53 protein-coding genes (1 of these 53 running past the window's edge) are annotated in these 57,428 nt (G+C 41.7%); 36 read left to right on the top strand and 17 right to left on the bottom strand.

Features of this window, described 5'->3' with window-relative positions:
- Positions 1-66 precede the first annotated feature (66 nt).
- From LPTSP_RS09875 to LPTSP_RS09860, 4 genes are all read left to right on the top strand, one after another.
- On the top strand, positions 67-1,287 hold the full coding sequence (locus LPTSP_RS09875; protein WP_108928626.1) for an alpha/beta fold hydrolase: 1,221 nt from the start codon (positions 67-69) through the stop codon (positions 1,285-1,287).
- A gap of 243 nt (positions 1,288-1,530) precedes the next feature.
- A complete protein-coding gene (locus tag LPTSP_RS09870; protein ID WP_108928625.1) occupies positions 1,531-3,387 on the top strand; it encodes a SpoIIE family protein phosphatase in 1,857 nt (618 codons plus the stop codon).
- A gap of 58 nt (positions 3,388-3,445) precedes the next feature.
- Positions 3,446-4,801: an ammonium transporter gene (locus tag LPTSP_RS09865; protein ID WP_108928624.1), complete on the top strand. Its 1,356-nt coding sequence runs from the start codon at positions 3,446-3,448 to the stop codon at positions 4,799-4,801.
- 83 nt (positions 4,802-4,884) lie between these two features.
- A complete protein-coding gene (locus LPTSP_RS09860; RefSeq protein WP_108928623.1) occupies positions 4,885-5,559 on the top strand; it encodes an LIC11874 family lipoprotein in 675 nt (224 codons plus the stop codon).
- A 56-nt stretch (positions 5,560-5,615) separates the two neighbouring features.
- On the opposite strand, the gene LPTSP_RS09855 is transcribed toward LPTSP_RS09860, so the two are convergent.
- Entirely contained in the window at positions 5,616-6,365 is a 750-nt protein-coding gene (locus LPTSP_RS09855; protein WP_108928622.1) for a menaquinone biosynthetic enzyme MqnA/MqnD family protein, read from the bottom strand.
- A gap of 175 nt (positions 6,366-6,540) precedes the next feature.
- Between LPTSP_RS09855 and LPTSP_RS09845 the strand changes: the two genes are divergently transcribed.
- The 3 genes from LPTSP_RS09845 to LPTSP_RS09835 are packed head-to-tail and all read left to right on the top strand — an operon-like array spanning position 6,541 to position 8,059.
- Entirely contained in the window at positions 6,541-6,810 is a 270-nt protein-coding gene (locus LPTSP_RS09845; protein ID WP_108928620.1) for an STAS domain-containing protein, read from the top strand.
- Positions 6,811-6,813: 3 nt separating this feature from the next.
- Positions 6,814-7,689, top strand: coding sequence for a CheR family methyltransferase (locus tag LPTSP_RS09840; RefSeq protein ID WP_108928619.1), 876 nt, complete (start codon positions 6,814-6,816; stop codon positions 7,687-7,689).
- A 19-nt stretch (positions 7,690-7,708) separates the two neighbouring features.
- The gene (locus LPTSP_RS09835; RefSeq protein WP_108928618.1) at positions 7,709-8,059 is read left to right on the top strand and encodes a rhodanese-like domain-containing protein; all 351 of its coding nucleotides are present in this window, start codon (positions 7,709-7,711) and stop codon (positions 8,057-8,059) included.
- Positions 8,060-8,089: 30 nt separating this feature from the next.
- Here the strand turns inward: LPTSP_RS09835 and LPTSP_RS09830 are convergent, their stop codons facing one another.
- Together LPTSP_RS09830 and LPTSP_RS09825 are read right to left on the bottom strand one after the other, a co-directional pair.
- Complete coding sequence (locus LPTSP_RS09830) at positions 8,090-10,081, bottom strand: methyl-accepting chemotaxis protein (RefSeq protein ID WP_108928617.1); 1,992 nt, start codon at positions 10,079-10,081, stop codon at positions 8,090-8,092.
- A gap of 25 nt (positions 10,082-10,106) precedes the next feature.
- On the bottom strand, positions 10,107-12,101 hold the full coding sequence (locus LPTSP_RS09825; RefSeq protein ID WP_108928616.1) for a methyl-accepting chemotaxis protein: 1,995 nt from the start codon (positions 12,099-12,101) through the stop codon (positions 10,107-10,109).
- Positions 12,102-12,398: 297 nt separating this feature from the next.
- Between LPTSP_RS09825 and rsmH the strand changes: the two genes are divergently transcribed.
- The 13 genes from rsmH (at position 12,399) to LPTSP_RS09760 (ending at position 27,060) form a co-directional block, all read left to right on the top strand.
- Entirely contained in the window at positions 12,399-13,358 is a 960-nt protein-coding gene (gene rsmH / locus LPTSP_RS09820) for a 16S rRNA (cytosine(1402)-N(4))-methyltransferase RsmH (RefSeq protein ID WP_108928615.1), read from the top strand.
- Positions 13,355-13,714: an FtsB/FtsL family cell division protein gene (locus LPTSP_RS09815; RefSeq protein ID WP_108928614.1), complete on the top strand. Its 360-nt coding sequence runs from the start codon at positions 13,355-13,357 to the stop codon at positions 13,712-13,714. The genes rsmH and LPTSP_RS09815 overlap by 4 nt, the downstream gene beginning before the upstream one ends.
- The gene (locus LPTSP_RS09810) at positions 13,686-15,188 is read left to right on the top strand and encodes a UDP-N-acetylmuramoyl-L-alanyl-D-glutamate--2,6-diaminopimelate ligase (RefSeq protein WP_174704477.1); all 1,503 of its coding nucleotides are present in this window, start codon (positions 13,686-13,688) and stop codon (positions 15,186-15,188) included. Before LPTSP_RS09815 ends, LPTSP_RS09810 begins: the two co-directional genes overlap by 29 nt.
- A gap of 111 nt (positions 15,189-15,299) precedes the next feature.
- A complete protein-coding gene (mraY, locus tag LPTSP_RS09805; protein WP_108928612.1) occupies positions 15,300-16,412 on the top strand; it encodes a phospho-N-acetylmuramoyl-pentapeptide-transferase in 1,113 nt (370 codons plus the stop codon).
- On the top strand, positions 16,409-17,560 hold the full coding sequence (locus tag LPTSP_RS09800; protein ID WP_108928611.1) for an FtsW/RodA/SpoVE family cell cycle protein: 1,152 nt from the start codon (positions 16,409-16,411) through the stop codon (positions 17,558-17,560). The genes mraY and LPTSP_RS09800 overlap by 4 nt, the downstream gene beginning before the upstream one ends.
- The gene (locus tag LPTSP_RS09795; RefSeq protein ID WP_108928610.1) at positions 17,557-18,633 is read left to right on the top strand and encodes a UDP-N-acetylglucosamine--N-acetylmuramyl-(pentapeptide) pyrophosphoryl-undecaprenol N-acetylglucosamine transferase; all 1,077 of its coding nucleotides are present in this window, start codon (positions 17,557-17,559) and stop codon (positions 18,631-18,633) included. The genes LPTSP_RS09800 and LPTSP_RS09795 overlap by 4 nt, the downstream gene beginning before the upstream one ends.
- Complete coding sequence (murC, locus tag LPTSP_RS09790) at positions 18,633-20,030, top strand: UDP-N-acetylmuramate--L-alanine ligase (RefSeq protein WP_108928609.1); 1,398 nt, start codon at positions 18,633-18,635, stop codon at positions 20,028-20,030. The genes LPTSP_RS09795 and murC overlap by 1 nt, the downstream gene beginning before the upstream one ends.
- Before the next feature lie 133 nt (positions 20,031-20,163).
- Positions 20,164-21,135: a glycosyltransferase family 2 protein gene (locus LPTSP_RS09785; RefSeq protein WP_108928608.1), complete on the top strand. Its 972-nt coding sequence runs from the start codon at positions 20,164-20,166 to the stop codon at positions 21,133-21,135.
- A gap of 84 nt (positions 21,136-21,219) precedes the next feature.
- Complete coding sequence (locus LPTSP_RS09780; protein WP_108928607.1) at positions 21,220-22,461, top strand: glycosyltransferase; 1,242 nt, start codon at positions 21,220-21,222, stop codon at positions 22,459-22,461.
- 45 nt (positions 22,462-22,506) lie between these two features.
- Positions 22,507-23,697 carry a glycosyltransferase family 4 protein gene (locus LPTSP_RS09775; RefSeq protein WP_108928606.1) on the top strand — a complete coding sequence of 397 codons (1,191 nt, stop codon included), beginning with the start codon at positions 22,507-22,509 and terminating at the stop codon, positions 23,695-23,697.
- On the top strand, positions 23,694-24,881 hold the full coding sequence (locus LPTSP_RS09770) for a glycosyltransferase family 4 protein (protein WP_108928605.1): 1,188 nt from the start codon (positions 23,694-23,696) through the stop codon (positions 24,879-24,881). Before LPTSP_RS09775 ends, LPTSP_RS09770 begins: the two co-directional genes overlap by 4 nt.
- Positions 24,882-24,941: 60 nt before the next feature.
- Positions 24,942-26,129, top strand: coding sequence for a polysaccharide pyruvyl transferase family protein (locus tag LPTSP_RS09765; protein ID WP_108928604.1), 1,188 nt, complete (start codon positions 24,942-24,944; stop codon positions 26,127-26,129).
- Positions 26,122-27,060, top strand: a complete 939-nt coding sequence (locus tag LPTSP_RS09760; protein ID WP_108928603.1) for a lysylphosphatidylglycerol synthase domain-containing protein — start codon at positions 26,122-26,124, stop codon at positions 27,058-27,060. The genes LPTSP_RS09765 and LPTSP_RS09760 overlap by 8 nt, the downstream gene beginning before the upstream one ends.
- On the opposite strand, the gene LPTSP_RS09755 is transcribed toward LPTSP_RS09760, so the two are convergent.
- From LPTSP_RS09755 to LPTSP_RS09745, 3 genes are read right to left on the bottom strand one after another with little or no spacing between them, the layout of a single operon-like run.
- A complete protein-coding gene (locus tag LPTSP_RS09755; protein WP_108928602.1) occupies positions 27,053-28,174 on the bottom strand; it encodes a 5-(carboxyamino)imidazole ribonucleotide synthase in 1,122 nt (373 codons plus the stop codon). The two genes, LPTSP_RS09760 and LPTSP_RS09755, sit on opposite strands and share 8 nt — an antisense overlap.
- Positions 28,171-28,659, bottom strand: coding sequence for a 5-(carboxyamino)imidazole ribonucleotide mutase (gene purE / locus LPTSP_RS09750; protein WP_108928601.1), 489 nt, complete (start codon positions 28,657-28,659; stop codon positions 28,171-28,173). Before purE ends, LPTSP_RS09755 begins: the two co-directional genes overlap by 4 nt.
- A 47-nt stretch (positions 28,660-28,706) precedes the next feature.
- The gene (locus LPTSP_RS09745) at positions 28,707-30,119 is read right to left on the bottom strand and encodes a UDP-N-acetylmuramoyl-tripeptide--D-alanyl-D-alanine ligase (RefSeq protein ID WP_108928600.1); all 1,413 of its coding nucleotides are present in this window, start codon (positions 30,117-30,119) and stop codon (positions 28,707-28,709) included.
- Between the two features lie 91 nt (positions 30,120-30,210).
- On the opposite strand from LPTSP_RS09745, the gene LPTSP_RS09740 reads away from it, so the two are divergent.
- The 5 genes from LPTSP_RS09740 to LPTSP_RS09720 are packed head-to-tail and all read left to right on the top strand — an operon-like array spanning position 30,211 to position 35,142.
- On the top strand, positions 30,211-31,260 hold the full coding sequence (locus LPTSP_RS09740; protein ID WP_108928599.1) for a Gfo/Idh/MocA family protein: 1,050 nt from the start codon (positions 30,211-30,213) through the stop codon (positions 31,258-31,260).
- A 4-nt stretch (positions 31,261-31,264) separates the two neighbouring features.
- The gene (locus LPTSP_RS09735) at positions 31,265-32,968 is read left to right on the top strand and encodes an ABC1 kinase family protein (RefSeq protein WP_108928598.1); all 1,704 of its coding nucleotides are present in this window, start codon (positions 31,265-31,267) and stop codon (positions 32,966-32,968) included.
- The gene (locus LPTSP_RS09730; RefSeq protein WP_008594863.1) at positions 32,965-33,522 is read left to right on the top strand and encodes a lipoprotein signal peptidase; all 558 of its coding nucleotides are present in this window, start codon (positions 32,965-32,967) and stop codon (positions 33,520-33,522) included. The genes LPTSP_RS09735 and LPTSP_RS09730 overlap by 4 nt, the downstream gene beginning before the upstream one ends.
- Before the next feature lie 2 nt (positions 33,523-33,524).
- Positions 33,525-34,052 carry a cyclic nucleotide-binding domain-containing protein gene (locus LPTSP_RS09725; protein WP_108928597.1) on the top strand — a complete coding sequence of 176 codons (528 nt, stop codon included), beginning with the start codon at positions 33,525-33,527 and terminating at the stop codon, positions 34,050-34,052.
- Positions 34,045-35,142, top strand: a complete 1,098-nt coding sequence (locus LPTSP_RS09720; RefSeq protein WP_108928596.1) for an AI-2E family transporter — start codon at positions 34,045-34,047, stop codon at positions 35,140-35,142. The genes LPTSP_RS09725 and LPTSP_RS09720 overlap by 8 nt, the downstream gene beginning before the upstream one ends.
- Positions 35,143-35,167: 25 nt before the next feature.
- Here the strand turns inward: LPTSP_RS09720 and LPTSP_RS09715 are convergent, their stop codons facing one another.
- The 4 genes from LPTSP_RS09715 to LPTSP_RS09700 form a co-directional block, all read right to left on the bottom strand.
- Entirely contained in the window at positions 35,168-36,706 is a 1,539-nt protein-coding gene (locus LPTSP_RS09715; protein WP_108928595.1) for a sodium:solute symporter family transporter, read from the bottom strand.
- Positions 36,706-37,014: a DUF485 domain-containing protein gene (locus LPTSP_RS09710; protein WP_108928594.1), complete on the bottom strand. Its 309-nt coding sequence runs from the start codon at positions 37,012-37,014 to the stop codon at positions 36,706-36,708. Before LPTSP_RS09710 ends, LPTSP_RS09715 begins: the two co-directional genes overlap by 1 nt.
- Before the next feature lie 122 nt (positions 37,015-37,136).
- Positions 37,137-37,853 carry an amidohydrolase gene (locus LPTSP_RS09705; protein WP_108928593.1) on the bottom strand — a complete coding sequence of 239 codons (717 nt, stop codon included), beginning with the start codon at positions 37,851-37,853 and terminating at the stop codon, positions 37,137-37,139.
- Between the two features lie 21 nt (positions 37,854-37,874).
- Complete coding sequence (locus LPTSP_RS09700) at positions 37,875-39,701, bottom strand: hypothetical protein (protein ID WP_108928592.1); 1,827 nt, start codon at positions 39,699-39,701, stop codon at positions 37,875-37,877.
- 113 nt (positions 39,702-39,814) lie between these two features.
- On the opposite strand from LPTSP_RS09700, the gene LPTSP_RS09695 reads away from it, so the two are divergent.
- The 3 genes from LPTSP_RS09695 to LPTSP_RS09685 all read left to right on the top strand — a co-directional run bounded on the left by LPTSP_RS09695 (position 39,815) and on the right by LPTSP_RS09685 (position 41,796).
- On the top strand, positions 39,815-40,177 hold the full coding sequence (locus LPTSP_RS09695) for an STAS domain-containing protein (RefSeq protein WP_108928591.1): 363 nt from the start codon (positions 39,815-39,817) through the stop codon (positions 40,175-40,177).
- A 61-nt stretch (positions 40,178-40,238) separates the two neighbouring features.
- A complete protein-coding gene (locus LPTSP_RS09690) occupies positions 40,239-40,982 on the top strand; it encodes an LA_1326/LA_4305 family lipoprotein (RefSeq protein WP_108929864.1) in 744 nt (247 codons plus the stop codon).
- 124 nt (positions 40,983-41,106) lie between these two features.
- A complete protein-coding gene (locus LPTSP_RS09685) occupies positions 41,107-41,796 on the top strand; it encodes a DUF1003 domain-containing protein (protein WP_108928590.1) in 690 nt (229 codons plus the stop codon).
- A 31-nt stretch (positions 41,797-41,827) separates the two neighbouring features.
- Here the strand turns inward: LPTSP_RS09685 and ileS are convergent, their stop codons facing one another.
- The 5 genes from ileS to LPTSP_RS09660 form a co-directional block, all read right to left on the bottom strand.
- Positions 41,828-44,566, bottom strand: a complete 2,739-nt coding sequence (gene ileS, locus LPTSP_RS09680) for an isoleucine--tRNA ligase (protein ID WP_108928589.1) — start codon at positions 44,564-44,566, stop codon at positions 41,828-41,830.
- 3 nt (positions 44,567-44,569) lie between these two features.
- Entirely contained in the window at positions 44,570-45,214 is a 645-nt protein-coding gene (locus LPTSP_RS09675) for a leucine-rich repeat domain-containing protein (RefSeq protein WP_108928588.1), read from the bottom strand.
- A complete protein-coding gene (purL, locus tag LPTSP_RS09670; RefSeq protein WP_108928587.1) occupies positions 45,211-47,442 on the bottom strand; it encodes a phosphoribosylformylglycinamidine synthase subunit PurL in 2,232 nt (743 codons plus the stop codon). Before purL ends, LPTSP_RS09675 begins: the two co-directional genes overlap by 4 nt.
- Positions 47,443-47,512: 70 nt before the next feature.
- Positions 47,513-47,992, bottom strand: coding sequence for a flavin reductase family protein (locus tag LPTSP_RS09665; protein WP_108928586.1), 480 nt, complete (start codon positions 47,990-47,992; stop codon positions 47,513-47,515).
- Between the two features lie 54 nt (positions 47,993-48,046).
- Positions 48,047-49,537: an amidase gene (locus tag LPTSP_RS09660; RefSeq protein WP_174704453.1), complete on the bottom strand. Its 1,491-nt coding sequence runs from the start codon at positions 49,535-49,537 to the stop codon at positions 48,047-48,049.
- A gap of 206 nt (positions 49,538-49,743) precedes the next feature.
- On the opposite strand from LPTSP_RS09660, the gene LPTSP_RS09655 reads away from it, so the two are divergent.
- Positions 49,744-50,712, top strand: coding sequence for an ankyrin repeat domain-containing protein (locus LPTSP_RS09655; RefSeq protein WP_108928584.1), 969 nt, complete (start codon positions 49,744-49,746; stop codon positions 50,710-50,712).
- A gap of 148 nt (positions 50,713-50,860) precedes the next feature.
- Positions 50,861-52,573: an HsdM family class I SAM-dependent methyltransferase gene (locus LPTSP_RS09650; protein WP_108928583.1), complete on the top strand. Its 1,713-nt coding sequence runs from the start codon at positions 50,861-50,863 to the stop codon at positions 52,571-52,573.
- A 6-nt stretch (positions 52,574-52,579) separates the two neighbouring features.
- Here the strand turns inward: LPTSP_RS09650 and LPTSP_RS09645 are convergent, their stop codons facing one another.
- Complete coding sequence (locus tag LPTSP_RS09645; RefSeq protein WP_008594860.1) at positions 52,580-53,005, bottom strand: MarR family winged helix-turn-helix transcriptional regulator; 426 nt, start codon at positions 53,003-53,005, stop codon at positions 52,580-52,582.
- Between the two features lie 18 nt (positions 53,006-53,023).
- Positions 53,024-53,488, bottom strand: coding sequence for a MaoC family dehydratase (locus tag LPTSP_RS09640; RefSeq protein WP_008594866.1), 465 nt, complete (start codon positions 53,486-53,488; stop codon positions 53,024-53,026).
- Between the two features lie 504 nt (positions 53,489-53,992).
- On the opposite strand from LPTSP_RS09640, the gene LPTSP_RS09635 reads away from it, so the two are divergent.
- The 6 genes in view from LPTSP_RS09635 to nuoF are tightly spaced (at most 11 nt apart) and all read left to right on the top strand, a layout consistent with a single transcriptional unit that may run on beyond the window.
- Positions 53,993-54,370, top strand: a complete 378-nt coding sequence (locus tag LPTSP_RS09635) for an NADH-quinone oxidoreductase subunit A (RefSeq protein ID WP_108928582.1) — start codon at positions 53,993-53,995, stop codon at positions 54,368-54,370.
- A complete protein-coding gene (locus tag LPTSP_RS09630; RefSeq protein ID WP_020768877.1) occupies positions 54,361-54,921 on the top strand; it encodes an NADH-quinone oxidoreductase subunit B in 561 nt (186 codons plus the stop codon). The genes LPTSP_RS09635 and LPTSP_RS09630 overlap by 10 nt, the downstream gene beginning before the upstream one ends.
- Positions 54,918-55,439, top strand: a complete 522-nt coding sequence (locus LPTSP_RS09625) for an NADH-quinone oxidoreductase subunit C (RefSeq protein WP_108928581.1) — start codon at positions 54,918-54,920, stop codon at positions 55,437-55,439. The genes LPTSP_RS09630 and LPTSP_RS09625 overlap by 4 nt, the downstream gene beginning before the upstream one ends.
- 11 nt (positions 55,440-55,450) lie before the next feature.
- Positions 55,451-56,665 (top strand): NADH-quinone oxidoreductase subunit D, encoded by a 1,215-nt coding sequence (locus LPTSP_RS09620; RefSeq protein WP_108929863.1) that lies wholly within the window; start codon positions 55,451-55,453, stop codon positions 56,663-56,665.
- Positions 56,665-57,144 carry an NADH-quinone oxidoreductase subunit NuoE family protein gene (locus LPTSP_RS09615; RefSeq protein WP_108928580.1) on the top strand — a complete coding sequence of 160 codons (480 nt, stop codon included), beginning with the start codon at positions 56,665-56,667 and terminating at the stop codon, positions 57,142-57,144. The genes LPTSP_RS09620 and LPTSP_RS09615 overlap by 1 nt, the downstream gene beginning before the upstream one ends.
- An 11-nt stretch (positions 57,145-57,155) precedes the next feature.
- Positions 57,156-57,428: the start of an NADH-quinone oxidoreductase subunit NuoF gene (nuoF, locus tag LPTSP_RS09610; RefSeq protein ID WP_108928579.1), read on the top strand. Its footprint extends 1,023 nt past the window's final position; only the first 273 of its 1,296 coding nucleotides appear in the window; the start codon lies at positions 57,156-57,158; its stop codon lies off the right edge, out of view.

Below are 57,428 nucleotides of genomic sequence, written 5' to 3'. Positions count from 1 at the left end.
AAAATCCAGGCAAGCATGTTTGGGAATACTTGACATTCGTGTTGTCTTGAATGATCCTCTCCTGTTGTGATCGCAATCCTGAAAAATAGAAGAGGCCCTTTTTATCTGATCACTACGTTTTTCGCGATCATCTTCTTTGCAGTCTTCGCTTCATCACTTGCGATCTTATTTTCCCTATTTCTGATAGCTGTCCTGGTTTTATATCCTGTTTTATTGGACTGGTTTTCCCGTTTATACGGTCAGGAAGATATTGCGGATGAACTACATTTTGCAAAAACCAAAGATGGATGGAATATTGCGTTACATAGACATATTCCTCCCATCCCGAATCCTGAACTTGCTCCCGTGATCGTGGTACATGGGATCGCTACGAACAAGTACGTGATCGATTTGGACAAAAGACATTCTCTTCCTTATTATCTAAAGTTAAGAGGTTACGAGGTATTTGCGGTTTCTCTGAGAGGTGCAGGTAGTTCCTACCATGAGAGCAGGGGAGGATACGAGGACTTCACTTTTGATGATTTAGTAAAATATGATGTTCCCGCCATTATTTCCAAAGTTCTTTCTCTCACGGAAAGTAAACGTGTGAACTGGGTGGGCCATTCTATGGGGGCTATGATCTTCTATTCCTATTTAGGGATCGCTTCCAAATTGGAGAAAGAAAAGATCGCAAGTTTTGTTTCTTTGGGTGGCCCGGGCAATTTGAACCATCTTGGTTTGAGTTTGATCGGTTTACTTTCCAGATTTCCTCGAGCCAGAAAAGTTTTGGATCTGAAATTCGGAGCTTCTATGCTAGCACCTTTGGCAGGGGAAATTTATACACCTATAGATCAGATACTTTATAATCCGAAAGCGACCCGACCTAGAATAGTTAAAAAGGTAATGAAAAACGCGATTGAAAATATCAGCGAAGGACTGATCGAGCAATTCATGTCTTGGATCGAGACAAAAAAGATGAGTTCTCTAAATGGATTTTACGATTATATAGATCTTCAAAAAGAGATCACCGTTCCAAGTTTATTTATCGCCGGGGCAAATGATGCAATCGCTACTCCGGATACGGTTCGATTCGTGTATGAAAGAGCGGGAACTAAAATCAAAAAATTTCAGGTAATCTCTAAGGAAGAAGGAGCCAGCGACGATTACGGTCACGGCTGTTTGATACTCGCGGAGAAGGCAGAAGACGATGTTTTTCCCAAGGTTGAAACCTTCTTACGAGAACATGGAACTTCTAAAAAGCAGAGCTGGTTTTTGAAATTAAAAAGAAAATTCAGGCAGAAAGTTTGAACCTAATAAGACATAAACCCCAATTTGCTGCCTTAAAAGAGTAGCATTCTTCCCTTTATCTCACCAAATCTCAAGTATGTCTCAATACAAATATGCCTATATAATAGACATGTATTCGAATTGGTCCTACAAAATAGGCAGAATAATTAGTTTTGGAGAATTGGTACGCTAATTGCATAAGATCTCGGTAGAGCGAAACGAATCCAGAGAGAAACAGAATCGGATACGTAGAGGTGCTTGACCATGATAGAACTTAAATTTGGGCAAAGAAAAGTCGTTAACTTTCGCGGGGCAAGGAAGGTCGTCGGCGGTTTAACCGAGAAGAACAAGATCGATATCCTTCTTTATATCAGTAAGGAATTCGCAAACGCGGATAAGGAAGAGGAACTTTACGATATCGTAATCAGCCTCTGTAAGGACATCTTCGAGTGTGATAATACCACTCTTAGGATGTGGAAGGGAAATCTTCTGGTCCCTTCTCGCTTCTTAAAAGAGACGGTGCCGCCTCGCAGGGATCTCAGTCCGGACGAAGGTTATTCGGGGTTCACTTTTAAGACCCGTATGCCTTTGCTTATCCAAGACTTAACACATCACGCGGAATACATAGACGAGGGAGAGACCACCCGAGCCGTTATGTGTGTTCCAATCATGTATAAGGAAGATTGTCTCGGCACAATTGCCGTCGAATCGGACACAGAATTTTTCTATAGAGAAGACGATCTAGAGATCTTAGAAGCACTAGGTTCCCAGCTTGCTCTCGCAATTACAAGTGTTCGTTTGATCCAAGGCTTGGTTCATGCGAACGAAAGAGAGGCTCAGATCCTAAAACAATTAGAATGGGATATGAGAATGGGGCGTAACGTCCAAAGCCAGATTGTAGAGACTGCGATCGCTCCTTGGAACGGTTTACATTTCGGGACTTATTACGAGCCTATGACTGAAGTTTCCGGAGACTACTTCAATGTGGTCCGACAAGGAAACTCGATCACGGCGATCATAGTGGATGTGTCCGGACACGGTATTCCTGCCGCGTTAGTCACAATGTCCATCCACTACCAATTCCAACGTTGTACTTCCCTTGGTATGGGACTATCCGAAACTTTGGCCGAGTTGGGTGAATCCATTCGGCCACAGCTTCCGGATGGAACTTATTTCACGGCCTTTATTCTGAAGGTTTACAGCGACTATACTTATTCTTATGTGAATGCCGCTCACCAGAAAATGCTGCATTACCATAACGGCCACGGAAGGATAGAAGAGCTGGATACTCAAGGGGTTCCTCTTGGTATCTTCGAGGTTGAAAGAAGTAATTTTGAAGAGAAACACGGCAGGATCTTGCCTGGAGATATTTTGTTCTTACCTACGGACGGGATTACCGAACAAAAGAATGAGCAGCGCCAAGAGTTAGGGAACCAACGTTTTATAGAATGGATCCGCCAAGAAAAATCAACGATAGAAGAACAGAGGGATAAGATCTATGTTTCCGACCTGGTTGGTTCTTTAATCGGAAGATTTAAAAGATATAAAGGAGACATGAGAAACGGAGACGACGTTTCCTTACTCGCTCTTCAATGCAACCCTGAGCTTGGAAAAGCTAAAACATTACTTTCTCTCGCAAAGTCCGCTGCAAAAGCTAAGAAGGATCAGGTCGCTTACGACAAGGCTTTGGAAGTATTCTCCATGGACGAGTCTCTCAAAGACAGTTTAGTCCTTCTTGGTAAAATGTATTACAGAGATAGAAATTTCGAAAAGAGCGTACAGTTCTTAGAGAAGTATATCAAAACCAGCGGAGAAGAGTCCGAGCATATCCATTATCTTTTAGGAAGAGCGTATTACGAACTGGAGAATATTCCGGAGGCAAAGAGGGCACTAAAACGTTCTTTGGCTATCGATCATACATACGCTAAGTCCAGCTTAAGGCTTGCTAGATGTTATTTGAAAGATAATGAAACTCCTAAGGCGATCAAGGTCTTACAACAAGGGATCAAAAGTGCGCCTACAAACGAGTATCTAAAAATTTCCCTTAAAAAGCTGGAGGAATTAGTAAAAAGAAAATCAGGAGATCTAGTCGTTTCGGAACAAAGAAAAGAAGCGGTTTAATTAATAAGCGAAGTTCAGGAATCGTGTTTAAAAATATATAGGAGATTTAGGAAAAAATATGCGCATATTGATATTACTTACGCTCGCTTTTGCCTCGAGCGGAATGTGGGCCGATGAAGCTGCCCCTGCGACCGCCGAATCCGCGTTAAGTGCAGTCGCAACTTTAAGAGATGAAACGAATTGGTTATGGACCTGTATCGCAGGCTTTTTGGTATTTTTTATGCAGGCAGGTTTCGCTTTGGTCGAGGCCGGGTTTACGAGAGCAAAAAATACTGTGAATATTCTCATGAAGAACTTCATGGACTTTTCCTTGGGTTCTTTGGCATATTGGTTGATCGGATTTTCGATCATGTTCGGACCTCAGATCCTGAGTGGTATTGGATTCGGTTCTATATCGCTGGCAGATAATCTTTTGATAGTGGATGGAAAACCTGATCCGAGCAAGTTTACATTCTTCATATTTCAATTGGTGTTTGCAGGAACAGCCGCAACCATCGTTTCGGGAGCGATGGCGGAAAGGACCAAGTTCGTGGATTACGTACTCTTCTCCATATTGATCACAGCTTTTGTATATCCTGTCTTTGGTTCCTTCGCATGGTCCAACCTTTTCAATCCGGATAACAAAGGTTATTTGGTAGAAGCAGGATTTATAGATTTTGCAGGTTCCACTGTGGTCCACTCAGTAGGTGGATGGGCCGGGCTTGCGGGTACTATAGTGCTTGGGCCTCGTATCGGAAAATACCAAGACGGAAAAGTCCTTCCTATTTTAGGTCATAACATGACGATTGCTGCTCTTGGGGTCTTCATTCTATGGTTAGGTTGGTTCGGATTTAACCCAGGATCCACTACTTCTGTGGCCAACGGAACTTTCGCTATCATTGCTGTTACGACTAACTTTGCGGCGGCTGCGGGAGCGGTTTCTTCCATGATCGTTACCTGGATCCTTTTCAAGAAACCGGATATAGGTCTAACATTAAACGGTGCTTTGGCAGGGCTTGTGGCGATCACCGCTCCTTGTGCGAACGTTAGCATCAGTTCTGCGATCATTATCGGATTAGTAGCCGGTGTGCTTGTAGTATTCAGCGTTTTATTCTTTGATAAGATCAAAGTGGACGATCCAGTCGGAGCGGTTTCCGTTCACGGAGTTTGCGGAGCTTGGGGAACCATCGCTGCAGGCCTGTTCGCTGAGCAGGCTTTTGGCGGAGTGAACGGTTTATTCTTCGGTGGCGGGATCGACCAATTATTGGTTCAGCTACAAGGTGTAGGGATCGGATTTGTTTGGGCATTCGGAGCGAGTTTAGTGATCTTCTTAGCGCTTAGATTCACCATCGGTCTAAGAGTTTCCGAAGACGAAGAGATCCAAGGTCTGGATATTCTCGAACACGGAAACGAGGCGTATCCAATCTCCAAATAACAGGCTTACGAAAACCTCCGCGGGAAGACTGCGGGGGTTTTCTTTTACGTTGACGAAAAGAAAGGTTCCACCCGAATTGAGGTATGCGTTCGGGTCTTTCCAGCCGCTTCTTCAAAAAAACACTTTTCTTACTCTGTTTTCTTTTTTTCGGATGTTTCGAATACGAAGAAACTCTGACCATCAATTCCAACCTAAGCGGCACTTTGGAAATCTCTTATGTGGTCCCGACCAAACGTAAGTCGGAAGAATCACTGATCAAATTCCTTCCGACCAGGAAAGAAGAGATACAAAATAGGCTGAACAAAGGATTTTTTTCCAAAAGCCTTGTACTAAAAGATTATACTTTTCAAAAATTGGAAAGTTCCGAGGCGGAACCAGGTGCATTCCGTGAAAAAGCAAAGGTAACTTACAAGGTAGAATTCACCGATATTTCTCAGTTAGAAAACGTGCTGATCGGAAACGTTCAGATCAAAAAAGAAAAGGCAAATACGATCTATATCAAAAGAGAATTCCCTTCTATCAGCAAATCAATGGAATCTATGCAGATGGACGGGGAGAAAAAGGTCTTAAGCGAAACTTTGAGATTGATCCGAGGAAATGCACTTAACTTCAAAGTGAATTTTCCGATCACTTCCGTTTGTTATACGAATCGTGGAGAGCAAAGTTTGGGAAGACTGGCTTATCGATTACCTCTCGCAGACACTGTAGAGAAGTTCGGTAACAAATCCTGGGACTATCGGATCACATTCGTCTACTAATTCTCTAGTCCAAGATTGGGTGCTTGCCGCCACGTTGTTTGGCTGGGCGGCTCTTGCTAGAGAATCCCCAGCTCGTTACAATACTTTCCGAATAGTTCGAAACCTTTACGATCGCTATCCGTTATTTCGTAATGTAGTTCTTGGGTAAGATAAGTGCGAACCAGGTCGGAAGGGAGTCTAGATTCTTTTTCGATAATTTCTTCGATATGTTCCAGGCCGTATTTTAAGGAATCCTCATAGAAGCTATCAGGCAACTCCAAAGGTTTTTTAGAGGCCCAAAGCGCGAATATAAACGAAGTTCCGGTGGTTTCATACCACCATTCTGCTAGGTCCTTTACTTCGTAAATTTCCGGGTCCCATTCGGCGAATAACGCGTTGTCGCCGAAAAGCATATGAGACCCTCTACCGATGGAAATTTCTTGTTTGATGATCTTAGGGTCTGTGGGGGACACTTCCGGTAATTGTCCGGAATCGTTATGCACTAACACTCTCACTAGGGCCATGCTGGTCCTGGATCCGTTGTCTGTGAGTATTCGGTAGGGAGGGTAGGCTTCCTTTTTATTTTTGAAAAACTTAATGGAACGGACCTGCTTGGAGGCGCAGACCCCGACTTTCATGGAAACGGAAAGTACATCCGAGTTTCGGAGGCATTCGATTGAAGATATCAATCCTACATCTACCAGGCCTCGTAATAAATAGTCCTTTAAGAGGGAGGGATTTTCGGGTACGACTTGATGCTCTGAATTCTGCTCGAATCCCCAGGTTAGGGGACGTGCATTCAGATGTTTGACGATTCCAATTCTCACTTAATGTTTTTTTCCAGAAAAAGGTCCGTTTTTTTCGCCTATTTACCAGAAAATCGACGCTTTCCTTCTAAGCCAGAAAAATTAGTTTTTCCTTTTCTTTTCCAGGCAGTTTCCCGACTGTATTCCGAGGTAGGGACCTGTTCGTCCAATCTATGGAATGAGTCCGTCAGAACCGATGCTGATCAAAGTAGATTATGAGATCCTAAACGGTGATCATGAGACTTTACGTGCCTATTTGAATTCTCACATCGAAGGGAATCCCGCTTCAGTAATTTTAGATCTGGATGAGGTGCAGGTGCTTACCTCGGTCGCTTTAGGGACCTTGGTTGCGTTTGCAAATCGTCTCCGAGGTCAAGGAGTGCTCTTGGAAACGATCAATGTCAGTCCTAAGTTACTGGAAATTATTAAGTTAGTCTCTTTAGACCAGGCATTGGGTATTCGCTGATTTATGGATGATAGTTTTTCCAGTTTTTCTCAGATTACAGACGAAGAGTTCAAATTCATTAAGGATTTGATGTATAAGGAAACCGGAATATTTCTGGCGGATCATAAAAAGATAATGGTCCAATCCAGGCTGAATTCCAGGGCGAGAATGCATAAGATGCAGAATGTTTCGGAATATATCCGAGGCCTGCAAGCGGATCGTAAGTTTTTTCAAAGTGAACTCACCGAACTCATTAATCGTATTACTACAAACAAAACCGATTTCTTCCGAGAGAACCATCATTTTGAATTTTTAAAGGAGACCTTCTTTCCTTCCGTAGAGGAGAAGGCTTTGAAGTCGGGAAAAAAGCAGCTTCGTATCTGGTCTAGCGCTTGTTCCACGGGAGAAGAACCGTATACGATCGCTGTCACTTGTGCGGAATATTTTATGCATAAGCCCGGTTGGGATATTAAAATATTTGCATCCGATATTGATACGAATGTGGTGCAAACCGCTCAAGAAGGTATTTATAAAGCGGATCGTTTGGAGCCTGTGAGTGAGGCTCTCAAAAAAAGATACTTCTTAAAAGTGAAGGATCTTTCGGGTAAAAATCAGGACACTTACCAAGTAAAACCTGAGATCAAGTCTATGATCGAATTCCATAAGGTAAATCTTTTAGAAACTCCTTATCCGATACGGGAGAAGATGGATTGTATCTTCTGTAGAAATGTGATCATTTATTTCGACAAGCCCACTCAAAAGAAAATTTTCGAGAACTTCGAACATGTGCTGAAGGACAGAGGTCTTTTGGTGATAGGTCATTCTGAAACTCTTTTCGGTATTTCAGAAGCCTATAAGTTCTTAGGTCATACTGTGTATCAGAAAAAACCGAAAATTTGATCTTAACCCTAAAAGTTTTATGTTCAGAACATTTTATATTTTTCTAATAATTGCGCTCTTTTCTCTTTCTTCCTGCAAGAATAAGGAAGATAAGGAGCTTGCAGAATGGATAGAGAAAGGCGCCCTCGTTGTGGATGTTAGAACTCCTAACGAATTTGAAAGACGCCATTTCCCTGGGGCAGTCAATATTCCGATCGATAGCTTACCTTTGAGAGTGGACGAATTAGGCCCCAAAGACAAACAGATCATTCTTTATTGCCAATCGGGCGGACGCAGCTCAAGAGCAAAAACTTTCTTAGAGGAAGAAGGTTTTTCCCATCTAAAAGATGCAGGGGGAATCGACCATCTATTCTCCTCTGCTTCTAAGTGAGTTTACATAAACCTTCTTTTTTAGAGATGATTATACTTTGAATTTTTCGGAGATATTTTTAAGGATCTCCGCAGTATTCGACAAGTTCCTAGACGAAGAAGACATCTGTTCCGCTCCCGATGCGGTATTGATCGTATGTTCGTTTATCTGCATGATCACTTGAGAAATTTCCTGGACCGCTTTTTTCTGTTCGTCCGCAGCTAATTTTACTGCTTCCGATTCGGTCCTTACTTTTCCTGCGTTATCCGTAACGGCACGGTTGATATTTGTCTGGGAACCTGTGATGGAATACAATCTATCCATTGCGTCCGAAACCTGATCCACATTCCGGATGATCGCATGGATGATCTCAGTAGATGATTGGATTCCTTTGGCCCCGCTGTCCAATTCTCCCGTGTTTTTCGAAATCATCGCAGAGATGGACTTGATAGAAGAGGCTGTCTTTTCGGAGAGTTTCGAAATTTCTTCTGCAACGACCGCGAATCCTTTCCCTGCTTCTCCTGCTCTTGCCGCTTCTATCGCTGCGTTCAATGCGAGAAGTTGGGTTTGGTCGGAAATATCGTTGATGATCCCGATGATTGCAGTCATTTCTCCGGAGGATTTGAGAATATTCGAGATCATCGCATTCATTCCGGAAAGCGATTCTTCTCCCTTCTTCGCCTGGAGAGAAATGGACTTTGCCATATTCAAGGTGTTTTGGATCTCTTCTCCGATCTGGTTCACACTTTGGGAAAGTTCTGTGATCTTGATCTGGAATTCCGAAATATTCGTGTATTGGTTGTAGATGGAGCCGGAAATATTGTCCATCCCCGCGGACATTTCTTCTACAGTTGCGGACATTTCTTCTGTGGAGGCAGCAGTGGATTGGGCTCCATTGGAGAAGTTTTCGGAACTTGCAGACAATTCTTCTGCGGAGGACGCAAGTTCTTGGGAGATCTTTTGGATCTCTCTTACGGAAGTTCTTAAACTTTCTAAGAAAGAGTTGGTGTCTTTGCTTAGATCTCCTATCTCGTCTTCATGATAGACCTTTAGACTTGCAGTCAGATCTCCTGTGGACATAGAGCGGAATAATTCTCTTGCTTCCTGCAAAGGATGGAGACGTACGTTTACTATTTTATAAATAATGAATATGGAAACGATAAGGAAAACGAATGCGAATGCAATGATCCTGAATAACATTTGATGAACTACTTCCGCTAGTTCGTCCTTGGATACTACAGCAGAAACTCTTAATCCGTATTCCGGAACATCGTAAACAGTAGCAATTTTATCCTTTTTGAAAAAATACTCCATGTGTTGTTCAGAAGGGAGGGCCAGAAGTCTTTTACCCCAATCCGTTTTACTTAGATCTAATTTTAAGATCAAAGACTTATCAGGATGACCTACTACTACTCCGTGAATATCAGTGATGGCAATGTATCCGTCCGATCCGATCGTAATCCCATTTACTATAGTCTCAGTCATTTTACTCAGTGAAATTGCAAAACCTAAAATGCCTACTACTTGGTTTCCGTCCATTGTTGGAACGGTAAGAACTGCGACCGCTTCTCCGGTAACTGGAGAAGGGTTTACCTTGCTTAAAAGATTTTTCCCTTCTAAGGCAGCTTTGATATTTGCATCAAAGCCCGTTCCTCCCCAACGGAAATTATTCGCTTTGCCTGTGGCGTCTGCGAATACCATAGGGTTTTCTTCCGGAGTGGATAAGAATACGTTCTCGTACGTATTATATTTTTTGAATACGTTCACAAGTGTAGGATTCAGGCTGGCCTTATCTCTTGTTATGGTTGCCTTGATGAACGGCGTATTGGAATTTACGAACTCCGCCAAAGTGGTTTGTTGATCGAAGAAGAATTTGATATGTTTTCCGGCGAGTTTCGAGATCTTTTTCATCTCGTCTATATAGGCTTCTTCTACATATTTTTTTGCGGTAAAGTATGCGAAGGTGGAAATTCCCACAGTAAGTAGAACTATAGTAATTGTGCTTACGGCTAGGATGATGATCTTTAGGCTGTTTCTTTGCATTTTTTTAAGTCGAACCGGGAACGAATTAGATTTTAAATTTTTCGGTTATATTTTTCAGTATTTCCGCGGTAGTAGCAAGGTTCTGAGCGGATGAAGACATCTGTTCGGATCCGGACGCGGTATTTAAAGTATGCTCGTTGATCTGAGTAATTACCTGAGCGATCTCTCTTACCGCTCTTTTTTGTTCATCAGTTGCGAGTTTAACACCTTCTGCTTCTGTTCCTACACGATCCGATTGTTCGTCCACGGACTTATTCACTGATTCTTGGGCAGAAGTGATCTCGAACAGATGGCTCATCGCTTCGCCGACAGTGTCCACGTTTTTGATGATGCTATGTAGGATCTCCACAGAGGAGCGGATCCCTTTGGCGCCTTCGTCCAATTCGGAGTTATTCTTATTGATCATCTCTCCTATAGATTTGATGGAAGAAGCAGTTTTGACCGAAAGTTTGGATATCTCTTCTGCGACGACTGCAAATCCTTTTCCTGCTTCTCCCGCTCTTGCTGCCTCGATCGCGGCGTTCAGCGCGAGTAGCTGTGTTTGGTCGGAAATATCGTTGATGATCCCGATAATTGATTTCATTTCTCCGGAAGACTTCAGGATATTTTCTATCATGTTGCTCATTCCGGTGAGAGAACTTTCTCCTCTTTTTGCCTCTTGGGATATGGATTCGGCGATCTGTAGAGTGTTTTTGATCTCTGTGCCTATCTTTCTAACCCCGGAAGACAACTCTTTTATTTTAGTATGAAATTCTAATATATTCGAATATTGCCTGTCTGTAACCGAAGAAATATTCTCCATACCTGCGGACATCTCTTCTACAGTTGCCGACATTTGTTCGGAAGAAGCTGCAGTGGATTGAGCGCCGGTCGCGAAACTTTGGGAAGACACGGTCAATTCTTCCGCAGAGGATGCCAGTTCCATCGCAATACGTTGGATATCCTTTAAGGAAGATCTGAGACTTGCGATAAAAGAATTCAGATCCGCACTCATTGCGCCAATCTCGTCACTGTATACGACTTGGATGTCCGAGGTCAGATCGCCCTGGGCCATGACCTGGAAAAGTTTGCTAGCATTCTCCAAAGGATCCAATCTCTTCTTTAAAAGAACATAAAGTAGAAAAATGGAAATTGCTACTGTAACTAAGCTGATCAATCCAATAGAGAGTAAAAGTTCTCCTAACGCTTCTCTTACTTCCGCTTTAGGTTGGATTGCGATTACGGACATTCTCCACTGGTCTAATCTGGAAACTGTGGAGTAACGATCCGCGCCTTTAAAACTGAATTCGAAAATTTCTCCACTCTTTAGTTCCAACATCTTTTGGCCGTAGGGTTCTTTGGCCACGTCAAGGTTCATGATCATTTCTTTTTTGGGGTGAGCGATCACGAGACCTGTTTGGCTCATTACGGAAACGTAACCTTGTTCTCCAATGCGGATCTTGTTGATAACTTTTTCGGAAACGTCTTCAAAGGAGAGAGCTATGTTCAATACTCCTACGATGTTTCCACCGTTACGGATCGGAACTGAGATCACTGCAACGGGAAGTCCTGTAATCGGTGATTTTTGAGGAGGTCCTAAATAATGTTTTCCTTCTTGTACTGCGATGACGTTGTCCTTCAGCTCGTCACCTTTTGCTTTATAACCAAGAGACTTTCCGTCCAAGCTATCCGCTAAGATCCTTTTTTCTCCGTCTAAGCTCATCACGAAAATATTTTCATAAATCCCGTATCGTTGATGCACCTCTTTGAAGAAGTCCCCAGCGATCGGTTTTCCTGTGAGTGCGGTTTGTATTGTTCTCGGATCTGATGCTAACGTTTTAGCTACGTTAGTGTTAGATAGTAAGAATTCGTCGAACTCTTGAGCGACCACGGCCACCACGCTTTGCATTTGGTTTAAATGGTTTTCGGTGATCTTTTTCTGACCGAAATAGTAGGCATTGCCCGAGATCAATAACGTTAATATTGTGAGAATAACGATGCCTGCGCCTAGAAGAATGAATTTTAAACTGCTTTTTTGCATATCTATAATAAGGCCTTCCTGAAGAGGCTAAGAGTTACAATAATTCGTCGGCCTAATTGGACAATTCCTTTCAGGCAGTTCTCACCAGAGCGGATTTTTATTTATGGAGAAGAGGTATTCTATCTAGTAAAGTAGAGTAGTCAAGAAATTAGTGCTTTTGCGTTAGTGAGTTTGAGGCATACTTACTTTGGATTATCTAAAGATAGGTTTGCCACGGTTGTTGGAGTTCAAACATACCCTGGAAAGAATATGAAATCGGGACGGTTCTTGGTTGCCTTTTGGATACGCGGGTAGAACTTGGAAAACGAATTGGAACCTGTCCATTATTCGGTATTATATCGGGAGATTCTTTCCTTCTTTCTTTCCGTATTTGATAAGGACCGAGAACTCCTTTTTTTGGACGGAACAGCGGGAGAAGGAGGACATAGTCTTCTACTCTTAGAACAATTTCCCAATTCAAAACTGGTCTTAGTGGATCGGGACTCAGTCATGTTGTCCAGGGCCCAAGCAAGACTTTCCGCTCATTCTTCCAGAGTCATTCCTATCGAAGCCAATTTTTCGGATTTGGACCTAGAGTTCTTGAACGGCTTTGGGATTACCAATCCGCCCGATGGTATCCTTTTGGATTTGGGAATTTCTACATTTCATTTATTACATGCAGGGAGAGGTTTTAGTTTTAGAGAGAACGAACCTTTGGATATGAGGCTTTCTTCCTCCGGTGGGATCTCCGCGGAAGATGTGATCAATACTTATCCTGAAAAAGCTTTGAGTAAAATTTTTTACGAGTATGGGGAAGAGCGTTGGACCAAAAAGATCGTAGAAGCGATCTTAGAAAGAAGAAGACATGCTAGAATAGGTTACTCGGGAGATCTTGCACAATTGGTTTCCAGAGTGATTCCTAGAAAGTTTTGGCCTCCTGGTAGACATCCTGCCACTAGGGTTTTCCAAGCTCTGAGGATAGAAGTAAATCAGGAACTTCTTCATATAGAGATCGGTGTCAAAAAACTTTTGGATCTGGTCGCAAAGGGCGGGCTATTACAAGTGATCTCTTTCCATTCTTTGGAAGATAGGATCATTAAGAACTTATTCAGGGACTATGCAAGAAATGGAGAAGCTAAACTTCTCACCAAAAAGCCTGTGCTTCCAACCGAAGCAGAGACGAAAGAAAATCCTGCTTCTCGTTCCGCGAAATTACGTGTCATCCATAAATCCCTTCCTACCGATACTGAAGATGAAGAGGAGGACGAAGAAGAATGAGCAGAGTTGGGGAATTTTTATCCATTCGTCTTTGGCCTGATCTAGCATTTTTATTTAGAATATTCGGTTGGGTTATCGCTCCTTTTAGTATCGCACTTTTGTTCGTTTGGCAAAATGTCCAGGTTTCTAGATTAAATCGAGAACTTGCTATCGCCTCCCAAGATAAAGAAAAACTTTTAAAGAAGAATGACGACTTAAAGATCGGAATGGCGACTTATACTTCTGCCCGTAGAATAGAAGCCTTATATCGTAAGACATATCATTATTTACCGATCACAGTAGGAGATCGGATCATTACCGTAACCCTTCCTCCGGAGAGAAACGAGGCTGAACTTGAAACTTTCAGAGCTCCTTGATCTTTTCCCAAATATTAAGATAATTTCAGGATCTTATTCTCCGGACGAAAAGATCGACTTTGTCCGAACAGATTCCAGAAAATTAGGACCGAATGATCTATTCTGTCTTCCTGATTCTTCCGGAGATAAAGGGGTAGAATACGCCAAAACTTCTTCCTCTAGATATATATTAATAGGATCTAAATTAAAGATTCCGAAATTAGAAAATAAGATAGTTCTTAAGACCGACCTGGATCCGGAAAGTTTTGCCGGTCCGATCGCTTCCATTATTTTAGGAAATCCTTCTTCCAAAATTAAAGTGATCGGAGTTACCGGAACAAACGGTAAAACTTCCTTAACTCATATCTTGGCTTATTTAGGAGAGTCTCAAGGAAAGTCCTGTGGGCTTATCGGAACAACCGGCGTTAAATTTAAAGGGATATTATCCGACACAGGATACACCACTCCCGATCCATGCAGCCTACAATCCATTCTGAAAGAAATGTACGACGCCGGAGTGGAATATGTTTTTATGGAAGCAAGTTCTCACGGATTAAAACTAGGAAGAACGAACGGGGTCCAGTTTAAGGCAGGAGTATTCTCCAATCTTACTCAGGATCATTTGGATTTTCATCCGGATATGGAAGATTATCTAAAAAGTAAGGCTCTTCTATTTTCCGCCTTAAATCCAAATCAGGAAACTTTCGGAGTTGTAGATTCGGATGCTCCCGGCGGAAAAGATTTTAAATCGTTCGTGGAGGCTTCTTCTCCGAACCTGAAAATTTTCTCTCTCGGAAGAAGTTCAGGAGAATTCGAGATCCATTCGGAGGCATTCTCCTTGGAAAAAACTTCTTACCTAATCCGGCTTTCTGAGGCTTGGGGTGGAGATACGAATATTACCACCAATCTTCTGGGCGGCTTCAACGTTAGAAACACTGCACTTGCATTTGTGACTGCGCTCGGTTTGGGTTGGGAGAAGGAGTCGCTTCTCTCGGCTTTGGAAAGTATTCCTCAGATTCCGGGAAGATTTCAGATCTACTATAGTAAAAATAAATCCCGCATGGCTGTGGTGGATTATGCTCATACTCCGGATGCTCTCGAGAATATTTTAAGAAGTATCCGAGAATCCAAACCCAAGGAGTTAGTCGCACTTTTTGGATGCGGTGGAGATAGGGACAAAACCAAACGACCTAAGATGGCAAAGATCGCCCAAGAACTTGCGGATAAGGTGATACTCACTTCTGATAATCCAAGGACAGAAGACCCGGAAAGTATCTTAGATGATATACAGGCAGGCTTTACTTCAGGATATTCTCCAATGCTTAGAGAAGTGGATCGAGCAAAGGCCATTCTGTATGGGATCTCTCATTTAAAGGAAGGAGGCTGTCTACTTGTGGCTGGAAAGGGGCATGAAGACTACCAGATCATCGGTAGGGATAAAAGTCATTTTGATGACGGAGAAGAGGTCCAAAAGGCCTTTGATTCGCTGGCCTAAAAAAAATGGCGTAGATCCTGACTTAAGTCGATAATTAAGTCAGAGAAGAAGATTTTCTTTTTTACGTTTACTCGTACTCGGCGTGGGCGAATCTGTCTTCCTAGAAACGATATGTTTTATTTTTTATACGAAAGATTTTTCCAAGATCTAGATTCCTTAAGACTTTTCAGCTATGTAACCGTTCGAGCCCTGATGGCCGGATTAACTTCCATGTTCCTGACTTTTTGGTTTGGGGGAAGGGTGATCGATTTCTTACACGGATTAAAGTTCAGAGAAAGTGTAAGGGACGACGGACCAAAATCTCATAGCTCCAAGTCGGGAACTCCGACGATGGGCGGTTTAATGATAGTATCCGCTTTGGTTGTATCCGTTCTACTTTGGGGAAATTTAAAAAATTCGAATATTCTTCTTCTACTCGTTTGTTCCGTTTCTTTTGCTACTTTGGGATTCATAGACGACTATATGAAATCCGTAAAAAAGATAAAGGGTGGGATGAGAGCTCGTACTAAGTTTGCCGCTTCCGTAGTTTTAGCTGCGATCTTTTGTGGAGTGTTCTTGTACTCTACGGGAGAAGCTCCCAAAGGTACTACAGGAAAAATCCTATTTCATTTGACGGATCTATTTTTGCCTTTCGTAAAAGGGCCGATCTTGTCCTGGGGTTATTTTGCGATCCCATTTTCAATTTTGGTAATATTAGGATCTTCTCATGGAGTCAATCTGACTGACGGTCTGGATGGTCTTGCCGGCGGAACAGCTGGGATCGTGGTCGGTACCTTGGGACTGATAGCTTATGTTTCCGGAACGCCTGTTGCCGCAAATTATTTGAATATTCCTTATCTTCCTCATGCTCATGAATATAGTGTTTTCCTTGCCGCTTTGACAGGAGCATTGATCGGATTTCTTTGGTTCAATAGTCATCCTGCTCAAGTATTTATGGGAGATACGGGATCCTTATTTTTAGGTGCTACCATCGGACTTACTTGCGTGATGTTGAAGAAGGAGATCCTTCTTGTCATTTTAGGAGGGATCTTCGTAGCGGAATCTTTGTCGGTAATCCTACAAGTAGGTTCTTTCAAGCTCACCCAAAAGAGAATTTTCAGAATGGCTCCTTTGCACCACCATTTTGAATTGGGAGGAGTACCTGAAACAAAAGTGGTCATCCGTTTTTGGATCGCGGCCATTATCTTAGCGATCATCTCTTTATCTAGTTTGAAAATACAATGAAGGCTCTCGGGAGAAAGTTCAAAGATTTTTGGGAATCTCCCGATTCCCCCTTCGATCTGGTCCTAGTAGGAACCGTATTCTTTCTTTTACTCTTTGGAATATGCGTGATGTATTCCAGTTCTTCCGTCACCGCATGGAGAGAATTCCAAGATTCAGAATATTTTCTAAAAAAACAATTGGTCTGGGCTTTGATCGGCCTTGTAGTATTCTTATTCTTTGCTAATTTTCCCTATAAACGTTTGGAAAAATTCGCGTTAGGCGGAATTATTATTAGCGTTTTTCTTTTGATCTTAGTGTTTATTCCTGGCATAGGGAAATCGGTTGGGACTTATTATGGAAGGAATTTTCATAGATGGATCGGAATTGGGCCTTACCAATTACAACCTTCCGAGATTGCAAAGTTGGCAGTGGTAGTTTATCTATCTTCTCTCATCGTAAAACTGAAATTAAAAGAGAATCGAGATCCTAAAAAGTTCATTCTCCCTGCGGTTTTATTACTCGCAGTTTTGATCCTGATCTTAGCGGAACCTGCCTTCGGGACCACGATGGAAATTTTGTTCGTGGTGATCGCGTTTGTATTTTTATTCGGGTTCCCAATCCGTAATCTTCTTCTTGTAGGTTTAGTATCTCTACCTTTAGCATATCTCCTGATCAGCCAAGTAGGTTATAGAAGAAAAAGAATGGAAGTTTGGCTAGATCCGTATCGCTTTCGTTACGACGAAGGCCATCAATTAGTGACTTCTTTTAGAGCATTTCTAGATGGTGGCTGGTTTGGAAATAAATTGGCCAGCGGATATGCGCATAGATATTTAACGTATAGTCATACTGACTTCGTTCTTGCTACTTATGTGGAAGACTTCGGGTTTATAGGTTTTGTATTTTTCTTTGCTTTGGTGATGCTACTTCTTTCCAGGGTGTATGTTCTTCTCAAAAGAGTGCAGGACCCATTCGGTTTTTATCTGGGCGCGGGCTTGCTGTTTATTTTAGGGACCCAGTTCGTTATCAATAGTTATGTGGTCACAGGGCTCTTTCCGATTACAGGGATTAGCTTGCCGTTTATGAGTTATGGAGGGTCCTCTCTTCTCGTGGTTTTAGCGGCCTTCGGAATCCTTGTCAATATAACCAGAAAAGAAAACATAGGCGTATGAGATCGGTTTTAATCGCAGCCGGAGGAACCGGAGGCCATATTTCCCCTGGGGTCGCGCTCGCAGAAAGTCTTGTGGATCGAAAAGATTCCTTAGGTATCTCTAATATTTTTCTACATTCTCTTATCCGAAATAAGGATAATCCGGATCTCAAGCAAGCTCCTTGCGAGGTGGTCTGGCATAATACTCCTTCTCTTTCTGGAAATTTTGTTTTATTACCTTTTCGATATGTATTTCAACTGATCCGATCTTGGATCAAATTCAGGCAATTGGGTGTGGACGCAGTCGTCGGAATGGGCGGATATTCCAGCGTTCCTGCTCTTCTTTACGCGGTGATCTTCCGCAAAAAGTTGTACTTATGTGAACAGAACTGTATCCCAGGAAAAGTGAATCGCATATTTTTCAGATTTGCTGATAAGGTCGCTTTCAGCTTTCCTCCTAAGGATACAAAAGTTTCCTGTAGTTGGGAAATATTGGGAAATCCTTTAAGATCCAAAACTGTCCCTAAACTCGCTTTGAAGTTCAGCGAAAAATGGGATCCAAAAAAGAAAAAACAATTTAACGTTTTAGTAATGGGCGGCTCTCAGGGCGCAAGACAGATCAATAATATGGTAGTCAACCTGATGAAACACGAAGTGATCCAGGAGAGATTCCGCTTTAGGATGCTCACTGGGACTGCACTATACGACGAGGTTTCCAAAAAGACAAAGGATGCGGATCTGATCTCTTACTCGGATAATATGGCGGAACATTACGATTGGGCTAACCTAGTAATCGCTCGTTCCGGTTCCGGAGTTCTTTCCGAATGTGCAGCTTATGCTCTTCCAATGATCTTGATCCCTTATCCATTCGCAAAAGACGATCACCAAACAGCGAACGCTAAGTATATGGAAGCAAACGGTGCGGCGGCCTTATTACAACAGAGAGACGAGGACGAAAGTAAATTGTTCCGTATCTTGGATAGTTTTGCACAAAAACCAGAATTATTAAACGAAATGTCTATTAGATCATTAGAATGTTCTCATGTAGAAGCCTCTATTGAAACGGTGGGTTTCTTTTTCGAAAATACGAAATAATGGAAAGCGGATCTATCCAACAAAGATTGGGATTTTCCAAACCTTTTTTCCTAGGGATCGGCGGCTCCGGTATGTCCAGCCTGGCACATATATTGGCGGATGCAGGCTTCCAAGTTTCCGGCTATGACGGAAAAAAAAGCCAGGCCACTGAAAACTTAGAGAAGAAGGGAGTCAAAATATTCTCCAAACTTTCGGAGATTGGAGAGAATATCGAATATGACTCTGCGATCTATTCTTCCGCGATCCGTTTAGACTCTCATCCTATCGCTTCCTTCTTTAGGCAAAAAGGGATCCGGTTTTTTCATAGATCGGAAGTTTTACATCTTTGCTTTGAACATCTTACTTGTATAGCGGTGGGGGGTTCTCACGGAAAAACTACAACCACTGCGATGACTTCTCATATACTCAACGATCTGGGATTTTCTCCGTCTGTAATGGTAGGGGGAGATGTTTCTTTTTTGAATGGAGTAGGTGGAAGATTTTCTTCCGGTAAGATCGGGGTTTTTGAATCGGACGAATCCGACGGTACATTCTTAAATCATAAGGCCCAGGTGCGTATTCTTACGAATATAGATGAAGATCATTTAGATTTCTATCATACTCGAGAAAAGTTATTAGAAGCATTTTCTAGATTCATTTCTTCCGGAACCCAAACGGTGATTTTAGATCTGGATGACCCTGGCATATCGGATTGTTTGGAATTAATACAAGACAGGTCTAAAATTTTCGGTTTCACTTCTTCTTCAAATACGAATTCTAAAGCGGTCGGTTTTAAGAATTTAGTACATTATAAAATAGAAAATAATAAGCTGAGCTTCGATTTAGATGGAAAAGAAATCGAAATTACATCCAGATTTCCTGGAAAACATTATCTTACAAATTCACTTGCGGGTGTGCTTGCAGCTTATTCTTTAGGGGCCGACCCCGAGAAAGCTGCCAAGTCTGTTTCCGGATATGCGGGAGTCAAACGCAGGTTAGAATATATAGGAAACAAGAATGGTGTGGATATATATGATGATTACGGCCATCATCCCACCGAAGTTCAGGCAGTTCTTTCTTCTATCCGAGAGTTATCCGGAGGAAGGGGAAAGCCTGTGATCTTATTCCAGCCTCATAGATACACTCGAACCAAAAACTTATATCAGGACTTCGCCAAAAGTTTGGACCAAGTAGAGACAGTTTTACTTCTTCCCATCTATTCCGCGGGCGAAGACCCGATCCCTGGAGTTTCTTCCGAACTCATCGCAAATAAAATGAGGATTAGACCCAAGGTCCTTTCAGGAGATCTTGGAGCCGATCTCACTACGTTGAAAGAGTTGCTAAAGCCTGGAGATGTATTCGTAAGTTTAGGAGCGGGGAATGTTCGGGATTGGGGGCTGGAACTTTTGAAGTCCTAAATCCTATTTTAGGATTTCTAATGCGCTTAATACTTTGAATACAAAGAACAAAGTAAGGCTCTTTTTCTAAATCGGATCTTCTCAAAAAGTATTGGACGAATCTTGAAAACCCCGCATTTTGACAAGTAGTAGAATGAAGTTAGTAATCAATATCCCTTGCTATAACGAGGAAAAAACTCTTTCTACGGTACTTGCCGAGATCCCAAAAAAGATCCCCGGTATCAAAACGATAGAAGTTCAGATCGTGGATGATGGTTCCACAGATCGCACCTCGGAGATTGCAGCTACATACGGCTGTAAAATCATTTCCCATAAAAAAAACTTAGGATTAGGTAGAGCCTTCAAGTCCGGGGTAGAAGCTGCTCTGGAAAGTGGTGCAGATATTTTTGTAAATACGGATGCGGACAACCAGTATCCTGCTTCTTATATTCCTGACCTGATCGCTCCAGTTATGACAGGTTCTGTAGATATAGTCATCGGGAACAGAGTGCCTTGGAAGGTGGAACATTTTTCTCCTTTGAAAAAGACCCTACAATGGTTCGGAAATCTCGTCGTTCGAAATTTGATCGGGACTAATATTCCGGACACAGTTTCCGGATTTAGGGCCTACTCCAGAGAAAGTCTTTTAAGACTGAATGTAACCACTAAGTTTTCCTATGTTCTAGACACGATCGTGCAAGCGGTCAAAATGGATCTGACTGTTTCTTCTATTCCAATCGTGACAAACCCTCCGACTAGAAAGTCTAGGCTGTTTAAGAATATTTTCCAGCATATGTGGAAATCGGGAACTTCTTTAGTTAGATTGCTGATCATCTATAGGCCCTTCCAATTCTTCGGGGTTTTGGCCGTCGCAGCTTTTATTCCAGCGCTGGCAATTGCGATCCGGTTCCTGATCTTTTTCTTCTTAGGGATAGGAAAAGGACATGTGCAATCTTTATTGTTTGCAGTTGTGCTCGTAGTTATCTCTGGGTTGTTTTTAGTTTCCGCTATCCTTGCGTTTTTGATAGGGAATAATAGAAAACTTCTAGAAGAAAATCTTTATCATATTAAAGTGATGTCCTGGAATCATAGACAGAAGAAAGAGAAATCTCTTCATAAAAAATGAAAACTTTGATCTCGATTGAATTTTCGGGCTTAGTTGTGTTTCTTTATAGTCCTTTAAATTCACTGTAGATAGTTTAAAGCTTCCATGCAGAAAATCGAAAAAATCCTATTAATATCTTCTACATTTCCAGCTTCAGAGAGAGATGATGTGCCTGGATTTGTCAAAGACCAAGTATTAGCCCTTAAAAAACTACATCCTGAGACTGAGTTTGTGGTTTTGGCTCCTCATGATTCTCTTTCCAATACAAAAAAGGAAACTAAATACAAAGAATATATTGAGCGTAGATTTCATTACTTCTGGCCTTTTTCTTTGGAGAAACTGGCAGGCCATGGGATAATGCCTACATTAAAAAAGAATAAATTATATTTTCTGATGATTCCTTTTCTTTTTTTATTTGAGGTTTTGTCTTTGTTCATTCTGGTTAGAAAATTTAGGCCGGATTATATCTATGCTCATTGGTTTACTCCGCAAGGAATTTCCGCTGGTATTGTCTCCTTGATCTCCGGTACTAAATTTGTTTTTACAAGCCATTCTTCCGATGTGATTATATTGAAAAAGTTCCCGATATTGGGGAGTGCGATGGTTCGCTTTTTCTCAAAGCATGCAAAGGCGATTACCGTAGTCAGCAGAAGATCTTATGAAAAATTGAGATCCTTTTTTTCGCAGAAAGATTGGAAAACTATTTCTGCAAAGGTGAAAATTATTCCAATGGGAGTATATTTGGCTCCGAATCTGTCTACTGGCGCTTTATCGAAAGATAAAAAAAGTAATATTGCTTTTATAGGAAGGTTTGTAGAGAAGAAAGGGATCCATTATCTTATCCCTGCTTTTGAAAAATACTTTTCTGCTGATCCGGAGTCTGAATTAAAAATAGCGGGCGATGGGCCTTGGAAAGAAAAATTATTATCTTTAGCCAATTCTGTAAACTTGCCCCAAGATAAAATCCAGTTTTTAGGCTATCTGCAAGGTGAGAAGAAGCAGAACTTTTTGCAAGAATCAGACATTATAGTTGTTCCATCGATTATTTCAAAAGATGGAGATTCGGAAGGTTTGCCGGTTGTTCTATTAGAAGGAATGGCTTCCGGAAAAATTTGTATCGCCACATTTGAAAGTGGTGCGGATGATATTATAGAAGATGGAATAAATGGATTTCTAATTCCTGAAAAAGATCCTGATGCGATCTCGAATTCTCTTTTAAAAATAAAATCGCTCAGCCTTGAACAAAAGACCAATATCCAAAGAAAAGCCGTCGAGACTGCGGCAAACTACGAATGGTCTACAGTTGCAGAGCAGCATTGGGATTTTTTATTTCATGATGAACATTAGGATGTTAGTAAAAAAGCAGGACTGCTTGCTTAATGGATCTTACGTATGAATATTCTGATCATTACAGATTATTTTCCTCCGGATAAAATTGGAGGAGTAGGAGAGATTGCAAGAAACCTACAGAATTATTACCAGCAAAAAGGGAATAATACCTATGTTTTGACCACGGGTAAAAAAAATCCTTCTGACGAAAGTTCGAAAGTTTTTAGAACCTCTTCCGGGTTGATTAAAGGAGTCTTTTTAGGGAATTTTCGTGTTTTAGGTCTAATCAAAAAATATAATATAGATGTGATCAATCTCCATCAGGCTAGCACCACACTATTTCTATTCGCCAAACCTTTTTATCGTATTCTTGGAAAAAAATTTCCGAAAGTAGTAAATTCATTTCAGGTAAATTATTTTTCCGAGTTGAAAGAAGTGAAAAGTGTGAATATCCAAGGTTATACCTTTCGCCCTCTTTTTAAAGAATATCTGGAAAAATTCCTTTTAGATCCGATGCATATTGTTTTGGATTTTATTGGGTATGTTTTTTCGGATATAATCACTGTAGTTAGTAGTGAAAACAGAAAGGAATTTTATAATACTTTCTGCAAAGTGTGGAAGAAGGAAATTAAGATCATCCCGAATGGTGTAAGTCCTGATTTTGGCGCTTTGACCTTGGATTTTAAAGATAAAGATCTAGAACAACAGTTGAAGGGTAAATTAGTTTTAACCTATATCGGAGTGTTTCGGGTCAGAAAGAGAGTATTTAATCTTCTATTTGCACTCAAAGAAGTAGTAAAAGAAAACAAAAATATAATTCTTCTACTAATTGGCGGAGGGAGAAAATACGAAGATAAGATCTTGGCTCTAATTTCGGAATTAGATCTTCAGAATAATGTGAAATTTATTGGCCCTATTCCGAACCAAAGAGTTCCGTACTACTTAAAACTTACCGATATTTTTTGCCTGCCTACCTCTTACGAAGGTATGCCTATCGCAATTTTAGAAGCTATGTCTTTGGGTAAGGCCGTAGTTACTACTAAAGTGTCTGGAATGGTTGATTTGATCGAAAGTGGAAAAGATGGGTTTCTGACAAAAGTAGACGATATCGACGAGATTAAACGAACCATCTTAGAGTTATCAGCAGATCCAAAAAAAATCGTGAATGCAGGTAAGGCCGCTCGGAAAAAAATAGAAAATCGCTATGATTGGGACATCGTCTCTTCCGAGTATCTGGAGGTCTTTCGAGGATGAATATATTATATTTACCCGGATATAGATACCCCGATTCCCTAAAAGAACCGCTAACTTGCGGGGACTTAAGATATAGTTTTAATTTATCCAGGGCTTTGGTCCGACTAGGTCATTCAGTAACTGTGATCAGCAGAAGAGAATCTGAAGATGGAGAATCTTCTGAATTAGACGGCGTACGTATCTTCAGATATAAAAGTGAATTACAGAAAGTGTTTTCTACAAGCTTTGATATTTCCATCAATAGATTTAGGCTTTTTAAAAAATTATACAAAGAAGCAGATTTAATTATATGTAATTCTCCATTATCTCTAGAACTTTCTCTAACTATCAAGAAGCCGATCGTATATATATGCAGCGGGTTAGAAGATGTTAAAAATTACAGTTTTAGTTTAGGAGAAATTTTAGGTTACCTAGGCATAAAACTCTTAAGAGATCCTTGCAAAAGAAAAACTTGGAAGATCGCAAAGTATGTAGATACAACAGCCGAAAAGGAAGACAGAACATTATTAAAATGGGGAATTCCGGCTGGCAAAATCAAAACGATCGGGCCCTCAGTAGAATTAAGCAGATACTTCCCTCAATCTGAAAATTTAAAAGCTACATTCAGAAAGAAACTGGGACTATCCGCTAAACAGAAAGTAATCCTTTCAGTGTCTAGATTTACTCCTGCGAAAGGATTATTGGAAACAATTTCCGCTTTTAAGTTACTTACGGAAAAAATCCCGGATCTGATCCTTGTACTCATCGGAGTCAGACATTCTCATAATTCCAGTTATTACGATAACGTAATAAGTTTAATCCAAGAGTCAGGTTTAAAAGATAAGATAAGAATATTAGAGAATGTCCCGGAAGCCGAGTTGCCTTCTTATTACTCCATCGCCGATTTTGTAAGCGTTTTCTCCAAGGATTACGATCCATTGCCAACTACGATTATCGAAAGTATGGCTTGTGGGGCAGTAGTAGTTTCCACTTACTATGAAACCCGGGACCAGATGATCCAAGATAAATTTAACGGAATTTATGTGAAGGAAAGAGACATCCAAGATTGGGCGGATAAAATTGAATTACTGATCCAAAATCCAAGCTTGCCAAAAGAAATAAAATCTCATGGGATCCAGGTGATCCAGGATCGGTTTGACAGCTTGAAGGTAGCGCAACAATATATGGATTTAGTGAAATCTTAAAGAAGCTTCTTCTGATCTTTAAACGAGTCATTTTTTATAAATAAGCATAATCGGAAATATATGAGCGATTTACATAGACCTAAGAAAATTTTTACCTTTTTAGTTTGGGGCGGTTGGTACGGTAGCCGTAATATTGGTGATTCAGCCATCCTCTTAGGGGTCAAAGAATTAATTAAAAAAGCAAACCCTCGGAAAGAATATTATATCCGAGCCTTAACGACTGATCCAGATTACACTGCCACTAAAGGAGTTACTCCTATGAAGGCTTTGCTAAAGAAGGATATCATCAACCCGGTTCGATGGTTTCAAATTTTAAAAACCTTTTGGGATGTTGATTTCGTAATTATAAGTGGTGGGACTCCTATTTTTGATCATTCTCACTTAGTGCGAACCTTGTATTTCTTTTTGCCTGTGATCTTTAGAAAACCTTTCATCCTGTTCGGAGCAGGAGTGAAAAAGATCTATAATAGATATGGAAAATTTTATATACCTTTCGTATTGAATAAGGCCAAATATAAAAGTGTAAGAGACAGCGGTTCCCTGGAGGAATTGAAAAAATTAGGCGTTCAATCTGTGGAGTTTACTGCAGACTCCGCTTTTTTCGCTCCCCCTTCAAGTGAAAATGAGCTAGAAGAAGTTTTAACCAGAAACGGTTTAAAGCTAAAGGAGAAAAAGTTAATAGTTTCTCCTAGATTCTTATCCAAAGAGCAGAAACGTCTCTATTTGGAAGAGAAAATGAGCAACGATGTAATCGAAAACACTCCTGTAAAATTGGCTAAAGCAATCGATGCTATCTCTTCTAAAGTGGATAAAGTTGTGTTTATGGCAATGCACTTTTATGGGCCTGATAGTGATCTGCCGTTGATCAAAGAAATTTTAGGAAAATGTAAATCTAAAAACATAGTTTTTATCGACGAAGAATTAAGGCCGGATGTAGCAATAGCACTCTTTAAGAATGCATATATATTATTAGGAATGAGACTTCATGCCGTTTTGCTTTCTTCCTCTATGGAGACTCCTGTAGTCTCGATCGCTTACGAAAAGAAGGTGGTCGATCTTATGGAAAGATTGGAGTTGAGCGAATATAATTTGGATCTTTTTAACTTCACCGAAAAAGAACTGATAGCCGTTTTGCAGAAAGCTTTTACAAATAGAAACAAAACTGCGAAACATTTAAATGTTCGGATTAATAAATTAAGAAGTCTGGTTTTAAAAAGTTCAAAAACAGTTCTGAAAGTAAATGGATAAAAAGAAAAGAAGTACGTACGTTTCGATCGTATTATACGTACTTATATTTTCCTTTTTAGCATTCTATTTTAGAAAAATTGAATGGTCTAGATTTTACGATATAGAATTTAATTGGTTGTATATTTTATTATCCGTTCCAATCAGTTTGCTGATCCGATTTATAAGCCCGCTCGCATGGGTTTTTTTGATCAAATCCTTCGGACAAAAGATTAATTCGTATCTGCAATTGAATTATGTATACGCCAAGTCTTGGTTAGGCAGATATATTCCCGGTTCAGTATTATGGATAGCGGGGAAGGTTTACTTTGCAACAGAGCAAGGAATTAGCAAAAAGGTCTTATTACTTACTTCCTTTCTGGAAGCTGCAGTTCAGGTCTTTACCGGGGCGGTTGTAGCACTTTTATTCATAGTTGCTTCCGATAGACTTCCGTTTTTACAATCTCAGGTTCGTTATGTTTTACTACTAATACTCATTGGGTTTGCGGTCTTTTTATATCCCGGTGTTTTCAATTTTATATTTCGCAAAGCGTATAAGATCTACAAAAAAGAAGAATTGGACGAGAGTATCCGTTTCCGATGGTCCACTCTCTTGCAGGTTGGAATTATATTCTCTCTTATTCACGCAGTGAGTGGTATTCCATTTTTCTTTATTCTAAAAACAGTATATCCAGCATTAGAATATACGGAATTGATCTATGTCTCAGGTGTCACGACCCTCGCAGGCGTCATAGGGATCGTAGTGATTTTCGTTCCAAGCGGTTTGGGCGTAAGGGATGGGATCCAGTTGGTATTATTATCTAAAATATTACCTGATGAGATAGTAATTGTTTCAGTAATTCTTTTAAGATTATGGTCTATCGTGCTTGATTTCGCCTTCTGGCTGATCAGTTACGTTTTAAAAACCTTCTTCGATCGACCAAAAGTTACTTGAAGGCCTTCTCCGGTCCTTCTCCCACATAATTCCAATGGCCCATTTTACGATCCTGTCTAGGATCTGACTTGCCGTAAAGATGTAAGGTGTATCTTTCATCGGAAAGATACTTTGCCCAAAGATCTGAGTCGGGAAGATAATCTTGCCCTAAAATATTTTTCATGGAAGAAGGTTGAGAAGAAAGTTCCGAAGGAAAGGTAAGTCCCGTAAGACATCGGAGCTGGAGTTGGAACTGAGAAATATTCGCTCCGTTTTGAGAAAAATGACCTGAGTTATGTGGTCTTGGAGCAAATTCGTTTAATACAATCTTATCGCCTTTGATAAAAAATTCCAGACCGAATACACCAACATAACCTATTCCTTCCGCAAGGATTTTAGCTGATTCTATCATTTGTCTTTTGAGTGAGTCCGAAAAATTTCCAGGATGGATGGTGGTATCCAGGATATGATTTTTATGAATATTCTCCGAAGGCGAATAACAAAGAATATTTCCCTTTTGGTCTCTTGCCAAGATCACAGAACCTTCTTTGTCGAATTCGTACCATTCTTCTAAGATCAGATCGAGTGGTTCTTGTCCTACGGAGCCTACCCACGCTCTGAATTCTTCTTTGGTTTTGAACTTGGTCTGTCCTTTTCCGTCATAACCGAAGGACGCAGTTTTTAATACTGCAGGGAACTTGGATGTCTCCGCAGCCTTTGTTGCTTCTGCCTTATCTGTGATCGGATAAAAAGGTACAGTAGGAAGTCCTAATTTAGAAAATAATGTTTTTTCTCTTATCCTATGTTGTGCGATCCGAATATTTTCCGGACTTGGGAAAACGGGTAGGGAATGTTTTTGGGAATATTCAGAGATAAAGTTTAATTCTCCCCCGGGTATATTCTCGAATTCGAATGTAAGTGCGTCTATAGATTCTAAAAATTTTTGGAGCGATTCTTCGTCTTCGTAAGGGGCGACTGTTTCGGATGCTCCCACTAAGGAGGCGGGACTATTTCTTTCCGGAGAATAAACAGATACTTGATAACCCATTCGGATCGCTTCTTGGGCGAACATTCTTCCGAGCTGCCCCGATCCCATCACTCCAAGCCTTGCAGGAGGAAGTAGAATTTTTTTCATATTAGGTCTTTGTTTTTGGACAATGCTTCTTCTTTAATATCGGTTCTGTATTGTTCCAATTTTTTGGATAATGTTTCGTCTTGTAGGGACAATATTCTTGCAGCGAGTAGTCCTGCGTTCTTTGCACCCGCAGTTCCGATCGCAAGTGTTCCTACAGGAACGCCTCCAGGCATCTGCACTATGGATAATAAGCTGTCTAACCCAGATAGAGCCTTACTTTGTACAGGCACTCCGAGCACAGGTAGAGTAGTGAGAGAAGCAACCATTCCCGGAAGATGGGCCGCTCCTCCTGCACCTGCGATGATGATCTCGAAACCTTTGGATCTTGCGGATTTTGAAAATTCGAATAATAGTTCTGGAGAACGATGCGCGGATACGATTTCAGTATGGCATTCGATCCCGAATTGTTTCAGGATGGAGACCGCTTCTTTCATGGTTTCCCAATCGGAACTGCTTCCCATTATAACGGCGACTTTCGTTTTCACACTAGCAAATTCCCTTAAGATGGCTTCCCGGGCAAGTCCGAAAACACTTAAGAGCTCTTGGTTCCCGAATTTAATTCTTCTACGGCTCTTTCTAATTTCATTCCTCTGGAGGCCTTTGCCAAAAGATAAGAACCCTTGGGCACTTCTTTGCGGATCGTATCCACTAAGTTTTTGAGTCCTTCTTCGTCTCCCGGAAAGGAGAAGGATAGAAGTCCCTGACCCGCTTTTTTTCGGAAGCTCTTCAGCGCATGCGAAGATTCTGTTCCGAATAAAAAGATACCTTTGCAGTTCTTTAAACCTGCAGCAAAACTTCCGATCTCGGTATGGAACTTGCGGGAAAAATTTCCTACTTCTTTCATGTCTCCGAGTACCGCGTAAAATCCTTCTTCTCCCGCAATCTGGGAACATGCTTCTAAAGATGATAACATGGATTCTCTATTTGCATTATAGGTATCGTTTAGGATTTTATAATTTCCTACTTGGAAATCCAATCGTTTATCCCCGGATCTGAAGTTCTGGATCCCATTCTGTATCCAATCCGTAGGAGTTCCTAACTCTTCCAGTAAGGAAACACATAAGGCCAGGTTTTCGAGTAACTTGATGCCTGGAAGGCTCCAATCTAGGGAATAATTTAGGAAGGAGATCTTAAATCCTTCCCGATTTGTTTCTAAGATCTCTATTCTTCTTTTGAGTGGAACCGATTTAAATTTGATCCCATAGCGTAAACATCTTCGTTTTAGAAAATTCTTATATTCTCCGGTCTCAGGATAGAATAACACTCCGCCCTTGTGCATTCCTTCCAGTACTTCCGCCTTTGCTTTTGCGATCCCTTTTCGGGAGCCTAATAATTCTATATGTGCCGTTCCTATAGTTGTGATGAGTGAATAATCCGGCCTTGCCATTTTGGTCAGCCTAGAAATTTCTCCTGCGTGGTTCATTCCCATCTCGCAGACAACGTATCTAGTCTTGGAATTGATCTTGAATAATGTGAATGGAACTCCGATCTCGTTATTATAGTTTTTTTCAGTGACCAGCAAACCTTCTTCCAATGGTGAAAGACAAGAGGATAGGATCTCTTTGGTGGTGGTTTTTCCACTGGAGCCGGTGACTGCTATTAGGATCGGATTGAATCTGGATCTATGAAATGTTGCAAGTTTTCCGAGTGAGAGTAATGTGTCCTTAACTTGGATCGCTTTAGATCTTTGTTCTTGCGTGAGTCTTTCTAAAATCGGATGATCCTTCTCGCATAAAAAATAAGAGGCTCCTTTTTCCAAGGCATCCAAGATAAATTCATGACCGTCTCTGTTCCCTCTTAAAGGTACGAATAAGGTTCCTGATTCAACCATTCCCGATGCAGTGCTGATACTTATGATCTCCGGTTCTTTTTGAAAGGAGAAGTCGGATGGGCTTTGTAATATCCTTCTTACAGTTTCCGGATCGTATTGAAATGGGGCTTTCATGCGACCCAATATCTTCCTACCTAAAATACTCGCAGTCTATTTTTAAAAATTCCTCTTGCAACCTTCCGGTCCGGGTTTTCAAGTATGCGGGATGCGAAAAACCAAGGTTGTTTTAATCGGTTTAGGAAGGATCGCTTCTTCCTTGGAAAAAGATCCATATCGGTCCAAGCCTTGCACTCATTCCGGGGTCCTATTCTCTTCTTGGGGTAAAAAGAATTTTGAGTTTTTAGGAGGAGTTGATCCTCATCCGGATAAAAGGGAGAAGTTCCGCAAGCAGTGGAAATTCCCCCAGGATCCTACCTTCTCCGATCCACATCATTTTATTTCTAACGGTAAACCTGACCTTGCGATCATTGCAAGTCCGTCGGAATATCATTATCGAAATGCGTTGGAATGGATCGAAAAAGGTGTCAAAAATTTTCTGATCGAAAAGCCGGTTTGTGAAACTTTTTTACAAGCTAAGGAACTGGAAAAAATTTCCCGCAAAAAAGGGATCCGTATTTGGATCAATCACGAGAGAAGATATCATCCTAAATATGCCTGGGCCAAGCAGGTACTGGACTCTCAAAAATATGGACCGATCCGAACGATCCGTGCCTCCGTTTTGACTTCCGCCTTGGCTCCTGGCAGAGCATTCCAAGGAAGGACAGGGCCATTATTCCATGACGGAACTCACGCTGTGGATTTGGTGTATTGGTTTCTGGGCAAACCGGATCGGATCCGATCTTCTTTGACTAGAAGGAAGGGGATTCCCATCGAGGATCGAGCTCTCGCGTTCTTAGAATATAAGTCTGGGCCTGCCGTCTTTCTGGAAGCGGGAGGTGCTAGGAAGTATTTCCAATTTGAGATGGATATTATGACTGAAGAGGCTCGTATCCTTCTTTCCAATGACGGCATGAGACTTTTCGTTTCCAAACCTTCTAAGAAATACAAGGGATTTAATAGTTTGACGGAAGTCTCATTTCCCGAAAAATCATTCCTCGGATCGAACCCGTTTATGAACTTATATGCAGAGATACGCAATGTTCTTACGGGAAAATCGGAAAGAATGACCGGAGATATCGGAGAAAATCTAGGCATCATGGAACTTTTACATAAGATCAAAACCGGCGCCGAGATCACAACGGTTTCGGAAATCTAATCGTATGCAGGTAAGTTCCCCATCCACAAATTCCAATCAATTGCCCTCCTATTCAACGAGGGGAAGATACTATAGAGGGAGTTTTTTTCTTTGGAAAAAGATCTTCAGTCTATTTTGGTATTATAAATTTGTAAGATTATTCCTTTCATCCAAATCAAAAGAAGAAAGAGAATTAGAATTTTATAAATCGTTGGGTTCGGAGTGTAGAGACTTCTTCCTGAAAATGGGGGGAGTTTACGTAAAACTCGGCCAATATTTCGCGTCACTTTCTCATTTATTTCCTGAAAGTTTCACGGATCCATTGCAAGACTTGCAGGATCGTGTTCCTCCTCATCCTTTCGCTGAAATTAAGGAAAGATTCAAAAAAGAATTCGGTAAAGAGATCGCAGAAGTTTTTCCTGATATTTCAGAAGCACCTCTTGCTTCGGCATCTATCGCTCAAGTTCATTCTGCTACTTTTAAAGGAGAAAAAGTAGCGGTTAAAATTTTATATCCAGGTATCGAAGATATTATCGAAAAAGATCTAAAGGCGGTTCGTAAATTCCTGAAAAGGATCAACCGATTCTTGGTCCGATTCGATTTCAAAATTGTTCATAAGGAAATTGCAAAATTAGTCGGAAGAGAAACGGATCTACGTTTAGAAGCCGAGTCCATGGATCGTATGGCCAGATATTTTGCAGAAGAGCCTGATTATGTTTTCCCTAAGCTGATCCCTGAATGGAGCGGCAAGAGTGTTTTGACCGCTCAATTTATAGAGGGGAGACGTATCACTCAGGCCGGCACATTAAAAAAAGGGCAAGCAAAGTCCAGACCTGTAGATCTTTTGATTAGAGCTTATATTCTTATGATTTTTGAATATAGGTTTTATCATGCAGATCCTCATCCTGGAAATATGATCTATACTCCGGATGAAAAACTTTGTTTTATAGATTTCGGAGCGGTGGGAGAAATCCCTCCAAGCCAAGCAATTGCACTTAGAAAGATCATTCTATGCGCAATGACTAAGGACTACCCGGCTCTTGTAGAAGCTTTAGATGAGTTGGGACTCGTTTCTAAAAAAGCGGATAGAGATAAGGTAGAGGAAGTTGTACGTTACTCCATGGAAAAACTTTCCAAGTTTTTATCGGATACGGACTCTTTTCAAAATATCAAATTCGAACAAATCCATACACCTGAAGATCTGAAATTTTTAAAGGAGATCAATTCCAGTCTTCGCGGGCTTTTGAGAATGATACAATTGCCGACTGCTCTTGTCCCATTAGAAAGAGTTCTAGGACTTCTTGTAGGAATTACCGCGACCCTGGATCCTTATCGTACTGTTCTGGATTATGGAGAAAAACCTTTCAAGGGTCTGGTCTTCCAAGGAGAGAACCAATGGCAGAAGGTTCTGGTCCAAGAAGGCGGGCTATGGGGCCAGGCAGTTTCTCTTCCTGGAGAATTATTACAGGCGGTTAAAAATTTAAACCGAGGTAAGCAGGCCTATAAACTTCCTGATCTGGAACAACATACCAAGAGAATGTATTCTTTAGGCCATCAGATCATCAGTACCGCGTTTATACTTTTTGGTATCCATTATGGAACCGATAGACTGGATAAAGGGATCGAAACTCAAGCAATGGTGGCTTACGGAGTATCCGTTTTCTTCGGAATCCTCCTTGCTCTATCCGTTATCAAAAATAAATTCAGCTCTAAAAGGAATCGTCAGTGAAATATTTCGAAAAGAAATTCTTAGAGGTATACCCGCCTATCTTTATCATCAGTGTAATTGTTGGAACAGTTATAGATCTGGTTACCAAATACATCGCGATACTATATCTAAGACCTCATAACCCAATCGAATTGCTCGGGGATTTTTTCCGTTTAACCCTGACCTTCAATACCGGTTTTGTGATGGGTCTTTTCCAAGGATTTCCAAGGACATCTTTGGCTCTGACTGCTGTAGCGATCTTAGTGCTGATCGCGTATCGTTGGAAAAATTCGGATCTGGGACATCCTGCAGGCTGGGCATTGGTAATGTCCGGAGCGTTCGGGAATTTTATAGATAAGTTTTTTGTAAAAATTATTGGTATCGGAGCGGAGTTCGGCTTTGTAGAAAATCGTTACGAAGGAAGATTTATCGGAGTGGTGGACTTCTTAGACTTCGATTGGCCGAACTGGCTTTTGATTGATAGATGGCCTGCGTTTAACTTTGCGGACTCCTGCGTGAGTGTCGGACTAGTGATCCTGATCCTGACCATGAAAATCGAAGAGGATAAGAAATAGTTTTGAATTTTCTACAACTCCCGATCTGGAAAAAGATTATAAAGAAAAAGGGGACCTCCAATCCGGAGATCATGCGTTTCCTTCGAGAAACTTCCGTATTCGGAAAATTAAAAAGAAGGACCTTGCACGAGATCGCAAGATTAGTCCATATCCGACAATATTCCGAGGGAGAGGAAATTTTCAGACAGGGAGAAGCCGGAGCAGGCTTTTATATGATCTTCGACGGTAAGGTTACTATTCGTTCCATTAGAGACGGCGTAGAATTAGATCTGGCTCATTTAGACCAACATTCATTCTTTGGAGAACTTTCCTTATTCTCCGAAGAGAGAAGAACTGCAACTGCAATCGCGCAAGAACCTTCTACCTTACTTGGGTTTTTCCAGCCTGACTTAAAAGAAATTATAGAAACCAAACCTAAGATAGGAATAGAGATCCTATTAAGTCTTACAGGAGTAGTAGTAGAAAGACTCCAAAAGACCAACCAGTTATTGGAAAAAGCCTATTACAAGGGCAAACAGAAAAATGCCTGAGCCTACGAAACCGCTTTCTACATACGTAATCCGATTTTTATTTTTCTTTTTAGTCGGAGCGGCCATCGTATTTTTTGCCATCGGTCTGCAACTTCTGATCGTGCCGATCGCTCTTTCCTTAATATTATTTTATATATTTAACGGAACCATAAACTACTTCGAAACATTGGGAATACCCAGGATCTTTTCCGTTGCGATCCTTATCTTTTTGATCTGTCTTCCTATCTATTTAGTCGCGACAGAAGTGGCTCCGCCTATCGTTTCTACTTTGCAGCCAATCATCAAGAACTGGAAACAGGACATGGACGATGCAAAGTTCAAATACCTGGTAGTAGGTTTCCAACTTAGGTTCAACGATTATCCTGCAAGTTGGGAAGACACGATCCGTCCGGACGAATTAGTAAAACAGGCTGCAGAATTGATCCACGCTCAGGTTAGCGGGTTAGTTTCCATAATACCCACCCTGATCGGATATCTGGTTGTTACACCTTTGTTTGCCTTCTTGTTCCTACTAAATGGGAACGGAGTATATAAGAATATCGTAAGTCTTGTACCAAATCGATATTTCGAAATGACCTTAATGGTAACGGCAAAGATCAATGAGCAGATCACCAATTATTTAAGAAGTTTGGTAATCCAAAGTGCGATCATCACAGCCATATCTATGATCGGTTTTTATGTGATTGGTTTAAAATTCTTCTATATCTTTGCTTTATTTGCCGGGATTGCGAACTCCATTCCATATTTAGGACCTATTATCGGAATGATTCCTCCATTGTTTATGACCCTGACCCAAGGTGCCGGGATATTCAACCCTAATGGAATCAACGATGGAATGGGAATGTATGAGCTAATGGTTGCGATCTTGGTAGTGGTCCTGATCGCGCAGGCAGTGGATAACTTTTTTGTTCAGCCTGTCATCATCTCGGATGCAGTTTCTCTACATCCGGTAATTGTAGTAGGTGCTGTTACTGTAGGAGGAAGTCTACTCGGGATCGCTGGAATGCTTGTGGCAGTTCCTCTCGCTGCTATCTTAAAGGTAACTATTGCTTCACTCTATAGATCTATGAAAGATCATAAGCTGCTTTGAGAGAAGCAGCTTTACGTTCCGTTTTTTACTCCGCTCCAATTCCTAAATAAACTCTAACTTTTTCGGATTCGAATCTTGCAGTCGCGTTTTCATCCGGAAATAGTTTAGAAAAAATGAATGCAGATAAAAATGCCAAAGACATAGAAACAATTGCAGGATTTTTTAAAGGGAAGATTGCCTGATCGAATTTAAAAACATCCACCCAAACAGTAGGGCTGAATATTATAAATAAAGTGGCAGAAACCGAGCCAATTAGAATGGAGAATACTCCTCCCAATGTGCTAAAATTTTTCCAGAGAATGGATAAGATTAATGCTGGGAAGTTCCCGCTGGCTGCGATTGCAAACGCCAACCCTACCATGAAGGCCACGTTCTGATCCTTGAATAAGATCCCAAGGAGAATGCTGACTACACTGAATACAACAGTCGCTTTTTTGGCGACTGAGACCTGTTCTTTTTCGGTTGCCTTACCTTCTGTGAATACGTTGAAGTAAAGATCATGAGAAATGGTAGAAGCAGCAGCTAATGTCAGACCTGCTACAACTGCAAGGATCGTAGCGAACGCAACCGCTGCGATAAATCCTAAGAAGGGAGTCCCTCCGAGTAATTCCGCTAAAAGTGCGGCCGCCATATTTCCACCCTTGTCTATACCTGCGATCTGTTCTCTTCCGATAAGGACAGCAGCGGCAAAACCTACGATTGGAATGATGATATAAAAATATCCGATGAATGTGGTTGCATATGCTACGGATTTTCTGGCTTCTTTTGCGTCTGGCACCGTATAAAATCTCATTAGAATATGAGGTAAACCTAATAGACCGAACATTAAGGCAAGCCCTAAAGAAATAGAATCGATTGGACTTGCGGCAAATCCTCCCGGCTCTAAGGCTGTTCTGCCGAATTTGGTCTCTACTTCGGAGAATAGATTTTCCAAGCTAAAACCAAATTGGGCCAAGGATAAGATCACAAGTAGAGTAACACCGAAAAGCAGAAGGCAGGCCTTGATGATCTGGACCCAAGTGGTCGCAATCATTCCCCCGAAGAGAACATACATAAGCATGACGCCACCCACGATCACAACCGCCAACTCGTAAGGAAGACCGAACATAAGATTGATCAGTTTTCCGGAACCAACGATCTGAGCGATAGAGTAGGTGATTGTTACTAAAATCCCACCGATAGAAGCAACGATCCGGATCGGTTTTTGTTTTAAACGAAATGCTAATACATCCGCAAAAGTATATTTTCCTAGATTGCGTAAAGGCTCCGCTAAAAGGAACATGAGCGCGGGCCATCCCACAAGCCAGCCGACCGCATAGATGATCCCATCGTAACCTTTTAAAGCCACCATGCCTGAAATTCCCAAAAAGGAAGCAGCTGACATGAAGTCTCCCGAAAGAGCCAAACCGTTTTGAAAACCAGTAATGGATCTACCCGCCGCATAAAACTCGCTGGAAGTTTTGGTCTTTTTAGCGGCCCAATAAGTAATTCCTAATGTAAGAACTACGAATATTACGAAGAATAGAACGGAGATAAAGTTCGGTTGGCCTAAAGAGGATTCCATTATTTAGCCTCCGATTCTAATTTAGATTTTAATACTTCTACTTCTTGGTCGTAATATCTGTTGGCCCAGAAAACGTACACGAATGTGAGAAACCAAGAGAACAAGATCACCGAGGCGCCGGCGTACAATCCGTAATTACCGTTACCCAGTTTTTGGGTGACCCAATCTTTTTTTAAGGCGATAATTAGTATAAATCCGTAATAGTTCAGGAATAGGAAAAACAATAAAACGAAACTAACTGTCCATCTAATCCGAACTAATTTTTTAAACTCGATGGATTCGATCAATTGATGAGCTTTTATCTTCATGTTGAAGTCCTTGGAACGGCGGAGAGAATAGAATTATACATCCGGTTGGCAAGGATAAAAAGTCTTTTAGAAATAAATCTACTCCGACTCTTTGTCACAAAGTCGACTATCGATAAAGAAGATTAAAATAAACCGTTAATGCCGTTAATGTTAACTGTTTTGATGATCTCTTTTTCTTGTTCGGTCTCTGCCACCTTCCATGTGACTCCTGTCGGAGTGGAAAGTAGGCTTCTTCCTATTCTTTTTTTGCCGAAAGGGATCCCGTAACCGGAACTACGCACTAAGAACATTCCATATTGGGAGGAAAGATCCGCGTAATTCTTTAGGTCTTGAGAGTAGTCTGTACCGTTATCCGAAACAGAGTCCAAATGGAATGCCAAATTGATCCTATCCGATTTTAATTTTTCCAGCTTGGACTTATCTTGGATCTCTTTGCCTGCAAAGATCCCGAAACGAAATCCTCCCAGGATTAAAGAATCTTCTCCCGAACCTGGAACTGCAGGAGAGTCTTCGGAAGATAGACCTTTTACATCGTACCAATCCACTAATACAATGTTTTGAACGATAGGGATGGAGAATCTTAGCTGGCCCTCGTCGTCTCTTCGGAACATTCCTCCACCGAAGATCGCACCTTTATAAACTTCTGAGATTGCATAGATCTCATCTAAAAAAGTTTTAGCGCGGGAAGCTAATGATTCAGGAGAACCATTTCCTCCTCCCGGAAAGTATAAAGGTAAAATGAGGAAATCCGATTTTTCCTTAGAAAGTTTGGTTCTCTGTTCGGGAGAAACCGGCTGGGATAGATCCTTTTGGAAAAGGGTAATTTTTACTGAGGTCACTCTTTACCTGCGACTTTGAATTTAATCGGAAAGTATGGAAGGGTCCACACCGAAACTATCGTCTTCTCCGTCGCCGGACTCGGCTCCAGGACTTAAAATTTCCGCTTCCGGAGCGGAGCTTGCAGCCTTGATGCCGAATTCTTTTTCCATCTCTTCAGCGGAAAGTTCTGGAACTCCACCGAAAAGATCCCCGTTTTCCAAACGTTCGGCAAACGCCAGAGCATAACAATAAGATTCCATAATACACTGCTTTATGGGTTTCTTATTCAATCTCTTTTTGGATTCCATTAGATCGAAAGTCATTAAAGTTTCCATATTGGTTACGATCTCTTTTTTGCCTTTCATATCAGCGATAAGTTTGGAAAGAAGTTCCGCTCCCTTCTGAAAAAAGTCCTTGGCGGTAACTCTTACGTTACGCGACTGTTGGCTTCTTTTAGTCTCTAAGGCGGAGGTCTTTTTGGAAGCTTCAATATAATTTGCGCCCGGGTTTTTGAGATGGTTTTCCAGTTCTTTGTAATATTGGTCGTAGATCCTGAATTGTTCGTGGATCCCTCTGGTAGTCTCATAAAGATCGATCAGTTTTTCACGATAATCCATTTTGGATCCGCTCACTATCGTCGGTTTCAGATCTATCTTCTTTGTGGTCATTACAAAGGAATATTCTTCGTCGAATTCTCTGAAGAATAGCCAGGTCAAGAGAGCCTTGTCTCCGGCAGGGATAATTTCGTGTTCTCCTCTGGCATCATGACGTTTTCTTAATTGATCCAAAGGCAAAGATCTCATGAGTTTTAGGCCGTACTTCAGCTCTTTGCTAAGGCCTTCTTCAGGATCGACCGGTTTTTCTTCAGAAGCTTCTTCCGTATCTTCCTCTTCTGGTTGGGCTCCACCGGAGATTTCGTCTAACTCTTCGCCCTGCTTTCTTTGGCCCAGTTTCTCTTCCGGGAGAATTCCTAGGACATTCTCCATATATGTGCTCAAGAGAGGGATGTTCTTGTCCTCACTTCTGAGAATTGCAAGATAGAGCTTATCAAAAATGGTCCCGTACAGAACGTCGAATTCCTGGAGGGCTCTTTTTCTTTTAGTATTGTAAACCGTCGCGGGTTTACCTTCCAGTTTCTCCAGCGCCTGGTAGCCCAAGGTCACCGCTTTCACGTATGAACCTTGGAAAGGATACATATAATACAATTTTTTGAATATAGAATAGAGGGGTTGTCTCACTCTATTGACCGATACTGGAAGGTCAGGAGCCGCGTTATGCCCTTCTAAAAGCTGGCCTAACTCATTGCTATCGTAGGCTTTGTGCATTCTGCCCAAAAGTTCGATGTAAAGAGGATTTTGTCCGTCCAGCTCTTTTGCGATCTTAGAAGCGTAGGCCGGATTTCCTAAAAGATCGTTCCCTACGAAGTTCATTTCTAAGAGAGCTTTTTTTCCGGCGATATTCAACTCGGACATAAAAGCGGGGAGAAGATCACTGGAAGAAAATGACGTTACGCGGGAGATCCAACATTTGAATCGGACCGCCATACGATTGAAAAAATTCCCCATCTCATCTTCTAAGGCTTTACGATCCATGATTGGATTCGGCTTAGAAGTTACGGCCTTTGCCGGAGGTTTTCCTGATTTAGAAGGCTGGTTCTGTCTCGGGTCTCTTCCCCCGGCTTGGCTTCTTGCGCCTTGGCGGATCTGGGGTTGTTCTTTCTGTTTGCGAAGAGCTTCTTCCCTTTTTTTATCCTTATCGGAGACAACTTTTCCACCGGCGGACTGGAACTTGTCGAACATTTCCCGCCTGGCTTTGTCATCTAGGTTATTAGCACCGATAGTTTTTCTGGTTTTATCGAATTCGGACATGGACTGGATTCCTTAGAAACCGCTCTGATTGTATCTTGGCTTTCTGGCGAAATAAATCAACAAAGATACTTATTTCTTGACATACTCCGAATTCCTGGGCCTGTTATTTTCCCATGATTCTTAAAAGTCTCGCTCGAGAAAATCACCTGGTACTTTCAGTCCAGGAGGATATCTTGATGGATAATTCCCGGGACTTTTACCTCGAGTTCGAGGAGAGTGTTCGGGAGGGATACCCCCCTGTGGTCAGCTTTCATTTGGGTCTCGTAAAGTTTATCGACTCTTCCGGGATAGGCATTATAATCAAAGTCCGAAATCAGATCCGTGACCATAAGGGAACAGTGAATATATTCGGGCTAAATAAGTCCCTTCATTCCGTTTTTAGGCTTTCCGGTCTAGATAGAATTGTAAATCTGTACACCATCGAAGAATTTTTGGAGAAATACCCCGACTTTCGGGAATTTCTGGCGGTAGAATGAACCGGAAACTCTTCTAAAAAGTTCCAACAAATAGATGAATCAATTCGGCAAGAGTCCTGTAATGAATTTTTCACTTTTAGATCTTATGAAGGGAAAAGCTCTTCGTACTTCCTTGATCCTTTTTTTAGCGTTTAGTTTCTCCGGATGTTATCCTTATTTTTTCAAGGACCGGATGTTCCGCTCCGAGGGCATGGGCTTTTTCACCATAGATGTTTCCGATCTACCGGAATTTGATAAAACTTCCAAGAACGAAGATGTCAAATTGGAACATCCTATCCAATTGGATCAGGCCAAAATTAAGGACTATTTTGGAAATTTAAGATATTCTAAACGTTCTTCCGTTGGTTACTTTTCGGATTTCGTATTTTCCGACCATGAATTGGATCTACTTGCAAGGGATCTGCCTTATACTCTAAAAAACCTCCCGAATGACAAACTTCTTCTTATCATTTCCAAATATGATGATACACAATCTGTGATCTCTTTCGACGAGGTTACAAGCTGTGTTCTTTGGGCGGGAGAAGGTAAGATCAATATTCTATTCGGTCGTATCAAACGTGAGCTTGTAGATAGGGAAGCTGCCCTGGATTTTAGCCGCTGGACTCGGATCGAAAAGATCAGGCTTGCTCATGGCTATGACGGGACCGAGATTGCGGAAGGGGAGAATGTGGACTTCGGACAGATAGACGGACTTCCATTACGTAAATGGGTTGTGTTCGATCTGAAAAATCCGAGCAAATACAAGTTCACTCCCAGAAAACAGTACCAGCCTGTCAAACTCACCGACGAGAACGATAGGCCTTAAGTTTCGAAGAATATTATAAATTAGAAATATTCTTTTTACTCTTTCCCGGTCTGAATATGCCTTGAACCGGTTTCTATTTGAGAATTAAGCTTGAAGTTGGCTTAGCTTTTTGCAAAATTCCAGTATGAGCTCGGAATACTGCTGTTTAAATCCTTCTATCACCGATACTAAAGACCTAATCTCTTTCGAATATATCAATCCAGAGATTTTGGAATTGATCCAAAAAGATCCTAGATACCAATCCGGTAGTAATATGGTCTCACTCACCGAATTGAATCTAGCAACGATGAAATATATTCAGGGGATGATCCAAACAGAAACCTCGGAATTGAGTTCTTTGGAAGAAGAAGTAAAAAACAGTTTGGAAAATCAGGATCTGATTTCGGAAGATATTAACCGAACCTTCCAGTCGGGTTTGAGTATCGGCCAAAGAATTGCGGATAGGGTAGCCGAATTCGGAGGGAGTTGGACTTTTATCATTTTATTCGGTTCCGTTATGGCTACCTGGATCGGCACCAATATAATTTTTTCTTCTTCTTTAAGATTCGATCCTTATCCATTCATATTATTAAATTTAGTATTATCCACTTTGGCGGCTATCCAAGCTCCGATCATTATGATGAGCCAAAATCGACAAGAATCCAAAGATAGGGCCCGCTCAGAATTGGATTATAAGGTGAATTTAAAAGCGGAATTAGAGATCCGACATCTGCATGAAAAGATAGATCATATTCTCAAAAACCAATGGAGAAGGTTGACAGAGATCCAACAGATCCAAATGCAGCTATTACAAATATTAGGAAATCGTAAATAAAGAAGTTCGAATCTACGGTGTTCCTGCGGCCTTAGACGGCCGCGGCACAACGTTTACATAGACCGTTTGTTCTTTCTTCCGCTGGATGTCTCCAGCAGCGAGGACATTCTTCTTCTTTCGGTTTTACCACTCGAACAAAGAAATGTTCGTCAGAATATTCCGATAGTTGTTCTCTATCCGATTTTTCAAAACCTACTTGAGAAACTGTAAAGATCAGCTCCAGAGTCTGTAAGGAAAAATCTTTTTGGAGTTTATTCTCCACTTTGGAAGAGATCTCGACTGCGGCTTCTAAGGACTTTCCTAATTTACCCGCCTGTCTTGCTAACTCCAGGGATTTGTGAACCGTTTCTCTTACTGCCAATACAACTTCGAACTTAGTTTCCAGTTCCGTATTTCTTAAAGAAGAAAGGTCCGGGAATTCTTCCGTAAATATGGATTCCTTTCTTCCATTCTCTTTCCAAACTTCTTCTGAGGTGAAGCTTAAGATAGGGGCGGAGAATATACAAAGAGTTTCTAATATGATTTGAAGTGCCGTGCAGGAAGATCTTCTTGTTTTGGAATCCCTGCGATCGCAGTACATTCTATCCCTGATCATTTCGAAATAATCTTGGGAAAGAGTTACTGTGCAGAATAATAAAAGTTTTTGGTATACTTGGTGGAACTGATAATTCTCGTAATGATTTTTCAGTTCTTCCGTAAGTTGCGACAATTTGGATAGATAGTATTTGTCCACTTCTTCCAGATCGGAAACGTTTAGGTTTTGGTCCGAAGAATGTCCTGCCAAATTTCCTAAAAGGTATCTGAATGTATTTCGGATCTTTCTGTAATTATCGGCGATGATCTTGAGTCCGTCTTTTCCGACCCTTACATCGTCTCTGAAGTCCTGGGAGCTTACCCAAAGCCTGAGTATATCTGCGCCGTATACGTTAATGATATCTGTGGTAGGATCTATTCCATTGCCCAAAGACTTGGACATGGCTCTTCCTTGTTCGTCCAAGACATATCCGTGAGTAAGGACGGATTTGTATGGAGGAATTCCGCGCAATGCCATAGAAGGCCACAGACTGGATTGGAACCAACCCCTATGTTGGTCGGAACCTTCTAAATATAGATCCGCAGGAGGTTCGTTGGCTCTTTCTTTTAATACTGCAAAATTCGAAACTCCCGAATCGAACCAAACATCCAGGATATCTTTTCCTTTTCTAAAAGAAGAAGATCCGCATTTGGAACATTTTGTTCCGGGAGGAAGAAGTGAATCCGCAGGTTCACTATACCAGATCTCTATTCCTTTAGTTCTCACAAGATCGGTGAAGAATTTTACGGATTTTGCATCTAGATGGGTTTCATTACAATTTTCGCAAGTGAATGCAGGGATTGGAACTCCCCAGTTTCTTTGTCTGGAAAGACACCAGTCAGGTCTAGTCTCTACCATGGAACGGATCCTGGTGATTCCCCAGTTAGGTATCCAGCTTACTTTGTCGATCGCCTCAAGAGATTTTTCCCTAAGTTCTTTGTAATCCATTTGGAAAAACCATTGTGGAGTTGCGCGGAAGATTAGCGGCTTCTTACTTCTCCAACTATGAGGATAACTGTGTTCAAATTCTGAATAATGAAGTAATAGATTTTTTTCTCTGAGAAGTTCCACGATCTTAGGATTTGCGTCCCAGACCTTGATCCCTTTCATCATCGGGAATTCGTCCGTATATCTACCGTAATCATCTACAGGAGAATAAGGTTCTAAACCTGCGGCCAAGCCGATCTTATAGTCGTCTTGTCCATGGCCAGGTGCAGTGTGAACTGCTCCAGTTCCCGCATCCAGAGTCACATGTTCTCCAAAAAGAGGGATAGAATCCTGATCTAAGAAAGGATGACGGAATATCATTTTAGAAAGAGCTTCCTTGGAAACTGATTCTTTTTTGGTGAGTTGGACTTCTGCAGCTTTTTCTACAGCTTCTTTTAGTCCATCTGCAATGAGTAATTCTTCTCCGTTAGGGGTTGCATAAAATGAATATGCGAACTTAGGATTAAAGCTGATTGCTAGGTTTGCAGGAAGAGTCCAAGGAGTAGTGGTCCATATCAGACAGAATTTTCCGGTCTGTCCTTTGATCGGGAATTTTACATAGATGGATGGAGATCTATGTGGATAATATTCTATCTCCGCTTCTGCGTGAGCGGTCGCAAGTTCTATACACCAATAAACCGGTTTTTTGCCTCTATATACATAACCTTTTTCGAATAGATCTCCGAAAACTTCTACGATTTTTGCCTCGAAATCGGGGCTCATCGTTTTGTAGATCTTACCTTCTTCCCAAAAACATAAGAAACGAGAAAGGTCCTGTCCTTGTTTTTGAACCCATTGTTCTGCGTATTCTCTACAAAGTTTTCTTAATTCTTCTGGGCCGATCTCTCTGGCTTTTTTACCCAGATCCTTAAGCACCTGCACTTCGATAGGAAGACCATGACAGTCCCAACCAGGGATCATATCCGTTTGGTAACCTGCAAAAAATTTGGACTTAACGATCATGTCCTTTAAGATCTTATTAAGTGCGTGTCCTGTATGAAAGTTACCGTTTGCATAAGGAGGTCCGTCATGAAGAATGAACTGGGGACGATCCTTTCTTTTCTCCTGCATCTTACGCAGTATTTTTTCGGATTGCCAGGTTTTTATCTGGTCAGGCTCTCTGGTAGAAAGCCCCGCCTTCATTGGAAAATCCGTCTGAGGTAATATTACGGTATTTGAATATGGATTCTTCTTATCTTCTTCTTTCATGGATTAAAATTCTATCTTCACTTTAGGGAGAAGTTTTCTTGCGGATTCTATTTGAGAAGGTTTTAATCCTGTCTCTTTTAAGATCAGTAGTCTTAATTTAGGATGGCTGGCTAAAAAACCGAAGTTTTTAGGGAATCCTGCGATCTTTCTGTTCCTTGCCAGATCCAAAACTTCTAGTTTCGGAAATCCCATCACTATATCTATATCGGATTCTTTGAATTCTATCTTGTTGGAATCTAAATAGATGGCTTGGATAGAAGTTCCAGTCAGCTCGGAAGGAATTCCTTCAAAATCGTTATTTCCTGCGAAAAAAAATTTGAGTTTTGATAGTTTAGAAACGGACGCGGGAAGTTTTTCTATATCGTTCCCATAAATATTCAAATGTTCTAAATTACTCCAATCTCCGGCATTTTCAGGAAGGGAAGTAAGCTCATTCATTCTTAGATCCAGCCATTTCAAGTTCGGAAAATTGAATAGTGCCGGAGGAACATTCCCTAATTTGCCAAGACCCAAATCCAATTTTTCTACCGAGTTTGGGTTTTTAGAAGCCTCGTTTAAAATTTCAGAAGCAGGACGTCTGCAGTCTGAAATAATAAAAGCTGCGCAAAGAATTAAGTAGGCGATACCGATTTTCTGGATGGTTCTCATTTGAATATTTCCTCTAAACCGGATTCATATACCGGTTTTAGTTCGTTCGAAGAGACGGAAATTCCGTATCCTTCAATCTGGAGTTTGGGATCCGCTTCGACGGTTCCGACGGAATGGAAATCCAGGCCCTTGGAGGTAACTAATGTTTTGATACTTTCTTCTTTTCCTTTTTCATAGCCGATTAAAACGGAACTTGCACTTTCTCCGAAAAGTGTAAGATCTTTTCTGGATTGTTTGATCGCACTCAGATCTGCCTTGATCCCGAGCCCGGAGAGTATTACGATTTTTGCAAGTGCAACTCCGATCCCACCTAAGGAAAGATCCTTAGCAAAGGACAGGCTTCCGTTCTTTCTCAAAGAGACTAAAACTTCTAATAAGGATTTTTCTTCTGCAAGATCGAATTTGGGGATCTGGCCTTCCACCTTGCCTAAGAAAGTTTTTTGGTATTCGCTTCCACCCAGGCTTGGGTTGAATTTGCCAATAAGAGCCAAGGAAAGTCCTGCTTTTTTAGGAGCGCCCCAGACTGCGTCTTTCTGTTTGTCCAGAATTCCCACCATGCCGATGGTCGGAGTAGGGAAGATCGGTCCTTCCGGTGATTCGTTATAGAAGGAGACATTCCCTCCTGTGACAGGAAGTCCTAAAAATCTACAAGCGTCTCCCATTCCTCGGACACATTCGGAAAACATATAATAGTTTTCCGGAATATATGGATTTGCAAAGTTTAAGTTATTGGTCACTCCGAGCGGTTCTGCGCCTGTGACTGCTACGTTTCTTGCGGCTTCGCAGACTGCGAGCGCTGCTCCCCAGTATGGATCCAAATAGGTGAATCTGGAATTACAATCAGTTGCAGTGGCCAATGCCATATCTGTATCAGGAATTGCGGATAATCCCCCGTCTGCACCTGGTCCGATCAGTTTGACTAGACCGACTTCTGTATCATATTGTTCTATGATTGGTTTTCGGGATGAGATATTCCAAGAATTTAATAATTTAAGTAACTTCTTGCCAGCTTCGCTTTCTTGCAGATCAGGAGTTGAATCCGGAGTCCAAGAGGAGATCTGGTCCAAATACGCAGGACGTTTTGTTTCCCTTACGTATCTAGGTGCGCCTCCACCTAGAACTAAAGTATCCGCAGGGATCTTAGCTTTTAGATTTCCATCTTTATAAACTTCTAATAGACCCGTGTCGGTAACTTCTCCGATCTGAACCGCGTTTAGATTCCATTTTTTGAATATAGAAACCAGTTCTTCTTCTTTCCCTTTTTGTGGGATTACCAACATTCTTTCCTGGCTTTCGGAAAGCATTGCTTCGTAAGCGTTCATTCCGGTCTCACGGAAAGGAACCAGATCCAAATTGATCTTCATTCCGGATTTTCCTTTAGCGCTCATCTCGGATGTTGCGCAGGAAATGCCCGCAGCACCCATGTCTTGGATACCTACTAAAAGTTTTTTCTGGATAGCTTCTAAGGATGCTTCCATCAGTAGTTTTTCCATAAATGGATCTCCCACTTGGACAGCGGAACGTTTTGACTCCGATTCTTTAGTCAGATCCTTGGAAGCAAAGGATGCACCATGGATCCCGTCTCTACCTGTGGTGGAACCGACGATGAATACTGCGTTACCCACCTTTCCTCCGGTAGTAGCGCTTGCCATCTGGTCATGTCTGACAATACCGACAGTCATCGCGTTTACTAAAGGGTTCTTGGAAAAACATTCGTCTATGAATAGTTCTCCGCCGGAGACAGCAATACCTAAAGAGTTTCCGTAGTCTCCGATCCCTTTGACAGCTCTGGATAATAAGTATTTGTTTCTTGGCTCGTCAGGGTTACCAAACCTAAGAGAGTTCAAAGATACAATGGGTCTTGCTCCCATTGTAAAAATATCTCTCATGATCCCACCCACTCCTGTGGCTGCACCTTGGTATGGTTCCACTGCGGTAGGGTGATTATGACTTTCTATTTTGAAAACAACGGCCAGTCCTTGGCCAATGTCCATAGCTCCGGCATTCTCTTCTCCTGCCTGGGCCAAAAGTTTATCAGACTTTGTGGGAAGAGTTTTTAATTGGAGGATAGAATTTTTATAAGAGCAATGTTCCGACCACATTGCGGAGAAGATTCCGAGTTCTGTGGAGTTAGGTATTCTGCCTAGGATTTCCTGGATTTTGCTAAATTCTTCTGAGGTAAGACCGTGTTCGAGAGCGTCTTGGAGGGAGACGGATTCTTTTTCCATTACGGGACCAGTTTTTCTGACTTGGCCCCCACTGAAAACTATTTTAGGGCGGAAATCCTTTTCTTAACGTTCAGATATTGTAGTAGTTCCTACGGTAATACAGAAGAGGTCTTTTAGAGTCGTCGGATATGGCGAATAGAACTCTTCCGATCACTATGGTATGATCTCCTCCATCCACTTGTTTTTCCAGTTCACATTCTATCCGGGCCAATGTGCCGTTCAAGAAAGGTGCTCCGTTATGCCCTAGATCGCAGGCTAGTTTTTGGATCAGTTCATGTTTGTCTATTTTGCCAGATGCAAATTGGTTGGAAAGTTCCTGTTGGTCAGAAGATAGTATATTTACAGTGAATAGACCGGAGGCGAGCAATGGGTCGTGGCTTGCTATATTCTTTTGGAGATTAAAAAGCACCAAAGGTGGATCCAAAGAGAGCGAGCTGAAACTGCTAACTGTCAATCCCCCCGCTCTAGTAGTGTCTGAAAAGGTCACCACAGTTACTCCGGATGCAAAATGAGAAAGTGAATTTTTGAATTCGTCCGCGCTGAAAGGCATAGTAATTAGATAGTTTTTTGATCCTATTTGTAAAGTGAATTGTCTTAAAAAATCTTAAGTTCTCTTAATATCTGCCCAGGGTCTTTCTTTTTCCAATTGTCCCGCGAGTCGGAAAAGTACATCTTCTCTTCCTCTTTTGGAAGTGAATAACATCCCTATCGGTAGACCAAGAGTCGTTCTGGAAAGCGGAACGGACATAGAAGGTTGTCCCGTAAGATTTGCGAGCTGTGTAAACGGAGTCCTCGAAAGATTTTTTTCTACGAGTTGGTCCACCATGCCGCTGGCCAAAAGTAATTTGCCTGTTCCTATTCTTCCTATGATCTGCATTGCAATTTCTTCATATAGTTTGGGTGCAAGTTCCCCGATCTTGGCAGGAGGTTCTGCAGTAGTCGGGGTCAGATATAGATCATAATTTTCTAAAAAAGATTCCGAGATATAGGCGGCTTCGTCCCAATAGCGGATTGCAGATACGAAGTCTCCAGCCGATATAGATCGTCCTAAGAGCCCTAAGATCCAAGTGGTGGATTCCACATCTCCCATCTTTGCTTTTCTTCCTAAAACCTTATCCAAACGGGAGATCTCGGAAGCGACTTCACCGAAATACATGGTCACGTAAGCTTTTGCTAAACGTTTTCCATCGATTAGAGGTGAACTTTCTTCTAATTTATGACCCAAAGATTTTAGGAGTTTTACTGTGTCGTGTAATGCATCAATGTGATCTTGATTGACTGGAGTTCCGATGGGAGAAGCGAAAGAATATGCGATCTTTAATTTTCCCGGGGACTTTTTCGCTTCGGATAGATAAGAAGTTTTATTTTTCTCAAGGGAGAATGCTTCTTCTATTCCGACGCCTGAGACTAGATCCAAAACTGCAGCGCTGTCTCTTACTGATTTAGTAAGAACATGATCTTGAGAAGCTCCTTGCCAAACTCTTCCATAAGGACGAACTGGAACTCTTCCTCTACTTGGTTTTAATCCGAATAGTCCGCAATAAGCTGCTGGTATCCGGATGGATCCTCCTCCGTCCGAACCCGTTGCGATGGAACTCATACCGGATGCGACTGCCGATCCTGCGCCACCACTAGAACCACCAGGAGTTCTTTCCGGATCCCAAGGATTTCGAGTCGGTCCGTGGAACTTAGGCTCTGTGATTCCCATTAAAGCGAACTCGGGAACATTCGTAGTACCTATAAAAAGAAAACCAGCCTTCCTAAGTCTGGAAACAAAAACGCTATCATCGGATGGAGCGTAATTTTGGTAAGCCTTAGATCCGGAAGTGATCTTTTGTCCCTTCACATGATGCAGCAGATCTTTAAGAAGAAGGGGAACTCCGTAAAAAGGGCCCTTAGGTATTTTGCCCGATCTCAGCTCTTCCCTTGCCTTGTCGATCGTGTTCAAGACAACCGCGTTCAGTTCCGGATTAAATCTATTTATCTTAGTTTCAGAAAAATCTAATAAGTCCTTGGGCTGGATCTTCTTCTTTCGGATCAAATCAGCAAGACCGATAGTATCATAAGAATCGAATTGGAATTTTGTACTGCTCATATTCTTCCGCCACAAGGGATTTAGGACTCGGTCGAAGGGGGAATCCAGGAAATAATCCCGGGAACCATTTCCCGAATAAAATGCTCTAAGGGAGAGAGGCATAAAGCTTGGCCCACTAGGGTCAAGGATATTCCCCTGCCGAAGGGAATTTTCATTTATAGAATCGCAGCTAAAATCAGGATGGGTAAATATCGGTGATCGGAATAATGGATTTATTGGCAAAATACGGCAAACTTAGACGCGGAAGCTGGGCTGTGCTCGTTTTCGTCTTCAGTTTGGCTATCGAAGCCGATACCGAGCTGGACAAACAGTTTTTATCCGCGGTAAAAGAAGGGGATCTTCGCAAGGTAGAATTACTGCTCAACCAGGGTGCCACAGTGGACGCCAAGGATGATGAAGGCCGCACTGCGATCATGCTCGCAGAAGGTGAGGACGTAGTCGAGTTCCTCATCAAACACGGAGCAAATATAAATGCTCAGGATGTGGACGGGAATTCCGTATTATTCTATCGTTTACTCCCTATCTTAAAAGTAAAAATTCCTGATATGGACGATCTGGCCGAGGCAAAACGCCTAATAGAGTCAGGTGCATTGGTAGAATACACTGCTAGAAAAGGCGAGGACCAAAAACCGGTTTCCCTTCTCAATATGGCGATCCGGAACCAAAGTCTTGTTTTAGTAAAATTTTTGATTGAGAACGGAGCCAATCCAAATCATGATCCGGGTGGAATTGAAGAATATCCTCTTTTCTTAGCTGTGGGAGGCGCTTCTTCTCCTTCTAATTTGGCGATTGCAGAATATTTGTTAGCGAACGGTTCCAAAGCGGTGTTCACTAGCAGATTGAAAGACGTTCACACTCCTAATGGGACTCACCAGATCGGAGCAAGAAATGCATTTCATTATGCTACAGAATCCAAACAAACCGACCTGAAAATTTTGGATGTTTTGGCTAAGGCCGGGACCAATCTAAATCATAGAGATGCAGAAGGAAAGACTCCTCTTATGGAAGCTATCCAGAGAAAAAATGTTTCTGCAGCTCAGAAATTGATCCAACTTGGATCCGATCTTTCGCTCGCAGATAACCAAGGTAAGACGGCTTTAGATCTGTCAAAAGAATATCATCTAGATGAAATAGAGCGAATTTTAGTCGAAAAACTTTCCTCAAAGACACAATAATACAAAATCTCTTAGTATACAGTTTTTTTAGAGTATACCTAAGCCGCTTTTCGATGTACGATACTTTTTTCTAAAAACCTCTAACAATTGTAAGGTTGTCATGTAGATCCGTCGTCATATCAACGTTATATAGGCGAAAATTTCTTTCATGATCGTACCGTGCGAAGACACAGTTGATTCTCACCGAGAAAAATCGGATCCTAAAACCAAAGAGAAAGCCTTAGGTCAGTTCTTCACGCCTTCTGACTTAGTAGGACCTATGTTGGAATGGGTTTCCGAAACCAAAGCTGTCTTAGAAGGTAAAAAACTTAAGATATTGGATCCAGGAACGGGAGAAGGAATTTTTTTCCAAAAATTCCAGGATCATTTTCCAAATTTAGATAGTGAATTTCACGGTTGGGAGATCGATCCAATCCTACATGAGAAGTGTATACAAAACCTGGAAAGAGCTGGGATATCCAAAAATCGTTTTCATTTGGTCTTAGGGGACTTCTTACAAAACGAAAAAAAAGAAAATTACGATATTATACTCTGTAATCCTCCTTATCTTCGCCTAAGCCATTCCAAACATGGAAAAAAACTGATCAGACAATTCGCGGAGGACATCAACGAGGAGATTCCCGGCACTGCGAATCTATATGTGTTCTTCTTACTCCGTATACTAAGACTTTTAGGACCTGGAGGAAGGGCTTCCATACTTGTGCCTTACGAATTCTTGAATGCAGGATACGGAGTCCCGATAAAAAAAGCGATCATTCAATCCGGATATCTTCGCCGTATACTTATCTTAGATTCTTCCTGGTCCTTGTTCACAGGAGCAGTAACTTCTTCCTGTATACTATTCTTGGAAAATTCAAGAACGAGCGAAGAAGGTTTTCTTTGGTCTAGGACCTCATCATTCATTAAAGGAGAAAGTATAGAGCTTTCCGAGATGGTTTGGAGAAAAATCCGTCCAGATGCAGAGGCAAAGTGGACTAGATTATTGAGCGACGACTCGGAACCGATACAAAACATAAAAAATGATGATAAAAATTCACCTAACAATAATTATGTGACTATGTCCGAAGATATTCGTCAAGGATGGGTCCCTATTAAGGAATTCGGAAGTTTTAGGAGAGGAATCGCGACAGGGGACAACGGATATTTTCTTTTATCGGAAAAGGACGCTTCGAACTTATCTATTCCTAAAAACTATCTTAGATCTTCTATTCCAAAAGCTCAATACGCGCTTTCTCCTTTTTTTACCGGAGATGATTGGAACACTTTGAAATCACAAGGAGCCAAGGTTTGGCTTCTAGATGCGAAAGACGTTCCAAACAACGAGGAAGAAGAAGGTATTAACAAATATCTGGAAGAAGGAATAAAACGAGGCGTGCCTAAACGTTTTCTTCCTTCTAAAAGAAAACCTTGGCATTCTCAGGAAAACAGAGGACCTTGTAGGATCTTAGCTACTTCTTTTCATAGGGAAGAAGTAAGATTTGTATTCAACCAAAGTCCCGCAGTGCATCTCACCTGCTTTCACGGGTTTTCCGCAAAACCGGAGTATACACATTTCGAAGAATATATATTTGCTTATCTGATCACTCCACATGTCCGCAAAGAATTGGAATCTAGAACAAGGGAATACGCCCAAGGACTACGAAAAGTAGAACCGGGTGATCTAAATTCACTTCTTGTGCCTGATTTCAGAAAATTAAAAGAAGCGGAGAAGGAGAAGATAGGAAAATTGCTCCATAATTACAGGAAAATGATCCGTCCTTGGACTCCTGGTCGCAGACAAAAAGGAGAAAAGGGGATCAAAAACCCGGAAGAAGAAGCAGTTCTCAAAAGTATTGAGACCGAATTCCTAACCGGGTTGTAAGAAAAGCTACTTTAGATTTTTATAAAGTTTATCCAAAAGTCGGACTAGATCTTTCTTCTCCGGCTCGGTAAAACCTTTATAAAGGCCTGCGAGTAAAGATCTAGAGATCCCAAGCATCACAGGACGAATAGAATAAGCCTTGCGGGTGAGTTGCAGATTGACTACTCTTTGGTCTTGGGTGTCTCTGACCCTTTCCACATAGCCTAAATCTTGTAGTTTGTCCACAAGTGCTGTCAGAGTAGACTTATCTCTGTCTATCATCCGAGCGATATCCTGCATCGGAACCCTTTTGGACATGGCCAATGCGAATAGAATATCCGCATGAGTAGTAGTCAATTGGCCCAGTCCCTTGTCCTTCAGTTCCGAATTCAATCTTCTGTGGAATTCGTCCCTGATCCTAGAAATCAGATAAATGATCGTACGAGGATTCATCTTAGAATGCCTTGCCGATCAAGCGAATTGGTAAAGATAGATCACTTCGCCGATAGCAGCAGGTTTTGCCGCGCCTTCTACTTCGAAGCTAAGTTTTAAGGTCATTCTTGCAGTCCCTCTCAGGTCCTTCAATTCCACCAATTCAGCCCTAAGTTTGAGTTTGGAACCTACCTTGACGGGATCTAAAAATCGGAGTTTTTCCATCCCATAGTTGATCCCCATCTTGATGTTTCGTAATTCTAAGATCTGGCTTAAGAGATAAGGGGCCATAGATAGTGTAAGATAACCGTGAGCGATCGTCGTCCCGAAAGGGGACTCTTTAGCTGCTCTTGCTGGATCCGTATGGATCCATTGGTGGTCCAGGGTTGCGTTTGCGAAAGTATCGATCTGTGCCTGGGTGATTTCGTGAGCGTCGGATACGCCTAGTTCTTTTCCTTCGTAAGCCTGTAGTTCTGCGAAGCTGGAGAGTACGAGTTTAGCCATTTGATTTTGTTCCTGCCGATGCTGGATCTATATGTCCAATACCCTAATTCCTTAAATAGTTTTGTCACCAACTTTTTGGGTAAAACTAGAACGACTGTTCTGTTCGGTATACAAAGTTTTTACACAAAGAGGGGAGGAAAAAGAGAGACGCAGAGAAAATGTTCCGCACAGAGGCACAGAGCCGCAGAGATATGTGGAGCAATTTCAAGAACTTCCCCTCCGTGCCTTAGTGTCTCTGTGCGAAAATAATCGCTGTGCCTCCCTGTGAAGGTGAATTACTTTAGAAAAACTTAAAGTTCTTTTTGCAACATAGAACAGTCGTTCTGTTTTTACGGTAAAAACTCTGTGTCTCTAACCGCGGTATTGAAAGACATTCTCATTTCCAAAAAAGGGAAATTGTAAAATTAGAAAATGATAGAATCCGGTCTTCCGACCTCTTGCAAAGGGCCCATTTGGGATTTTAGATTGACATAGGCGAGTATGGGAGTTTGATAGAAGTTAGATATGGGAAGTTCGCCGGACCATCTAGGCCCCCTGCTGATTCAATTCCTCTTAGGAGTAGGGTTCTCCGCTCTTATACTCGGACTCGCCTTCCTTCTAAACCCCAAAAAAAAATCCAAACCTCAGGACACTTTTGAGTGCGGGGTTCCATACTATGGGGATGCAAAGGGATTGTTCAATATCAAGTTTTACCTGGTCGCAGTTCTGTTTATACTTTTCGATATTGAAGCGATCTTCCTTTTTCCTTACGCCGTGAATTTAAAATCATTCAAAGAGGCGGGACTAGGTAATTTTCTTCTGATAGAGATGTTTGTTTTTATTTTCACCCTTGTGGTTGGACTGTATTATATTCGGAAGAAGGGGGCCTTAGAATGGGATTAAACGAACAACTCGCTCAACCCGGATCGTCTTACGGAGATTCCTTCCAAATTGCGACTGTCGACTCAGTCATCAATTGGGGAAGAAGTTACTCTTTATGGCCTTATCCTTTTGCAACCGCATGTTGTGGAATTGAATACATGAGTACTTCCTGTGCGGATTATGATATCGCTAGGTTCGGAGCAGAAAGACCTTCTTTCTCTCCTAGACAGGCCGACATGATCCTGGTTCTTGGGACAATCACTTATAAAATGGCTCCGGTGCTTCGTGAAATTTACGATCAATTGGCCGAGCCAAAGTTTGTGATCAGCTACGGTGCCTGTGCTTCTTCAGGTGGAATGTTCCATGCTTACTCTGTTTTACAAGGGATAGATAGGATACTTCCTGTGGACCTCTATGTTCCAGGTTGTCCTCCTCGACCAGAAGCGCTTTTGGACGCTGTGATAAAACTCCAGGAAAAAGTAAAAACCCAAGGGTTAGAAGCCAGAAGACAGGAAGTAATGGATAAGATCCGGGAAATGAACGAAAGAAACAAACCCCTGGTCGTCCGATGAAAGAAACAATCCAGAGTTTCCTAAAAGACAAATTTTCTCATTTTATTTCCAAGGAAGAAGAAATACTCACAAATCTTCCTACATTCTTCTTAAAGCCGGAAGGAATTGTTCCTGTTCTTTCCGCTTTAAAAACTGAGCCTGGGATTGAACTAAATTATCTGAATGATCTGACCGCGATCGATTGGTTGGGCAAAAAAACTCCTAGATTCGAAGTCTGCTACCTTCTCCGCTCCGGAAACAAATCCTCTACAAGAGTACAGTTTCGGGTCGCTCTAGAAGAAGACGAAGAAGTTCCGAGCATCATAGGTATTTTCAAAGGTGCGAACTGGCCGGAGAGAGAAGTTTACGATCTATTCGGGATCCGTTTTGCAGGCCATCCTAGAATGGATCGTCTCATTATGCCTGATAATTTCCAGGGTCATCCATTAAGAAAAGATTATCCTTTGGAAGGTTTCGGTCAGGATTATCTGATAGAGGACCTTCTTACCATCCACCTGAACGAAGATATGGAGGCTTGAATATGACGGCGATGTACGAAAAAACCGCGGAACATTTCAGCCTTAAACAGAAAAAACTCCCGGAAGGACATCTACTCGTGAATCTGGGGCCTTCTCACCCTTCTACTCACGGTATTTTACAAAATGTGATCCAACTGGACGGTGAAAGAGTAGTGGATGCAGAATCTGTGATCGGTTACGTGCATCGCAGTTTTGAAAAATTAGGAGAACGTTATACTTATAATCAGTTCTTAGTCTGCACCGACAGGATGAATTACGTATCCACTCCTTTGAATAATATCGGATGGATCCTAACTGTAGAAAAAATGCTCGAGATAGAAGTTCCGGACAAGGTGACTTACGTTCGAATGATCGTCTCCGAACTTTCCAGGGTCATGGACCATATTATCTGCAACGGTATTTTAGGTGTGGATCTTGGCGCATTCTCCGGGATGTTGCATTTATTTCATCATAGAGAGAATATCTATCAGGTCTTGGAAAAACTTACAGGCGCAAGACTTACCACTACATTCTGCAGAGTGGGCGGGCTCGAAAAAGATATTTATCCTGAATTCGAGAAGGATGTGAAGACCATCATCAAGGGTCTTCGTCCTGCGATCGAAGAGTTCCAGTCTTTATTAGTAAATAATAGAATTTTTATGGATAGAACGGAAGGTGTGGGAGGGATTTCCGCTGAAAATGCGATCTCTTACGGCTATTCCGGACCGAACTTGAGGGCTGCGGGAGTTCCTTGGGATATCCGTAAGGACGATCCTTATATGTTCTATGATAAGGTGGATTTCGATATTCCTGTCGGAGAGGATGGTTCCGTTTTTCATAGGACGCTCGTGCGTATGGAGGAGATGAGACAATCTCTTCGTATTGTGGAACAGCTGATCAACGGTCTTCCAACTGGGGCTCATCATGCCGACATTCCTCATATCTATCTTCCTGATAAGAGCAAGGTTTATAATAATATGGAAGAGTTGATCTACCATTTCAAATTGATCATGCACGGGATCAAGGTCCCTAAGGGAGAATATTATATGGCAACCGAGGCAGCAAACGGCGAACTCGGATTTTATATCGTTTCCGAAGGGGAGAAGTCTCCTTGGAGAGTGCATGTACGTAGGCCATGTTTCTGGTTTTATCAATCCTTTCCTGAATTAGTAAAAGGTTCACTTCTTGCAGATACGGTTGCTACCATGAGCTCCATGAATGTGATCGCAGGGGAGTTGGACTGCTGATGAGTTATCAATTTTCTTCCGAATCCGTTTCCAGATTAAACAAATTATTGGAGATGTTCCCGGATAAAAGAAGTGTGATCCTTCCTGGGTTGTACCTCCTACAAAAAGAACAAGGGTTTGTGGACAGAGAAGGAATGGAAGCACTTGCGGAGAAGATAGGCTCACCGATCTCTCTTGCTCAAATATACGGTGTCGCGACGTTTTATACCTTATACAATAAAAAGCCCGTGGGCAAGTATCATATCCAGATCTGTGGAACTTCTTCTTGTTATATGAGAGGAAATGATAAACTCGAAAAACATCTCTGCTCTCGTTTAGGGGTAGAATTGGGAGAAACTACTCCCGATAAAAAATTCACTTTGGAAGAAGTGGAATGTCTGGGAGCCTGCGGATACGCTCCTATGGTCCAGATCAACGATGCATATTATGAAAATCTAACGTTCGAAAAAATGGATGAGATCCTAAGGGGTTTGACCTAAGGGTAAACGTTATGGCAGAAATGAAAATCCTCACTAAATTTATAGATGATCCTCGCTCGAACGAATTGGAATTTTACGAGTCTGTGCATGGCTATGACGGGATGAAAAAAGCTCTGGGCCTGGCTCCGGATGAAATCATAGAGATCGTCAAAAAATCAGGTTTAAGAGGAAGAGGGGGAGCAGGTTTTCCCACAGGACTTAAATGGTCCTTTATTCCTAAGGATATTCCTAAACCCAAATATTTGATCTGCAATGCGGACGAGGGAGAACCTGGAACATTCAAA

Source organism: Leptospira johnsonii (assembly GCF_003112675.1).
GTDB classification, from domain to species: Bacteria; Spirochaetota; Leptospiria; order Leptospirales; family Leptospiraceae; genus Leptospira_B; species Leptospira_B johnsonii.
This window is presented reverse-complemented; position numbering and strand designations above follow the sequence as displayed.

Excerpts from the sequence above, each read along its gene's own strand:
- LPTSP_RS09870 (WP_108928625.1), top strand. The coding sequence starts at position 1,531 with ATGATAGAACTTAAATTTGGGCAAAGAAAAGTCGTTAACTTTCGCGGG.
- LPTSP_RS09865 (WP_108928624.1), top strand. The coding sequence starts at position 3,446 with ATGCGCATATTGATATTACTTACGCTCGCTTTTGCCTCGAGCGGAATG.
- LPTSP_RS09860 (WP_108928623.1), top strand. The coding sequence starts at position 4,885 with ATGCGTTCGGGTCTTTCCAGCCGCTTCTTCAAAAAAACACTTTTCTTA.
- LPTSP_RS09845 (WP_108928620.1), top strand. The coding sequence starts at position 6,541 with ATGCTGATCAAAGTAGATTATGAGATCCTAAACGGTGATCATGAGACT.
- LPTSP_RS09840 (WP_108928619.1), top strand. The coding sequence starts at position 6,814 with ATGGATGATAGTTTTTCCAGTTTTTCTCAGATTACAGACGAAGAGTTC.
- LPTSP_RS09835 (WP_108928618.1), top strand. The coding sequence starts at position 7,709 with ATGTTCAGAACATTTTATATTTTTCTAATAATTGCGCTCTTTTCTCTT.
- LPTSP_RS09830 (WP_108928617.1), bottom strand. The coding sequence starts at position 10,081 with ATGCAAAGAAACAGCCTAAAGATCATCATCCTAGCCGTAAGCACAATT.
- LPTSP_RS09825 (WP_108928616.1), bottom strand. The coding sequence starts at position 12,101 with ATGCAAAAAAGCAGTTTAAAATTCATTCTTCTAGGCGCAGGCATCGTT.
- LPTSP_RS09815 (WP_108928614.1), top strand. The coding sequence starts at position 13,355 with ATGAGCAGAGTTGGGGAATTTTTATCCATTCGTCTTTGGCCTGATCTA.
- mraY (WP_108928612.1), top strand. The coding sequence starts at position 15,300 with ATGTTTTATTTTTTATACGAAAGATTTTTCCAAGATCTAGATTCCTTA.
- LPTSP_RS09800 (WP_108928611.1), top strand. The coding sequence starts at position 16,409 with ATGAAGGCTCTCGGGAGAAAGTTCAAAGATTTTTGGGAATCTCCCGAT.
- LPTSP_RS09795 (WP_108928610.1), top strand. The coding sequence starts at position 17,557 with ATGAGATCGGTTTTAATCGCAGCCGGAGGAACCGGAGGCCATATTTCC.
- murC (WP_108928609.1), top strand. The coding sequence starts at position 18,633 with ATGGAAAGCGGATCTATCCAACAAAGATTGGGATTTTCCAAACCTTTT.
- LPTSP_RS09785 (WP_108928608.1), top strand. The coding sequence starts at position 20,164 with ATGAAGTTAGTAATCAATATCCCTTGCTATAACGAGGAAAAAACTCTT.
- LPTSP_RS09780 (WP_108928607.1), top strand. The coding sequence starts at position 21,220 with ATGCAGAAAATCGAAAAAATCCTATTAATATCTTCTACATTTCCAGCT.
- LPTSP_RS09775 (WP_108928606.1), top strand. The coding sequence starts at position 22,507 with ATGAATATTCTGATCATTACAGATTATTTTCCTCCGGATAAAATTGGA.
- LPTSP_RS09770 (WP_108928605.1), top strand. The coding sequence starts at position 23,694 with ATGAATATATTATATTTACCCGGATATAGATACCCCGATTCCCTAAAA.
- LPTSP_RS09765 (WP_108928604.1), top strand. The coding sequence starts at position 24,942 with ATGAGCGATTTACATAGACCTAAGAAAATTTTTACCTTTTTAGTTTGG.
- LPTSP_RS09760 (WP_108928603.1), top strand. The coding sequence starts at position 26,122 with ATGGATAAAAAGAAAAGAAGTACGTACGTTTCGATCGTATTATACGTA.
- LPTSP_RS09755 (WP_108928602.1), bottom strand. The coding sequence starts at position 28,174 with ATGAAAAAAATTCTACTTCCTCCTGCAAGGCTTGGAGTGATGGGATCG.
- LPTSP_RS09745 (WP_108928600.1), bottom strand. The coding sequence starts at position 30,119 with ATGAAAGCCCCATTTCAATACGATCCGGAAACTGTAAGAAGGATATTA.
- LPTSP_RS09740 (WP_108928599.1), top strand. The coding sequence starts at position 30,211 with ATGCGAAAAACCAAGGTTGTTTTAATCGGTTTAGGAAGGATCGCTTCT.
- LPTSP_RS09735 (WP_108928598.1), top strand. The coding sequence starts at position 31,265 with ATGCAGGTAAGTTCCCCATCCACAAATTCCAATCAATTGCCCTCCTAT.
- LPTSP_RS09720 (WP_108928596.1), top strand. The coding sequence starts at position 34,045 with ATGCCTGAGCCTACGAAACCGCTTTCTACATACGTAATCCGATTTTTA.
- LPTSP_RS09715 (WP_108928595.1), bottom strand. The coding sequence starts at position 36,706 with ATGGAATCCTCTTTAGGCCAACCGAACTTTATCTCCGTTCTATTCTTC.
- LPTSP_RS09710 (WP_108928594.1), bottom strand. The coding sequence starts at position 37,014 with ATGAAGATAAAAGCTCATCAATTGATCGAATCCATCGAGTTTAAAAAA.
- LPTSP_RS09700 (WP_108928592.1), bottom strand. The coding sequence starts at position 39,701 with ATGTCCGAATTCGATAAAACCAGAAAAACTATCGGTGCTAATAACCTA.
- LPTSP_RS09695 (WP_108928591.1), top strand. The coding sequence starts at position 39,815 with ATGATTCTTAAAAGTCTCGCTCGAGAAAATCACCTGGTACTTTCAGTC.
- LPTSP_RS09690 (WP_108929864.1), top strand. The coding sequence starts at position 40,239 with ATGAATTTTTCACTTTTAGATCTTATGAAGGGAAAAGCTCTTCGTACT.
- LPTSP_RS09685 (WP_108928590.1), top strand. The coding sequence starts at position 41,107 with ATGAGCTCGGAATACTGCTGTTTAAATCCTTCTATCACCGATACTAAA.
- ileS (WP_108928589.1), bottom strand. The coding sequence starts at position 44,566 with ATGAAAGAAGAAGATAAGAAGAATCCATATTCAAATACCGTAATATTA.
- LPTSP_RS09675 (WP_108928588.1), bottom strand. The coding sequence starts at position 45,214 with ATGAGAACCATCCAGAAAATCGGTATCGCCTACTTAATTCTTTGCGCA.
- purL (WP_108928587.1), bottom strand. The coding sequence starts at position 47,442 with ATGGAAAAAGAATCCGTCTCCCTCCAAGACGCTCTCGAACACGGTCTT.
- LPTSP_RS09665 (WP_108928586.1), bottom strand. The coding sequence starts at position 47,992 with ATGCCTTTCAGCGCGGACGAATTCAAAAATTCACTTTCTCATTTTGCA.
- LPTSP_RS09660 (WP_174704453.1), bottom strand. The coding sequence starts at position 49,537 with ATGAGCAGTACAAAATTCCAATTCGATTCTTATGATACTATCGGTCTT.
- LPTSP_RS09655 (WP_108928584.1), top strand. The coding sequence starts at position 49,744 with ATGGATTTATTGGCAAAATACGGCAAACTTAGACGCGGAAGCTGGGCT.
- LPTSP_RS09650 (WP_108928583.1), top strand. The coding sequence starts at position 50,861 with ATGATCGTACCGTGCGAAGACACAGTTGATTCTCACCGAGAAAAATCG.
- LPTSP_RS09645 (WP_008594860.1), bottom strand. The coding sequence starts at position 53,005 with ATGAATCCTCGTACGATCATTTATCTGATTTCTAGGATCAGGGACGAA.
- LPTSP_RS09640 (WP_008594866.1), bottom strand. The coding sequence starts at position 53,488 with ATGGCTAAACTCGTACTCTCCAGCTTCGCAGAACTACAGGCTTACGAA.
- LPTSP_RS09635 (WP_108928582.1), top strand. The coding sequence starts at position 53,993 with ATGGGAAGTTCGCCGGACCATCTAGGCCCCCTGCTGATTCAATTCCTC.
- LPTSP_RS09630 (WP_020768877.1), top strand. The coding sequence starts at position 54,361 with ATGGGATTAAACGAACAACTCGCTCAACCCGGATCGTCTTACGGAGAT.
- LPTSP_RS09625 (WP_108928581.1), top strand. The coding sequence starts at position 54,918 with ATGAAAGAAACAATCCAGAGTTTCCTAAAAGACAAATTTTCTCATTTT.
- LPTSP_RS09620 (WP_108929863.1), top strand. The coding sequence starts at position 55,451 with ATGTACGAAAAAACCGCGGAACATTTCAGCCTTAAACAGAAAAAACTC.
- LPTSP_RS09615 (WP_108928580.1), top strand. The coding sequence starts at position 56,665 with ATGAGTTATCAATTTTCTTCCGAATCCGTTTCCAGATTAAACAAATTA.